Raw genomic sequence first — 57,671 nt, 5'->3', positions numbered from 1 at the left:
GGCGTTGTTGTCAACAATTCGATTTTGTTGGTCGACTTTGCCAACCGGCGTCGTCGCGAAGGACTGTCGTCCCACGACGCTGCCTTGGCTGCGGCCCAGGTTCGACTGCGGCCGATTCTGATGACTTCCCTGACGTTGGTCGCTTCGATGTTGCCGCTGGCGTTTCTATGGGCTCCGGGTAACGAAGCCATGATTCCACTTGCACGAGCGCTGCTGGGAGGAATCGTGGTCTCGACCCTACTGACGTTGATTTTGGTGCCATGCGTTTATTCGATTGTGCACCGAGATTCAGTGTCACCGGCATGATTCGGCTGATTCCGAGTTCCATTCCTTTCGACATTTTGTTCATGGAAACTGGGTGTTTGGTAGGATATTGCCAAATGCCCCGTTACTCGTTCTGAAAAAGCATCATGAAAAACTTGCTTCTGTGTTTCTTTGCCGTCTTCCTGACCTTTGCCAAGGCAGATGCCCAAGTCATCGTCAATGACTTTGACACCATCAAGCTTTACACGCTGGTCAACGACAAAGGGATGACCGTCAAGATCACGAACTACGGTGCCATCATCACGTCGATGATTGTTCCTGATCGTGATGGAAAGATGGGCGACGTTGTGCTGGGGTATGACCGCGTCGAGGACTACATCAATGCGGTGGACAAGCCGTACTTTGGTGCCGTCGTCGGACGTTACGGTAATCGAATCGCCAAGGGGCAATTCACGCTCGATGGCGAAACCTACAAGCTTGCCGTCAACAATAACGAAAACCATTTGCACGGCGGTGTGATCGGTTTCGACAAGGTGGTGTGGGACGCTAATCCAATCGACAGCGACCAGTTCAAAGGGCTGGAACTGTCGTACTTGGCGAAAGACATGGAAGAAGGCTATCCCGGCAACCTGCAGTTGAAGGTGACCTACAAGCTGGATCAAAAGAGCAACACGCTAACGGTTGATTATGCTGCGACCACCGACAAGGCAACGCCGGTCAATGTGACCCAGCACAGCTATTTCAATTTGAAGGGCGAGGGCGAAGATACGATTCTTGATCACGAACTGATGATCAATGCTAAAAAGTACACGCCGGTCGATTCGGGATTGATTCCGACAGGCGAGACACCGAGTGTTCAAGGCACGCCGTTCGACTTTTCAGTGTCGAAGCCGATTGGTCGTGATGTCGCGATGAAAAAACAGCAACTTGAATTCGGCCTTGGTTACGACCATAACTTTGTATTGGACAAACCGTATGGCGAAATGGGGCTGGCCGCGCGTGTTTTCGAACCAACCACTGGGCGTGTCCTCGAGATTACGACCACCGAGCCGGGAGTGCAATTCTATTGCGGGAATTTCTTAGACGGACGACTGAAGGGAAAGTCGGGGAAAAGCTACGTCCATCGAGGTGGCTTCTGTCTAGAAACTCAGCACTATCCCGACAGCCCCAATCAGCCGAACTTTCCATCAACCATTGTCACGCCTGACAAGGCTTATCAGTCGACGACAGTGTTTGCGTTTTCGACTCAAAAATAGCTGGAACCAAGATGACGGTTCGACGACAAATCTGTGGCGCGGTTGTTTGTATGGTGGCTTGCGCGGGGTTGGAGTTTGCCCCGTCGGTGGCCTGTGCGGACGAACAGAGTGTCAAAGGATTTAATGTCGATGAATCGCGATCGTTTTAATACCTGCTGTACCAGCCTGATCCGAATGCTCTCGCGGTTGCGGACGTTCAGAATGATCAGGGTAAGGTTCCGCTGCTGCTGTTTCTGCACGGCGGCGGTGAAGGCGGTAATGACATCGCGAAGGTTGAGACCCACGGGCCACCTCGATTGATCGACGAAAGCAAAGAGTTTCCCTTCATCGTCGTATCGCCGCAAAACCCAAGTATTGCCCCATTGTGGGACGATCAGACGTTGATGGCCCTGGTCGACGATGTGGTCAGTCGTTACGTGGTCGATTCAACTCGTATTTACTTGACGGGGATGAGTCGTGGCGGATAGGGCATGGCGTTTAGCGATCCAGAACCCCAACCGGTTCGCTTGTTTGGTGCCCCTTTGCGGTGGTGGCGATCCGCCCTACGCGAAAAAAATCAAACATCTGCCCGTCTGGGCTTTCCATGGTCGCCAGGACGATTTGATTCCTGTCTCGGAATCGCAGCAGATGGTCGACGCGTTGCATTCGGCTGGCAACGAAGCGAGGTTCACTGTCTATCCGGACGCGAAGCACGATGCGTGGACCGAGACCTATCGCAACGAAGAACTGTTTCGTTGGATGCTAGGACAGCAAAACAATCGTTGACCTCCCGTCAAGAAAACGGGACGCGAGTCAGATTGATGGCGTTGCAAACATGTGATGATCGATCGCGGCACTACGGTCGTAAAGAGGGGACTGAGGAAATGGTTCAGCGCCATGGACTTTGGCAGACCTTGTGCCCAGCAGGTTGTCATCGCAAGCGACCAAATCCAAAAGCACCGTCCCGTTTTCTTCGCTGGCCAACGATGGTCATTGATCTGCTGAGACGTGTTCGATCGAAACAAACACGCTGGCATCGCCGAGAGCTATAGTCGAATAAAGCGGACGCGATATGATAGTGATGAGCGGGTACCTTAACCCCGTCAATTTTTAAACGTCATAGGATGGTTACAAGAATGAATCGAACGATGTTACTCTGGGGCGTCGTGCTGGTATTAGTATCGCTTGGCTGTAGCAAGAGTACAGATGTCACCGCACCTACCGGTGTCGACACGCAGACGGTCGAAGAATACCAGGCTCAGTCCGAAGGTGACGCCTACGACAACTACAAAGAGCCGAAGTAGCTCTTGCTCGAAAGCAATTGTTTTTCGATCGCGATTGTGTTTGCGGAGTGACTACAAAAAAACCTCTGTTGCTTGAGAAAGCAACAGAGGTTTCTTTTTTTTTGCGATTGACGATCGACTAGAAATCTTCACTTATGGTCTCTTTTGAAGCCCGAGTCCCCAGGGCTCCCCAAACGCCATAATCGCTGACGAGACCGTTCGCTGGAGCGCCAGCATGAGTGCTGTGCTGAATTGCGTTGGAATTGCCAGCCTCGATCGAGTCGGTGATGAACTTCACTGCACCGTCACCCATCAGCACGTGCGCCCCGCCTTGGTGACGGCTCGATACAGATGTCACGGCATCACGTCGATCGTCGCGTTCTGAGCAGAGTGCCTTGTTGGGCCCCAAGATGGTGAAGACGCATGTGTAAACCGGCATGCGATCAGCCCAACGGAAGCCACGCCCAAAATTAGTGTTGACGGTCGCAGCCGAATTCCAAAATTGTGGGCGAATCGGATCTACCTGCAAGGTTCCGTATGAGGGGTTGAGCCGGCAATCAGCTTTTTCAGCAGCAGCACCGTATGGAGCGTTCGTCGGCAACGACGTCCGTGCATCATTGTCGCCCAAATCCGTTGCTAATTCACCCATGACGATTGTATTGGACAATCCATCAAGAATATCTCGGAATTTAGTCTGACGCCCCTGCATGAACGCACCACGGTAGGCAGCAGTTGCGTTGCTCGCAGTTCCAGTCGTCGCGGCATAAGGATATGCTCCGGGGGCGATGTTGAGGTAACTGTCGCGGCTGTACACCGCTGAGTCACCTAGGCAAGCACCGTAATTGGTCCGCCCCAAGGCCGGTAAACCTGTGCCAGGATCGCTGGGACAACGCAAGCCTGGGATTTCGCTTGCCCAAGGAACGTATGCCAATCGATCGGGCGTTGGACCCATCGCAGGCCACGGCACGGTGGCCGTTCCGGGAGTCGTCGTAGTGCTGCCATCCGTACGCTGCGCCGATGGATTGGAGATCATTTCCCACAACGCTTGTTGCTCGATGAAGGGAATCATTCCGACCAAAATCGAGAGCCGATAATTGTTGGAACCATCGAGATTATCCCAGTCATTGTTGCCGACCGCCGTTCGGGTCCCTGTACCTTGCATCGGCAAAGCTTGGTAGGCCGAGTGGTAGTTGTGCATTGACAAGCCAAGTTGCTTGAAATTGTTGCTGCAACTCATGCGGCGGGCTGCTTCGCGTGCGGCCTGAACGGCCGGTAGCAGAAGCCCAACCAGGACTCCGATGATTGCGATCACAACGAGAAGCTCTACGAGGGTAAAGCCGGCTCTGGGATTGTACTTTTTCACTAACTGCACCTCAAAATGGCAAGAAACAAGCAGGATTGATAACTGATACGCCGCATCCAACAGCGGAATGAGCATGCTCTGAAACGAGAAGTCGATCCGTTAGACTGTGACGTTTAAGCAGCGCGCGTAGTCGTTAGCTGTATCTAACTCTCAATTCCGCTTTACGTTCCGGGAAATCGAGAGAAAAGGACGAGTTCTCCACGACGTTGCATTCTTGTGAATGCCCAAAGGAGGGGCGGACCGAATGCTATACCTGAGCAAGCACCCGTCTGGAGGTTGGAAGACCCCGCCGCTGCACATGAAAAATACCTCGCCCCAGAATGGCCGCGGTGTTTTCTTCCGTTCGAAAAAGCATCGATCCTTCGCAAAGCAACTCTTGAATTTCAGGCTAAGAAGAAAACGGGGGGCGAGGGAGGCGTTGACGGTGGCAAGCACTTGAAACGATTCTCGTTACTGATTTCCTGCGTCCCTTGAATTCATGTCCGCGGACGTCGACGGCAGCGGGCACCGCGCGGAAGAAGTGGGGTCGTCTAGTTCGGTGTTGATTTGTTCGGAGTTAATAAACCGGGTTAGCGCCAGCTACGGGACGACAAGGCTGGCTCGATTTTATTGGATTTGGTGCTGATTTTATCGCGGCTGGTACGAGACTTTCATGGTTGGCGTGATTTTGGAAAGAAGTTCGTTGGCACGTTCACGCGAGCAGCGGGAACGGCGGAAAGGCTGTCCAGCGAAGCTGCTGGGCGCAATCAGAAGTGGCTGTGCAGTTCGAGCGATCCTCTGCTTTTGGCTGGATCGATTGAAGGAACGCCCGCGGCGCTGTCGATTTTTATTGCTTCGTGTGGCAGCGGTCTTAACCAATGAGTAGCCACTGAACGTTTGCTTGCACTGAAGCAAACAGCAGCGATCAGTTGCTGACTTGCGTCTCGTACAGTTCTTCCATGATCGGTTGCAGATGGGTTTCGAAACGTTTCCATTTCTGGACCGACGAGGTGTACATCGGTTGTCGGACTTGCCATTTGCTAGGTGTGTGGACGGATCGACGGTTTTGATGAAACTTTATGCAAGCGGGATCCCAAGAAAGCCCGCAATGATCAATCATTCCGCGGGCAACCCGTTCGCAGTCAACGACCGTTTCTTCATACGAGATATGGTGGATTTTGATCGGGAGTGTTCGTTCAAAATGGTCCATCATCTGTTGATACTGGCGATAGTAGTAAGCCAGAGCGTTCAAGTCACAAAACGGTGGGTTTAGGTTTTGGCAGTAGCATGAAACCAGCACGTCCAGTGGGTCGCGCCGACAGTGAATTACCTTTGCATCGGGAAACATTAAGGCGATCAAACCCAAATGCATGAAATTGGTAGGCATCTTATCGGTAACCAAACGCTCGTGCGTCCGAAACGTATTCAGTTCGTTCAGGTACTCATTCGCAAACGTCTGTAGTCGATGCCGGTCCATCTGCATCAGCGATTCGGGATAGGCACATGGCTTGGTGGATGACTTTCTGGCTCTGTTTCGGATCTCGTGCTCAATTCCACGCCGAATGTTGTTGATCGATTTCAGTTCCCCCGCACCGGCAATTTCGGGGTGACTGGTTAGGATCTGTTCCGTCAAAGTCGTTCCCGACCTCGGCATTCCAACGACGAAAATGGGGGCAACCTCATCGCGTCGAACGCCGGTGTTCGGATTGGCGGCAAACAGATCCTGGTTGAAAAACCGGATTGCGCCTTCAGCAATTCGCTTCAGCGGTTTGGTTTCAGATTTGGGGCGTGGCTTTTTGGGTCGGGCTTCGGCTTGGTTGTCACTGCTCTGATGTTCGGTGTGTCCCGGTTTAAGGCAATTCGCGAGATCGTAGTTTTTCCAAGCGAGATCGTACTGTTTTAGGTCGTCAAAGACTTTTGCAAGCGCAAACCGTAGATGCACTTGACTTCTTAGCGATAGAGAGTCCTGGCTTAAAATTGACTGCAGCTTTGCGATGTAATCGCGAGTGGCGGCATTATCACTGAATTTTTTTGCTCGCGAATACTTGAAGTGGGTTGCTGAGTGTTCCGGAGCAATTCGAATTGCGGCTTCGAACTGTTCGATCGCCAGCGACAGTTCGCCTCGGTCGACGTTGGCATTGGCCAAATGGGCCAGCGAAGTGGCACAATCGGGTGCCAGTCGCACAGCCTGTTCGAATGACCGCCTAGCCTCGTCGTATCGTTCTAGTCGGGCCTCGATTCGTCCTTGGCGAACGTAGCTATCGGGGCGAGGTGCAGCACCGTTGGCTGATCGCAGGCACTGTAGTCGTTCTTCGGTGATTCGTTGTCGGGCTACACGTTTCCCTTGTCGTCCTAACAGGATGCTGCGTTTGCGCAGCAGTCGGGCGAGCGTTCGATTCAGTTTGGGGTGATTGCGCTGCCGCAGCAAAGTGACTCGAAGCATATGGATGGCGTCGTCCAACCGTTTATGTCGCACGTAGATGCCAGACAACTCGATCGCCGACTCACTGCAGTCATCACCAAAGGCAATCGCCCGCTTATGGAATTCAATCGCCCAATCGGACTGTTCGGCATGGGACGCGATACGACCAAGCATCGTCCAACACTCGCAACGATGTGGATCCAGTTTGACAACGCGATCAAACATCTGTCGTGCTTGCTCATACTGGTCCGACTGAACGCTCGCGTAACCCGCAATGGTTAGCGTGTCGGCTGACGCTTCCGCAGACCCAAGAAACGGACGCAATCGTTCCATGGCCAATTGCGGTTCATCATCCAAGCACTCCCAAGCGGCAAGGACAGTTTGGAAATGATGGTCGTTGGGATCGAGGTTGACTCGCTTCTTTGCTTGGCGAATCGCCACTTGCAAGTCTCGTTCGGATGCGCTCGATGAATTCGGGTCGGCACCGCACATTCGCTGCAAGACCCGAGTCAGGGTTTCAGGACTGACCGATATCGTAGAACTCATAGACACCCCTGAAGGTAGAAAGGTCCGCTGCGTATTCGGACAAACAGCCGTTTGGAGCGGCAACCGCTTCAAACTGGATGCTAAGATAGGAAACTGAATCGACTTGGTCGGAAAAGACTACGGGCCGGTGTAGTAGTACTCGTATTCAGGGTCGCCGTCGTACTCGTAGTACGCATCCCAGTCATAGTAGTACTCGTAGTTCGAATAGTAATAGTAGTAGTAAGTCGGGTCGTATTCGTATTCGTACGGGTCGTAGTAAGGATCGGATTCTGGATCGTAAGGGTCTTCGTCCTGGTCATCTGAAATGCCATCCACTTGAACGACAAAGTCGATCTCATCGACTGGAAGTTCGACGTCTGAGAACGTGGTGACACGCAGCATGTAATCGCCTTGGTCCAACCAAGCGAAGCCCGATCGGGTCATGTCGTTTTGCGAGCTGATGACGAGCCGCAGTTCCTTGGTGAACGTGTCGTAGATCCTAAGGCGAACACCTTCATCTACTCCGCCGCTAAACGCACTGAGATCGAAACGGTAGAGCTTTGATTTGCCTGCGGACCACCGATAGAATTCATCGATCGTTGACGATGCTGTTCCCGCAACGAGTTCGTTCATTTGCTGGGTTGGCGACAAGAACTCGGCAACGGCTACATAGTTGCCGACATTGACGGCCGAGTTGGGGTCAACGCTGATGCGAACATAGTACGCCGCCCCCGCGACCGGTTCGGCGACTTCAACGGACCATGAACCATCGTCGCGAAGTCTGGCCGATGTGCCGACGGATTGACCATTGCTGTCGATTACCAGTAACCGAAGCTCCGGTCCATCGTTACCGACGCCGGCAACGTTCACGATCAACTGCTGGTTGCTGCCCGTCGGTGCGGTGATCTCCCAAACATCGGAATCTGTCGCTGACGCAACCGATGACACCACCTCAAACCGATTGGTTGCTGCAGGGGTTGCGGCAACCGTGTCGGAGGAAGCGATCGTTTGTGCTAACGTTTCCTCATCGGCCAAGCTGAACTCGGTAAACAGCGTGTCCGCACCGGATTGGTAGTCGCCCGGGACAAGGTCGAGTTGCTGAACCGCAATGGATCGATAGTCAAGTTCAAGGATGTAGTCGCCGACTGAATATATATCCGATGGGTCGTCGGCCGAGACCCGAATCGTTAGCCCCTGGCCGCCGGACAGTCCCGACAGCAATACGGAATGGTTGTTTTCGAAAACGGATGCGGCGCTACTGGTGGCAATCACTGCGCCAGTTGAATCGAGAACTTCAACTTTCGACTTCACAAGGCTAACGCCTTCGGCTTTCAGTTTGATCGTTAACGTGTTTTGGCCGGCTGATGAAGTGACTTGGTAATGGTCGACATCGGTTGGCGAGACCAAACTTCCCCGAGTGCGGATAACGTCCGCCTGAGGATCAAAGCCGATCGGCTCGGGGACCACGCTTGCGAATTGAACGCTGCCGTTGTCCGCTGTCTCGTAAGGATCGGTGCGTTGGCCATAAAGACTTTGGATTTCGGCTATGTCTTCTGCACTTAGAATTCCTTTCGGAACCGTGTATTGACGAAACATCACTGTCCAATTGAATTGGCTGTCATCGACGCCAAGTGTGTTGCCGGCTTCGTGCAGAAACACGCTAAAAAGATCGCGGTCGTTGGCATCCCAAGTGCTTGTGTCCGGTGCTCCGCCGGTCCAATCGTTGACTCGGAAATTCTGATTTGAATTCAGTAACAGGTCTCCCGAGTACGTTCCGGCAACGGCTTGAAACGGCAATGAGTTTGCCATCAGCCCCTGTTGGGGGAACGCACCGATACGAAACTCACCAAAGCGAGGGTCTTCACTGATTTTTCCCGCTGCTCCGAATGCGACATCAAAATCGTTGCGCAAACCAACGTTGATGTCAGCGTGAATGGCCCAAGTTTGATAGGCCCTCAGAGCAAGCTCTTGCCATTGGCTCGAGACCCCTGTTTGGTCTAGCGTTTCGCGAATGTCGTTGCTTTGTTCGCCAATCGCGACGCCATCTGCCGGAAAACTAATTGAAAGATCGCGAGCCTCGGGCCATGGTGTGCCGAACGCCGCGAGCAGGGCTCGCCGTTCAAGTGTTTCGAAATTCGCAGCTTTAGGGCGAGTCCGACGCTTTGACGATGTCATGTATTTCCTGTGCAATGGTATTGGGTTTTAGTATTGATTTGCCAGCGTCATTCGACGACGTCGGCGGTTTTGTCTAGGAGTGGCTCGGACAACTCTTTCGATGCAGCTTTTGATTGCTTGCCTTTCATCAAATTGGCAAGTTGGTAGGTGCGACTGATGGCTTGGAAACCTGGCATTTTGCGAACGGAATCCAAATCCTCGTCAATTGCTAAATTGTCGGCTTCATAGCCGGATCGGATGGCTTGACTTAGCAACGATAGCGCGCGGATATGGCTGTTTTGGTCTGGCAGAAGTGCGGATGCGCAAGCTGCTTGGTAGAGATTGCGGCCAGTCGTGGGTGGTGCCGATGCCGCCAATGCGTCTGCTTTGGACAGGTCGAATTGCTTCAGCCTTGCACGCAAAACGGCCCGGTTGGCGAGGGCACGCTTGTTCTCGGGTTGTTTCTTGATTACTTCATTAAGACACTCGATCGATTCTGCGTCTCGCTTCAATTCGATCGTCAACAAGCTAGCCATCGCGAGTTGGATTTCTGTCGAATTCGGATCCATCGCCAAGGCAGCTTGCAGATCAGACAAGGCGGCGTTGGGATCCGATTTTTCTCTGGCCCGCGCCCGCGACACCAATGAAGCAGCAGACAGGTTTTTCGCCTGCATCACTTCGTCAAAGTCGCGTTGGCTGGCCTCTTGGTCGCCAAGGTCACGGTAGGCGCGGCTTCGCAATAACAGCAAGTGCCCCGGATCAGGGGCGAACTTCATTGCCGTCGTAAAGTCCTCGATCGCATCCGGTGCTTGGTTGCGTCCCAAGCGGATCAAACCGCGGTTCGTCAACGCTTTCCAGTTGGTAGGATCCAGGCGTATCGCTTCGGAAAAGTCTTGTTCGGCGGGATTGCCACGCGATAGCTGCAGATAGCAGAGTCCACGCAATAGTCTTAGCCGAGATGATTCGGGTGATCGCTCGATCGACTGAGTGAACGACAATATCGCCTTTTCATAGTTTCGTTCGCTGTATTGCGAACGACCAAGGCCTGTCCATCGCAGTTCCGGAGGAATCGCCCCGCGATCGGCAAGCGAAGTGAGCATGTCGACTGCCTCGCCCCATTGTTCTTTCTTTAGAAGTCGTACGGCTTCCAAATAGACTTCGGTGTCCGAGGTCATTTCAGTTTGACTGGCCTTGTCACGTTTGGTCTTGACCGCTTGTCGGTCACCTTTGATTCTAGATTTCTCAACTTCGATGTATTGATGCGACCGTGAATCTCGCCCATTGAGGACCCGAGTCCCCGCGACTTGCAGTTGGTCGAGTCGCCGCAGCGAGGATGGTTTAATGGGCGAGCTTCGCGAATCGGTGATCAATCGGTCGGCTTCGAAGATGGCGACTTGGTTGATGTGACGCAGCATGTTCTCGCGAAACTTGCTTCCCTGCTCGTTGGGAAGATCGTCCAAAGTCGAGACGTCGAATGCGGCTGGGTCCAGTACGCCAAGATCGGCCAGCGGCTGCATTGCAGCGTCAATTTCCTGTTCGGTGTGGCGAACTGGGTTGGCAATCATCGATGCCAGAACCCGCGTTGAACGTTCCGAAAATTGATTCAGTTGTTCAACAACGCCAGCTTGTTGCGATCGTTGCCGCCACGCGGCTGCCAGCCCAATCAGCGGAATCATCGACATCGCAATCAGGAAGGCGACCGATCCGCCGGATGTCAACTTCGGATGTCGTTTGGCATACTTTCGAAGTCGTGTTCCGATTCGATCGTGGCCATGTCGCAGCGGAATGTTCTTCGACTCGCAATCCAGATCATCATGCAGCTGCTGGGCACTTTCGTACCGATCATTCGCGTCAAACGCCAAACAATTTTCAATGATGGTTCGCAAACTCGGCGGAACAGCGTCACCGCTGTGCCACTTCACAGGGTTGCTGCGATCCTCGGCCGCACGGGTTAGATCGGCATCAGATTTTGAATTCGGCGCCGTGTAGGGGAGTCGCCCGGTTGCGAATTGGTACATCGTCACGCCAAAACCATAAATGTCGGAAGGCACGCTCAAGGTCGATTCATGACGAACCATTCCCAGAAGGTTTTCAGGAGCCATGTACGGAAGCGTTCCGCCGACGTGCTTTGCAGTGGCCGAGTCGATGAGATGTGAAAGATTGAAATCAAGAAGTGCGGGTTCGCCGTCGTTTCGAATCAGGACGTTCGCTGGCTTTATATCGCCATGCAAGATCCCTCTGGCGTGAGCGTGCATGAGTCCGCTGGCTATTCGTTTGAAAACCCACGTAATCAAATCGCTGCTGTCGAGTCGCGAGATTCGGTCCAGTGGTGTCATCGCTGAGAGATCGTCAGCCGCCGGTGAAGCAGACTGTGGTTTCTTCGAGATCTGTGAATCGCGGACTCGCTGGCGAACAGTCGCGACCATTTCCTCACCGCTGAGGCGACGTTTGTCACCGTCGGGTACCAGGTCGCTCAGCGTCACGCAGCCTGCATAGGGCATGCAGATCACGGTTTTCTGATCAACCAAGTGATTGGAATAGATTGGCACAATGTTGGTGTGCTGAAGCAATGCAATACTGCGAGATTCAGTCATCGAACGGTCGACGATTTTCAGCACGACGAATCGGTCGGCTAAGTCCTGTTGGGTTGCCAGATAGACATGGCTGAACGCGCCTCTTCCGATCAGCTCTGTGACTTGAAAACCGATTTGGTCTAGCGACTGTTCCAGCTTTGCATCAAGAGGAGTGTTCTTACGATTTCTCTGCTCTTTCTCGCTTGTGCTTTGCTTTGGATCGTTTCGAGCGCTGACATTCTCAGTATCACCGAGAAGCGACGAATACCAAGTTTCGTTTTGGATGCCAGGGATCTGTTTCCAACGTTCGACGTCGACTGGCAAGCCAAACCGTTGACGTGATCGGAAATCTTCGAATCCGATCGCGTACAGCAACGACGGATGGTCGATCAGTTCGGGAAATTCATCGGAGTATTGGTCGATTGAAAATGGATCGCAAACTTTGTTCCGCAACTCGACATCGATTCGGACCAGTTCAGAAATCAATGCCAGATGGTCCTCACTGTCATGTTCTTCCAGAACGTTGGCGATCCGGTTGGGGCGATGGACGTCCCAGTCATTTTCAAATTGCTCGATCACTTGCTCAAATCGGTCGTCGAAGACGTTGACCGTCGGCCCAGTCATGGTTGGCATGGTCGGGCCGGAGGGCAGTGAGTTTGAAGTCTGGTAGGAAGACATACGGTGAAGCTTATGCGTGAATAGAGCGGCGAAGTGATCAGGTGGCTGACTGCCTCGCGGCCACTGTAAGTAGCGTCCTATTGAGGTAGAGCCATGAGAGGGCGGGAGGCCCGCCAGCAATTTCGGCAAAATTCAGACTCTTTTCTATCGATCCGATTTCACCGGTGTGGGTAGGTTCTGCTTAGCGCAGCACTAACCAACCTGCGTCGTTTAAGAAGCCATCGCGGCAATTGGCGGTTTGGGTAAGATGGCTGCCTCTATTCGCTGGGTCGCGAAACGATCGCGACTGGGATGTCCCAGGCGTTAGATCGATGCATCAGCTCCGATGCAAAACGATAGGCCTATCGATTCAATTCGTCGCGAGATAGGGAATCTGCCGCTTCTGTCTTTCGCATCATATCGATTGTGTCCTCGTGAACGCATTCCGTGGTCGAGATGACCACCACGGAATTGATCAACGCGATCGTGCTCGGTCCGCCAAGCACATCCCAAGTGTCCGGGACAACGGTCGTATGGATAGCTTCAATCGCCGCTTGAGGATCGCCTTGCATGCACGCGGGCAATTGATAGGCTCGAGTGATCAGGTTGCTTTCCGCCGACGAAACGGTGGTGATCATGAGGACTTCGTTCTTTACGATGTAAGTCAGTTCAAGGTCGTTTAGCATCAGTCGAAGGATGCTGCGCAAGCTTACGTCCCGCAATTTTACATTGACTGGTTCTTGCGCCGATAAGCCGATTTCCTCGAGAGCTTTAGCATCAATCAAGATCGGTAAATCAAAAGCTTGTGCTAGTTGCTTAGCTGCATCGGCGAGCGGCAGCTCGACGAACGAGAGGGACGTTCGTTTGGACATCGATTGGCGAATCTTCATTTCGGTTTCGTCGATCGAGCTGTCACTTGACGGAACTAACTCGATTTTTGGTTTTGCGGTTCGCTCGCTTGCTTTTGTTACCGGCGGAGCGTTTCTCGGACCGCCAAACGGGTCGTCGGCCTCTTGCCCCATCGCAGCCATCCCCATCGTCAAAACGATCCCAAAAACGCGCAATAGTTGAACTGTCATTTGAAAGTGCCGCCAAGTTGGAAAAAGAGAGGCAAAATGGAAATTTGCCTATAGCCGAAGTGCTCCACAGTGTCGCCGATCGCTTGCCCTGTTGCAATCTTTGGCGTCTTTCGAACCCCGTGACGGAGTGTGCTGATCTGATTGTTGTCGATCGGACGAGTTCTCTAGCGTGGCATCACCTAACAACGCGAGGCAGGATCCGGTAATTTGATTCGGTGTGTCATTTGGCCAGCAGGATAATCGCACCAGTGCGCGTCGTTGGCGACGATTGACGTTGCCCCCGTATTCGGATGGCATTGGCATTCGAACGGCATCGAATCGAGAGCCAGCATGGCGCGAGCGATTGAACCCAAGCAATCATGTAACCAAAGGAATAGTGATGAAGCCTAGATTTCTGTTGATCGTATTCGTTTTCACCTCTGTATTCGCGGCTCAGAATTCCGCGGTCACCGCTCAGGATGCGGCTATATCGACGGCAAACGTGACGGCGTCCAAGGTTTCGGGAATCGATAAGTCGTTATTCAGCGACACGATTTCGCCCGGCGAGAATTTCTACCGTTATGCAAACCAACTTTGGTTGGAAAACACTGAGATCCCGGGCGACAAATCGAATTACGGTATCTTCACGATCCTGGATGACGAGACGCGTGAACAGGTGCGCACGCTGATTGAAAAAGCTGCGGAGGTTAAATCCAAAGCTGGCTCGCCAGCACAAAAGGTCGGCGATCTTTATCGTAGCGTTCTAGACGTCGACGCACGCAATCAAGCCGGCGTCGGGCCACTAAACCCAATGCTTAAACTCATCGATGGTGCATCGACCAAGAATGCGCTTGCCGAGGCAATGGGCGAACTGAATCGAATGGGGATTTACGGACCGTTGGCGCCGTATGTCGATGTTGATGCACGCGACAGCGATGCCTACACGGTCTACGTCACTCAGACGGGTCTGACGCTACCCGATCGTGACTACTACTTGGAAGACGACGAGCGTTATGTCGAATTGCGAGCAAAGCTGAAAGCGTACATCACTGACATGTTGGTTTTCGTCGGGCAGTCTGGTGACGCGGCGACAACCAACGCGATCTTTGAATTTGAAAAAGCAATTGCCACCAACCACTGGACCAAGGTCGAAAATCGCGACCCGATCAAGACGTACAACAAAACGACCAATGCCGAGATGCAGAAAATGCTTGGCGAGTTCGATTGGGCTGCCTACACGGCGGCTATTGGGTTGGCCGGACAGGATGCGTTTGTCGTGCGCCAGCCAAGTTATTTGGAGGCTTTTGGCAAGCTGTTTGCCGAGACCTCGTTGGATGACCTAAAGGCGTACCTTCGTTTGCGGGTGATTGATTCGTACGGCGACAACCTAAGCGAAGTGATTGAAAAGCGACACTTCGATTTCAATGACACTGCCGTTAGTGGCGTGACCGAGCAAGAACCGCTGTGGAAACGTGGCGTCAATATCACCGGCAGTGTGCTGGGCGAATTGGTCGGGCAACTCTATGTCGAAGAACACTTTCGCCCCGAAGCCAAGCAGCGGATGAATGAATTGGTCGACAACTTAAAACTTGCTTTCGAAAAACGAATCGAATCACGCGACTGGATGGGCGAAGGCACCAAAAAACAAGCGAGAGAAAAATTGTCGATGTTTGCAACCAAGATCGGCTATCCGGACAAATGGAAAGATTATTCGAAGCTTCAAGTCGCTTCGCCGATTTTGGCCAACAATTTGATTGCTGCGGCTGAGTTCGAAAATCAACGCGAGTTGAAGAAACTTGGTGAACCGATTGATCGCAATGAGTGGCACATGACGCCGCAAACGATCAATGCGTACTACAACCCGACGATGAATGAGATCGTGTTTCCGGCCGCGATTTTGCAGCCGCCTTTCTTCAACTTGTTGGCGGATGATGCCGTCAACTATGGCGGTATTGGCGCTGTCATCGGACACGAGTTGTCGCATGGATTTGACGACAAGGGCAGCGAGTACGATGGCAAAGGCAACTTGCGAAAATGGTGGACCGAATCGGATCGCGAAGAGTTCGAACGACGTGCCGAAGGACTAGTCGAGCAGTACAACGATTTCGAACCGATCGCCGGAAACTTCGTCAATGGTGAACTAACGCTGGGTGAAAATATTGGCGACTTGGGTGGTCTGAGCGTCGCCTATGAGGCATACCAGCTTTCGCTCGGCGGAAAAGAAGCACCGGTGATTGACGGCCTGACCGGCGACCAGCGGTTCTTTCTCGGATGGTCTCAGGTTTGGCGTCGCTTGTACCTTGAACCGGAATTGCTGAAGCGTCTGATCACTGACCCGCACAGCCCTAGCGAGTACCGAGTCAACGGAATCGTTCGCAACATTGATGCTTGGTATGACGCATTTGGTGTCAAACCAGACGACGCGCTCTTCTTGAAGCCAGAGGATCGCGTTCGAATCTGGTAGCTCGCAAAGCGCGGATTGAAAAAGACTATCAGACGCCGGTGCCAAGCTGTTCAAGAACAGTCTGGTGCCGGCAAGCCGGGCTGTCTGTCTTGACAGCGGTCTACTGCGTGTCCTTATTGCGAACGGCTGATTCCTTAACGCGGCTTAACCAAGGCGACAGGTCACCGTCGATTTCTAGGTCGATCATGATGGCGACGATTGGTTTTCCGCCCAGTTGGTCCGTTTGTAATTTGACTAGATCTTTATGCGTGCAGACGACCCGGTCAACCGAATCGCCCAGGCTGCGGATCCAGGCGCGGAGTTGCGTCACGGTTTGGGGAGCATAAGGATCGTGGTCGCCCAAATGATTGGCGGCGATCACCTTCGCACCACATGATGCGACCGTCTTTTCGAACGCCATTGGATTTCCGATCGCTGAAATCACGGCAACGTTCTGGCCGGCAAGTGTTTCGGTCGCGTGAGTGGTCGACGGGTACTCTCTTATTCCACTGGGGACATGGCGGGACCGAAAAAACGGCAAGTCGGCGTTGGTTTTGCGAAGCGTCGTTTCAATCTGTCGCAGGCGATCCTCCGGTACCGCATCGCAGCGCGTGATGATAGCCAAATCGGCTCTTCTCAAACTGCTGACTGGCTCTCGCAATAAACCTCGCGGCAACTTGTGCCCAAAACCAAATGGGCATGTCGCATCGATGACGACGATGTCCAGGTCGCGGTGCAAGCGACGGTGTTGGAACCCGTCGTCCATCAGGATCAATTCGGCTTCCAATTCTTCGATCGCGACGCGGGCAGCTTCGACTCGGTCAGGGTTCTGGACGTGCGGCACGTCCGGCAAACGGTCGTGCAATTCTTTGGCTTCGTCGTTGGTGTCGCTGTCGCCGCGTCCGTAGCCACGGCTGACGATCATCACTCGCGTGCTGTGGGATCGAAACCACTTGGCTAGGTAACAGACGATCGGAGTCTTACCGGTGCCGCCGGTCGTCAGGTTGCCCACACTGATGACGGGAGTTCCGACGCGGTGGATTTCCAGTTTTCCCGATTCGAATCTGCGGTTTTTTGACGCCACAACGACGCCGTACGGCATTGATGCGACCCACAGCGCTCCACGAATCGCGATTGCAACCGGATCACGGCGTGTTCCGCTGATGATTGATCGATAGTCCCATTTCATGGCACTACGATACCGTGGGCGTGATACTGTGGCGACGTCCGAACAGGAAGCGACGCTTCTTATTCGCTTAGATCGGGCGACCGGGTCTGTCCCCTCTAGCCGCTTGAATGTTACTATCTTGCGCGTCTGACTGCCACTCACTAGGAACACGACCATGTCCGGTACCAACGCCAAAATCATTTACACCTACACTGACGAAGCACCGGCGCTGGCCACGGAATCGCTGTTGCCGATTGTTCGGGCTTATTGTGACGCGGTGGGGATTCAAGTTGAGACTCGCGACATCTCTTTAGCGGGGCGTATTCTGGCCAGTTTTTCGGATCACTTGACCGAAGACCAACGGCGTCCCGATTCGTTGGCGGAACTAGGCGAATTGGCCAAGACGCCCGAGGCGAACATCATCAAATTGCCTAACATCAGTGCCTCGATTCCCCAGTTGGTCGAAGCGATTACCGAGCTGCAATCCAAAGGTTTTGGTATCCCTGATTTCCCGGACGATCCAAAGACCGATGACGAGATTGCAATCCGTTCTCTGTATGCAAAGGTTCTTGGCAGTGCGGTCAATCCTGTGCTTCGCGAAGGGAACTCCGATCGCCGTGTCGCCGCGCCGGTGAAAGCATTCGCTCGCAAGCATCCACATTCGATGGGTGCATGGTCGGCGGATTCAGAAACACACGTCGATTCGATGACCGAAGGCGATTTCTATGGCAGCGAACGATCGCACGTGATGGCCAAAGCGGGGGCGGTGCGAATTGTTTGGACCGGCAAAGACGGATCCAAGACTGTTTTGAAGAGTGCGCTCGCGCTACAAGCCGGCGAGATCATTGATGCGTCGGTGATGAGCAAAAGTCATCTACGCAAATTTTTGGCGACCGCGATCAGCGATGCCAAGAAAAAGGACGTGCTGATGTCGTTGCACATGAAGGCAACGATGATGAAGGTTTCCGACCCGATCATTTTTGGTCACTGCGTCACGGTTTACTATGCCGACGTCTTCGAAAAGCATGCCGAGTTGTTCAATGAGATTGGTGTTGATCCGAACAACGGCCTGGGCGACGTGTACTCGAAAATTCAGTCACTCGATGCCGACAAGCAAGCGGAAATTAAGGCTGACATCGAAGCGGTTTACGCCAAGCAACCTCGTTTGGCGATGGTCGATTCAGACAAGGGCATCACCAACCTGCACGTTCCTAGCGACGTGATCATTGATGCATCAATGCCCGCTGCGATCCGCTCGTCCGGCAAAATGTGGGGGGCCGATGGCAAACTGCACGACACCAAGGCGATCATTCCAGATCGATCGTATTCGGGCGTCTACCAAGCGACCATCGAGTTTTGTAAAGCGAACGGCGCGTTCGACGTCACGACCATGGGCAGCGTAGCCAACGTCGGTTTGATGGCTCAGAAAGCCGAAGAATATGGTTCGCACGACAAGACCTTCCAAATTGCCGGTGACGGAATGGTTCAAGTGGTCGACGAAGCGGACAACGTCTTGATGGAACATGCCGTCAAGGAAGGTGACATTTGGCGGATGTGTCAAACCAAGGACACACCGATTCGCGATTGGGTCAGGTTAGCGGTCGCGCGCGCTCGGGCAACAGATTCGCCAGCAATTTTCTGGTTGGACGAAGCGCGCGATCACGACGCAAACCTAATCAACAAAGTCACCGCCTATCTGCCCGATCACGATACCGAAGGTTTGGAAATCATGATCATGTCGCCGGTGGATGCGACGACTTACACATGCGTTCGCTGTAAGGAAGGCAAGGACACGATTTCTGTGACCGGGAACGTCTTGCGTGACTATTTGACGGACCTGTTCCCCATCCTGGAACTCGGCACCAGCGCCAAGATGCTGTCGATCGTGCCCCTCTTGGCCGGTGGTGGTCTGTTCGAAACGGGTGCCGGCGGATCGGCACCCAAGCACGTCGAGCAATTGATCGGCGAAGGTCACTTGCGTTGGGATTCGCTGGGCGAGTTCCTGGCGATCGCCGTCTCGTTGGAAGACTTGGCTGCCAAGACCGGCAACGCGGATATCGGAGTGTTGGCGGCGACGTTGAACGAAGCGACGTCGAAACTGCTAGACGAAAACAAGTCACCGGGGCGTAAAGTCGGCGAGCTAGATAATCGAGGTAGTCATTTTTACCTGGCGATGTATTGGGCGCAAGCGTTGGCGGCACAGTCAACGAGTCCCTCGTTGAAAGGGGCCTTTGCGGAACTGGCACAACAGTTGGCCGAAAACGAAACTAAGATTCTTGGCGAGTTGAGTGCCGCACAAGGCAATCCGGTCGACATTGGTGGCTACTACATGGCTGAACCCGCGAAAGTCCAAGCAGCGATGCGGCCAAGCGCAACTTTCAACGCCCTGATCGATTCGTTGGCGTCTTAGCGGACCGCGAGTAACGATTACAAACGCCGAGTACTCACTTGGCGTTTCGACGCCCCAATCCGATCAGGTCGAACGCTTCGCTGCCCGGTTGTGCCAATAGTTCGTCGGTGCTTTGCGGATCGACGTTACGGCAGGTTTCGGTCAGCTTGTCGGCTAGGTCGTCGAGCGGGTCTTCCCACGTTTCGACGGTTGTGTTGGATGGCGGAATGTTTGCCATTTCATCGAGCAATCCGACCATGCGCAGGCAGTGGCGGAAGAGGATCCCCTCTTCCTTTTGCAGTTTGCGAGCCGTCACGTACTTGTTGAAATCGCCGCCGAATTCCAATAGTTCCCCAACGATCCAAACCGGCGTCACACGGACGTCGTTGACGCGAGGAAATTCATTTCGGAACAGTCGCAGCAGTTTTTCGCCAATCGTCAGCGGCCATACTCTCGGTTCGTCAAACATGACTCGGCCGAAACCGCGATCGACAATGTCTTCGTCATCTTCTGGGCCTTTCGCACCGAGTTCTTCGGATGTTGCTAATCCCAAAGTCAACAGTTCGCTATCGAGTTTGGTCGTTGCAAGGGTTCCGGCAGGCATGTCATCGTAGGAAGGCATGCGACAGAATCGGGCGACGGTTCCTGGCACCTGCAGGACGCTTTCCAAAGTTGCAATTCGTTCGTTCGGATCGGCGATCGCTAGTTGGTCTGCCAGGAACACGCCAAAGAGTGGATTGATGCTGCGGATATGAACTAGCCGTTCGAGTCGGTTTTTCGGGGTGGCGGTGATCGGCCGATAGTTGGTCATTTCATAACCCCGGCTTTGGATCAGTTTTGGGTCCGTCTCGTCTTCCTTGGTGGAAGCAGGCTCGAATGCATCCGGTTGAATTTTGTCTAGTAATTCGCCGAAGAGTCCGGCCGTCTTGGCGGCCTTCTTTTCCTTGTTTGTTGGGGGCGGTGGCGGCAATTCGGCCGCGTGCGGTTCCGGATCGAGTTCGATGTAACGACCTTCCCACATCGTGATCAACATTCGATTCAAATCTCGTTGGCCGTCCTCGATGCCTTTGGGGTGCAGCAGGCGGCGCCCAATCATGTCTCGGATCGGCTGGACATTCTTGTCTTGGCTGAACAAGTACGCCAACAACCGCCACGGCAGCAGACCGCGACTTTCCAGATTGGCTGATTCGGCGGACTGCAATTGCTCGAACTGCGATACGGTCCAGTACGTTTCGCCGGCGCGGCGTTTGGGCATCTTCTTCTTCAGTTGCTTTTTCGCCTTCATCAATCCCGGATCCTTGGTGTCCTCGGGGATTGAGTCGTACTTCTCACGCCATTTGTTCAGCTTCACGTCGTCTTCGTGCGCCAGGGCGTACACGTATCCAACATCATCAAACTGTGGGCGACCGGCACGTCCAAAAATTTGCTGTGCAGATGCGATCTCGCAAAGCTTCTTTTTGTCGCGTGGTCCCTTCAACAGACTTGGCAGCACGACGCTGCGAGCAGGCAGATTGATGCCGGCAGCGAGGGTTTCGGTACAGACACAGAAGGCCAGCAGTTTGCGTTGGAACAGATCTTCGACGATGCGACGATACCGAGGTAGGACTCCTGCATGGTGGACTCCGACACCTCGCATCAGAATCTGCTTCAATTTCGGTCCGGCACCTTCGGACATGTCGGCGTTGTTGAGATAGTCGGCCAGTTCACTCTGACGAGCCTTGTCGATGACGCTCTTGCCTTTGAGCAGTTCAGCGGTGGTCCAGCACTGTGATCGGCTAAAGCAAAACATCAACGCCGGTGTCCGCCGTGCGATCTCGTCGCCATCGGCAATCCGTTCTGAGAAATCGGGCAGGATTTCGTCGTCAACCCACGAATACTGCAGTGGGACTTTGCGTTCGGTGCCGACCACCAATTGCAGTCTTCGTTTGTGCGCACGTGTCAGCCAAGACGTAAACTCCATCGCGTTTCCGACCGTCGCCGACAACAGCATCGTCCGCACGTGCAATGGCAACAGTCCGAGCGTTAATTCCCAGACGACGCCCCGTTCACGATCGTTGAACGAGTGGAATTCGTCCATCACAACGGACGAGACGTCTGTGAAATCGAAGGATGTCGGGTTGAGAAGTCGGTTGAGCAGAATTTCTGCGACGACGACCAAAACGGGGGCATCGGGATTGACCGATCGATTGCCGGTCACCAATCCAACTTGATCGGCTGCGAAACCCCAGCGAACTGCGGATTGGCGAAGTTCATCCAGTTTTTGGTCCGTCAGTGCGATCAGCGGCGTCGTGTAGTACATCCGCGTACCGGTCCGAAGGGCTTCATAGACGGCCGCTTCGGCGATCATGGTTTTTCCCGTTCCCGTCGGCGCGCAAACTAGGACGCCATGGTCACCTGACGCGACATCCCCGGTAAAATACGCCAGCATCGCCTCTTCTTGCACCGGATAGGGTGCGTAGGGCAGAAGTTCGAAGTACTCCGACGCCAATTGGTCGCGGTCGGGAATTTCAGCAGGTTCAAGGTGCGTGTTCGTCATGGTCAACAACTTAGCGTGCCTTTCCAGACGCGGCGACTGTGGTGGTGGTTGTTCCTTTGGAAGTTCAAAATAACGTGAATCCATTCAACATGAATTTGGCTCGAACGCATGCAACCGAGATATGGTACGCTGGGCTGGAGTCTGTTTTGGCCGAGTCGCTGGTGCGCCGCGAGGTCGTCGTGCACGGCGAAACACTTTCCGTCGGCGGCTACTCGTATCGTCGCAGCGATTTTGATCGCGTGATTGTCGTTGGCGCGGGCAAGGCGGGAACGGCGATGGCAACCGGATTAGCCGCGGCGATCGGTGACTGGTTGCCCGTGACTGGCTTCGTCAATGTTCCCGAAGGAACGGAGACGGAGCCTGGCCCGATTCGGCTTCATCCGGCGCGCCCAGCAATGGTGAACGAGCCGACGCAGACCGGCGTTTGGGGCACCGACGAGATCTTATCGCTGGTGGGCAGCGCCAAGCCGCGTGATCTTTGCATCGCATTGATCTCTGGCGGTGGCAGCGCACTGATGCCCGCGCCGATCGACGGGGTCACTCTTGCAGAAAAGTTAGAAGTCACTCGGTTCTTGAGCAGTTCGGGAGCAAACATTGCCGAGCTCAATACAGTCCGAAAACACCTTAGCCGCGTCAAAGGCGGCGGATTGCTGCGAGCTTGTCGCGCGGGTGAATTGGTGACGTTGGTGTTGTCCGACGTGCTTGGCGACCCGCTCGATTTGATCGCGTCAGGCGCGACGGTCCCGGATACTTCGACTGCGCAAGACGCCATCAAAGTATTGGCAAAGTATGACGTGAGTCGATCACTTCCGCTGGCGATCTATCGAACGCTTGCCCAGGATCGGGCGACTGATTCACCCACCTGTCACGCTACCACGATTGTCATCGGGAACAATGCCGTCGCAGTGGACGAAGCGGGGATGCGCGCCGAAGGTCTTGGTTACAACCACGTCATGCAGGTTGCCAAGCAATGCGAAGGCTTTGCCGAAGATGTTGGACGCCATTTGGCAAAGATGACAGTCGACATGTTGAACGCCGATCCACAGGATCATCGATTGGATTGCTTGATCACCGGTGGCGAACCAGTTGTGAAGTTGGTCGGCGAAGATGTCCGCGGCCGAGGTGGTCGAAACCAACAGTTGGTTTTGGCGGCTTACCAGTACTTGCTAGGTCAGTCGTTGACGGACGAACAATGGAGCCGGATCTGTATTTTGTCGGGCGGCACGGATGGCGAAGATGGACCGACCGACGCGGCGGGCGCGTTCATCGACGCGGACGTGCATCAGCAAGCGATGCAATTGGGGTTGGATGTCTCGGATTCGCTGGCTCGGAACGACGCCTACACGTTTTTCACGTGTGCCGGTGGATTGTTGGTCACCGGCCCAACGGGAACGAATGTGTGCGACGTGCGAGTCGCATTGGTAACGCCCGTTTAGCGAGCGTGGACGTAGAAAGGCACATAGACGCGGCGTTGGATGTAATTGTAATTGCTGTGCGTCATCGGCACGGCGTTCCAATCGGGACGCAGCGGATTGACGCCCATCCAAAGGTTGTAGTCTAAGCGTGCGGCCCGCTGGTCGGCTCGGTGGAGAGCACGTGCCTGGCGAATTTCGCTTGCGGAAAGCTGTGCCGATGAAGGCAGTGAACGTTCGTTTCGATCCGATGGTTTTTCGAGCGAATCATAGAGTTTGATTCGGTCGATCGAAGCCGGTTTCGATGCATCGCTGGGCGACGAAATTGGACTTTGTGCATTGCCAGAGCTGGCCAGTGCAAGAGTGCCCAAGAGTGCAGTGAGTGCGAAAATGCGTCGGATTGTCATGGCAGATCCAGAGCCGGTCGAGCGTTGTAAGTTTCGAGTTGTCCAACGTTGGCATCGGTCGGGAGAGATGCTCGGATTGACTGTGTCTGGCAATAGTGGAGCGAGTTGGCGGCCCACCATGTTGGCGGTGCGGGATGTGACGGTGGCGACTAGCCGATTGATGACTGGCACTTTTCACGCCACCGGTTAACGTTGGGATTGAAGACCTAGGAGGTTTTTAAGGACTGCGAACGGCTATATTTTGCGACGCTGATCATAAAACTGGGGCCGTCGCTAGGACAATTAGGATTGGTGGACTAAGATGCCGCCGTTCGTCCCACCTTACTTTTTGGAGAATTCCTGCCGTGAAATCAGCTTTCACCTTGGCTCAAGCCGCCGTCGCCGCGTTCGTTTTGACTTTCACTTTCGGCTGTGCACCACCTGCACCGATCGAAGCGAACACTTCGACCGACGTGGCTCCTGCGCCAAGCAGCAACACGACGACCAGCGCAGAAGCTCCTGCAGCCGACGCTCCTGCTGAGTAGTCGCCTTGGGTTGATCACCCGGCGTAAAGCCAGGGTTTGACGTCCGAAAAAAAAATTAACCCCGCCACGGTTTCCTTGATTTGAATCTCGGATACCGCGCCGGGGTTTTATTTTGAGCTGACTGGCAGTTGGACTAAATCGCCAATCGGACTAGCCGGCGGCAGCACTAGCCCGCGTGATGCGAGGCCAGCGCTGACCGGTGTGGGTGCCGCCTTTTAGGCAACTGGCTTCTTCATGTATTCGGCCTCAGCCTTGATGTCGCTTCCGTCCGGCACGGCATCACTGTTGATGTCGAACCATTCTTCTTCGAACTTCAAGTATCCACCCTTGCCAGCGTTGGCGTTCTTTAGGGCAACGTTGGTTCCCAGTGCGATCACCGCGTCGCCCATCGCGACTTCGGGATAGCAACGTGGCCTGTTTTCTTTGTCGGGGTTTCGGATGCAAAACGCCCAGTGCTCGATTTCTTCGCGATAGCCGCGACTGACCGGGCCGGAGTCGGCGGCCTGTGCCAGAGGTGCCGCATAGTCGCCACTTGCGCTGGTATCGAGCGCATAGCCACCGCCTTGTTTCGATACCCCAACCTTGCTGCTGGTGTCGCTGTTGCGATACAGCAAGACGTCGGTTTCTTTGTCCAGGATCAGTGTGCCCTTGGTCCCCATCACGACTTCGCCCCAGCCGCCGAACCCGTTGCCGTTGATTGACGAGTAGGTCACGACGACTTTTTTGTTGGGATCATCTGAGTATCCAGGGATCGGGCCGGTGCGAACCGGATCCTTGCCTTTGACAACTTTGCTAGCCGGGTAGTTGTCGACAGGGTCAAAGTAGCCAACGTCAAAGTCTTTGCTGTATTCCGGGCCAGGGAATTCGTACATGCAATAGACGTGATCACCGACGCTGCGGTCTTCGGGCATGATGTGCAAGCCGCCGACGGCGTTGACCGTCAATGGATGAACCTTTTTGCCATCGTTCCGAAGCGAGCTCAGGAAGATGCTGACCGCATCAAGTTGGTGGCTGCCAAGTTCCGCCATCAAGCCTGCGCCGGTGCGATCGAATAAACGCCAACGATGCAGTTCTTCCATGGCGCTGAAGTGGCCATCGCCCATCGAGAAGTCTTTGTATCCAAATTTCGATGGGTCGACGTTTTTGTCCGCGTCCCAGGCTTGAAACATTGCAAGTTCTGCCTGCAGACGGACGATTTCATCGGGATCGGTAGCTTTTTTCAAGCGTCCGGCGCGATTTCGAATGTCGCCGGCGATCTTGTCGTACATCGTTCCATCGGCAGTCTTTTCGCCACCGGGAATTGGCATTTTCCAACTGTCGGCACCCGGCAGGTTTCCACGGTGCCACTGGGCACGGATGTGGTGAAGTTGGCCCAGCAATCCCCAGCGAATCAGGTTGATCGCGTTGTCGTACTTGACGTTGTAGTGACGTTGGTGACCGGTCGCCAAGTGCAGCGGGTTTCCAGCGGTGTCTTTCAGTTCTGCTGCCATGCGTGACATCACTTTGCACTGGGCAACGTTGTGGGCCATCAGTTTTTCGGTCAGAACATGAAGTCCACGTTCCATCGCCAAAGCGGCAACCGAGGCGTGTAGCCACAGAGGCAGAGCGATGATGACTGCTTCGATGTCCGGGTCGTCCAAGCAGGCCATGATGCCGCCGTTCTTGCCGTCGTAAACCTTGACGTTACGACGAGCTTCGGCTTCGTCCTTGTAGCCAGCAACTTGGATCAGTCCGGGGCGGCGACCGAGCGCCGAAGGGCTAGACCAATCGCCGTGGAAGGCGCGGTGTTGTCCAAACGGGCGAATGTCACAGATTGCTTTGACTTCGACGTATTCGGGGTTGCAGCCACCGATCAAAACGTTGCCTTCGTCACCGGTGCCGATGACGGCAATGCGGACCGGGTCGTTGACTTTGCCGTATCCAAAATATGCTGCGCCAAGACCGGCACCACTGACTGCACCAGCCGAGACAATGCCGCGAAGGAAATCGCGACGGTTCACGTCGTAGTAACTGCCAACCGCCGAGTAATAATTGTGTTCGCCAACTGCACGCTGATCGGCAGAGAGTTTATCGACCATGGAAAAAACCTGGAATGTAAATGTAGTTTGAGAGATTTGTTTTGATTTGGATCGGGCGTATTCAACGCACCTTGTTCATCTTGCTAAGCATCCGGGTCTGGCGCATACCAAAATTTGCGAACGATTAGATGCAGGAAGAAATCGAGACCGGCGAACCGGCCTGCACCGGTTCCCGCCAAAACTAGGCATGCCATTGATTCGATCAATTGGTAGTTGCTCGATGTCGGCCCTGTCGATGGCGGATACTGACTCAAGAAGACTGAACCGAGAAAACCTGCGGCCGCTAACGCAGCTACCGGCGTGAACAGTCCGAACAGCAGGAGCAAACCGACTGCAATATCGAAGTAGGGCAGCAGTCCATCCACCACGCTGGTGTCGATGCGTGCGGTACGAGGTTTGACAAGTCTCAGCTTACCACGGGATTCGGCCTGTTCGGTGGTCGCCAAAGCATTCTGGGCCGTTTCGTAATTGTTCCAGATTGCGTCGATCTGTTTCAGTGCCGGGGCGGCTTTACCTATCCATTCCTTGCGGATTGTGTCTCGTTGTCCACCAAGGCTCGTGACTCCATCACGCAGCATTTTTTCAGACTTCTCTTCCTGGTTGGATTCGAGTCGTGCAATTCGCGAACGACCAAGTTCAAACTCTTCCAACTCAGTTGCGTTTTCGCTGACGACCCATTCGTATTGGCTGACCGCGTCACGGTAGTTGTCTTGGGCTCGTCGTACTTGGGCGTCATCGAAGCCGTAATGCGCAGCAACTTGGTCCCGGAAAACGGCCCATGAATACATGTTGGCGTTTTGATTGAGCCGCAACTTGCCGTCGGCGTCCCAAACCATCTTGCGGAACTCGCCTGCGAAGGGGCCTTTGGCGTTGGCGAAAAATGGCGCCGCACTCCAATTGCCTGCATCGCGTTTGTCGATGCCTTCGCTATAAAAGTGCCAGCCAACGGTAAGTCGCAGCAAGACCAACGCGACCGCACCGATCAGGCTGAGCAGGCGCGGCGAAAAGCCCCAACCAACACAGAGACGAAGCGGGAAGAGAAAAAACTTTCGCACGTAACGACAATTCCAGAGCAGGAGGAGGTTGGTGGGGGATGCGGTCTGCGGACGCCCTCGGCCGGTGATGGGGACCGGTGGAAGGCGAATCGGCAAGGCACGGTCTCGATGGGCTGCCATCACTGGGAGCCACCACAGACTCTTTTAGCTTACACAATTTGCTCGCGGTTTCGCCACTATGGCGAAGATTTCATCCTAAAACCGTCGTGTCTACGGTAAGCCGGTTAGTCGAGCGCGGCGGATGTCGCCGGTTGGGGCTTCCAATTCAACATCGTTCTCAACGCATCGAGATTAATGCGACCAGAATCCGTCGCTGACGCAAGCGATCGGGGGGCTTGGATTTGATCTTCCGAATCATCCGCTAATTCATCGTTCGATTCGCCGTTGGGATCGTCTTCGGCGGCCATTCCGCCCGGGCTAGGTCCGATCTGTTCTTCGGTATTCAAGTCCTGCTTGTCGCGACTAGGGTCAGGGACCGTCGTCCCGATTTGGTGCAGCGAAAATGAGGATTGACTTCGGATCAGGCCAGTCTCACTGAACCGAACTTTCTGGTGGAAATCTTTCATGCGGCATCTCAGCTCGGAAATAATCTCTGCGTCAAGCTGTTCAGATGCACTCGCTAGCGAAACGTCCGCCGGACCCTCAGCGGTCAATTGGCCGAGATCAATTGCAACCGTCGTGTTCGTTTTCAAGATTCGTTCGATCTGTTGGGGATCGTACTTGCAGTCGTGTAAAATCAACACTTTTAAAGAAGGTGAATTAGCGGCAAGGTCCAGGATTTCAGGCGAGATCTCGGTCTGGGAAAGATCAAGCAGTTCTAGAGCATCATTACTCATCAAGCTGGTCAAATCTTTGGCACCTACTTCGACGCCAGCAAGCCGCAGTCCCGACAGCTGCCGCAGTTCTGCTAAGCATTCTCGGGCGGTGTCGTCAAGTTTGACTCGATTAAGTGAAACTGAACGCAGTGATGGCAACGTGCTTAGCCATGCAACCGTTTGAGCGCCAACGGGATTATCATCTAAGTTGATTTCCCAAAGCGATTCGAGTCCCCGCCACGTTGCGGTGATTGAATCATCAACATTTGCGCCAGGGATTTGCAGAACGGTTAAGCGTCGAAGTTCACCAATGCGGCACAGGCCAGTGCGCGATAGCGATGGATAACCCAGGATCAGTTGGTCCAGGTTCGGGCATGCGAGCAAAACCTTTAGCAGCGGATCCTTCACCTCTTCACCGCCGGCCGCGAACCAATGCAGGTCACGCAGTCCGGTCACGACAGCGGATTTCGGCCAGGGCTGGGAAAACGCAAGCCCTCGCATGCCACGGGCGTTGCGGATCTCTAGCCGGGCGGGCGATCGTTCAACTCGCAGATAACTGGCAAGTTCAGGTTGATCCAGGATCCGGATCGAATCGATATCCGTCAGCGTGTTGACGTGCAATTGACGCAAACGATGGCCTTTGACCACTTCAAGATTGTTTAGCTTGGATCCATTGACTCGCAGCGATTCAAGCGCCGGGAAATGATCAAGAAACCATGTCAATTGGTCTGCTTCGATCAAGCAATTTCCCAAATCTAGATTGCGAAGTCGATTCATTCCTTCGAATCGTTTTGCTTGGTCAAAGGTCACTTTCACGTCTGGCAAACGCAGGCTTCGGATGCCTTGGTTGTTGGCCAGTTCGGTAAAATCAATGCCGTCCATCTTGAGGCCCGTGAACCTGACTGAAGATGGACCATCAAAATGACCAATTTCGTTGACCCATTCTTGGCAATAGGTGGATGAATTGACGGGGACATCTGACTCGTCTTCCGTCACAAGTGTTGCTAGCTGGGCTCCGATTTCGAGTTCGCGCAGATTGGGAAGATTCTTGATCCGGAACTTCGTTAAGTCACGAGAAAAGCTTGCCACCCTCAAAAGGCTGGGCATATTTTCCAGTTCCAGTTGTTCGTACCATCCCAGACCTGGGATCCAGTATCGCCGATCTAATAAATAGGGATCGGGCGAGAAGTCGTCCTGGATCACAGCGAGCGAACGAAGGTTTCGTGCAAAAAGTTTGTGCTTTTGAATACGGTCCATTCGCAAAGTTTTCAGTTTTGGCAGGTCGCTCAACCGAATCTCTAGTGTGCTGCTGTTGCGATAGATCGTCTCACGAATCACCGATAGCGATTCCAAGTTTGGCCAGCCTTCGACGATCAGTTGGTCGCTCTCGCCAGCTGCGGGACGCGTCAGGTAGAGTCGTTTCAGCTTGGCACTCCATGAAGGTTTGCCGATGTCCGCAAGTTTTAGGTCGGTGTAGGTCAGATTGAGAGTTCGCAGATGCGTTAGCGAATCCAATCGCCGAATTTGGTCCGCCGAAAGGTCGGTATGTGCGAGGGTCAGCGCCGAAACCCACGGCAGTTGCCGGATCAGATCGATTTTTCCGGGTGTAATTTTTTGCCAATTCAATCCGACCGAGATCAAGTAGTGACGGTCCGCTAACGGCGCCAGTGAAGCAGCGTTGTCAGGGCCGCGAAAGGACTCAAATTGCACTAGCGTTGGGATTTCGCAAATTCGCTTGGTCAATTTATCGTCGGTTGCAATGCACTGAACTTGTCGCACCCGATTCAGCCACGGCAACATCCCGGCGGGCACGCGATTCGCCAGCGGTTTAGGAAGCCAAATCGAAGTGAAGTAGTTGCCCGTTTTTAAGATCTCGGCTGCGATTTTCTGATGTTCAATCGCTTGCCACCTTGCGTTTCCGACGATAGCTGCAGGCACAATGATGATCATCAACGCCAAACCCGAGTCGAACAGAGACTTGATCCAAAATCGGCTCGGTCGGCTACGTAGGGTTCGGTCTCGGATCGTGCCAAACAAGAATACGACCGCCGCAGCAGTCAAAGCAATGATTAGGTTGCAGGTCAATTTTGACCATGACCAGTACCGTAGCTCGGACTCACCGTCGATTTTTGACCGGATCAAATACCGAAACGGCCAGCCAGCCATGGTGGGAATCTGAAGATCCGCTAGATGTTGGGGACCATCAATTTCGGAGGTGCCATGCCATCGGCCATGCAATTCAACATAGGCCCAAGGCAGGTTGGAGATCAGAAAAATGGTCACGATGGTGCCCGCCAAAACCAGGCCACCGAATAAGCGTTTTCGTTCGATTTGGAGGGGTTCCATCGATGCAAACATTCCCATGCAAAAGACGCCAAATACGATCACCGCTGCAGTCTATCAGACGCTCGATTGCGGATGTCGATGTACTTTTCGGACGTGCGGTTATCATAGGGGGCATGGGCAAGATCGCATTGCCGTTTTTTGTTTTCATTTTTAGGCTTTTCGAGATGGCAATCCCTCCCTGGACCATTGATCTGCTGCGTCGCGGTTTAGGCGACGTTGCGCGCAAAGCACGTGAACCGGAAACCATTGAAAAGCTAAAGCATCAGGCCAACGAGATTCTGCAGGACCTGCCTCAGACTGCTGCACGAGGTCTCGACGCGGTCATGCGGAGTGCTCAGTCAAGCAAGAAGTCGGTCGAGCGGTGGACCCGCAAGCACATGACTTTGGCACCGACGATGATCAATGCTGCCGGTGTGCTGCACGGGCCACAGGGGACCGGCGTGCCACTGGATGCATCAGTGGTCGAAATGGGAATCGAATTGTTGGCCGGTGGTATTGTGGGTGGTGAAGAATTGACCACCAAACTGAATCGTCGAATTGATCGATGCCTGCCTGGCGGTGGCGATTACAGCGCGGCAGTGACGTATCGATTTGAAGCTGCCTTGGCGGCGATCGCATTGCTTGCACGGACATCCGGCGATGCCAACCGGTCCGATTCCCCACGGTCGATCGTGCTGCATCGCGGTTACGCAGTCAGCTTGCCCGGCGGTCGTCCGCTACCCAGCGTCCTAGCCGATGCATTGCCGACGTCGAAGATCGTTGAAGTTGGCGGATCGAACCGCGTCGATGTTGCTGATTTTTCTGGACTGAGCCGCTTCGTGACGGTGCTTGCCGACGGTGGCGACCGCGCGGCGAAGCTGTTCGATTTCAGCAGACTCGGTGGCGGAAAAGTTGACGCCGTACAAATCGTCGTGCTACCAATCGCAACGATCAAGCGAGACACGCTTGGTCAAAGTGATTGGGCGAAGTCGATTCCGTCGGCCGAAGCATTGTTGGCCGATGGCGCCGACTTGGTCGTCATCGCAGGCGATGGTCTTGCCGGCGGTCCGGCCTGTGGTGTGTTGATCGGACGTCGTGACTTGATCGATCAGATTCGATCGCAATCTGCTTGGAACGGCTTAGCGGCGACGGACGCGGTGACTGCGATGATGATGGTCGCGATGGAAGCGTCCGAATCGATGACGCCGATCAAGCAATTGTTGATGACGTCGCAAGAGAACTTGCGCGGGAGGGCTGAAAGACTGGCGACTCGGTTGTCGAGCAATGAGCGGATCGCCGATTGCGTGGTCACGTCTGATCCGGCAAAGCTAACCGCCGATGGTCGCTGGCGATTGCCGTCGCAGCAGATCCGAGTCCGCCACAAAGATCATTCCGCCCAGCAATGGGCCGATGAGCTTCGCGACAATGTGCCAGCGGTGACGACGCATGTTGATGCAGACGCGGTTGTATTTGATCTGCGATGGGTTTCTGCGGCTGACGATCGAGTGCTGGCCGAAGCGATTGGTGGATGTGATGAGACCAGGAAAGATGAAGTCTCGAACGTCGATCGAGCGAAACATGACGCGAGTCACGACGTGAAACACGACGTCCTTTAGAGTCACGGCCTTGGCGGTCTAGGAAGAATGTGCCGATTGTCCGGATTGCGATGGACAGAAACGTTGGTGTTGGTCGATCTTAGAAACCGAGGACCGCTCCACGACGCTGCTTAGGAAGGATCATGAGCAAGAAGGACCCCCTGCCCAGTCGCCGGTATCTGGACATGTGGGCGTTGCCTGGGATGCACCCCAGCAACGTTGGGATCATGCAGCAGATGACGACCGCTGATTCCAATCACTTCACCACTCACATGGACAGCGTCGGGACGGTCTCTGAGCAGGACTACGAGACTGGCGCGTGGGAGCGGACTCACATGATCGGCCTGCGAACCGATGTGTGGAAAGTCGACGGCGAGGAAATGGAAGATGCCCTCAGCGTGCTGAAGGATCAACGCCGCCAACGGTTGAAAAAAGAGATCAAAAAGAACGGTCGTTTAAACGCAAAACAGCAACAAACGCTCGACGAGAAGCTAGAAGCCGATGAAGTGATGTCGCTTGAAGCGGGCGATATCGAAAAGCGTCGCTTGATTTTAAAACTGTTCAAGACTTCGACGGATCGCGTGCGTTGGTGTGGAACGATTGAGCAAGTCACGATGACCGAAGTTCACAACTCGATTGGTTCGCGTCGAAACCTGTTGACGATGGTTGTCATGCTGCCACGATCCGAGCACGTGACGTACATCCAGCAAAACCATCGCACGTTTCGCATCCCATCCGTGTTTACGTTTGGCTTCTATGACGGCAAACACATGCATCACGTCGAATTGAAACGAAAATGGATCTCGATCGGCGCGGACTTTGACGTCAACTGCGATGGTGAATCGATCGGCGAAATCGACGGCCGTTTGTTTTCGTTTGGCGCCGATAGCTACGTCGATGTCGACGCGGGCGAATTGAGCGAGAATACTGGCTTTGTTGACTTGATGACTTTGTTCACTGCCAGCGTTGGATATCACAAAGCGATGCGAAAGAGTGTCGATCGCCGAGTCAAAGCGACGCTCAGCGGACAATCGCATTGCCATGTTGTCTGCAACGAGGAACTACGCTTGCGCCACAACGGCCGAGCCGCAGCATGATCCGGGCTGGTCAATTGCCGGCGCAATACCGCTGCATCGCTGACGTACTACAGATGGGCTTTGGGGTACGAACCCAAAACGGTGAGTCGCTGTGACTGGGCTGATAGTTGTTCAACCGCAGCAGCGACAGGTGCGTCATCACGGTGACCGGTAAGTTCGACGAAGAACAGGTATTCGTTGGCGGCTTCGGGCGATGGAAACGATTCGATCCAGGTCAAGTTTAAGGCATGGTCTTTGAAGACCAACATGGCATCGGCCAGTGCACCTGGTTTGTGATTGACTTGGAATAAAATCGCCGTCTTGTCGTCGCCCGTTCGTTCCGGACGCTCCTTGCCAAGCACAGCGAACCGAGTGACGTTGTTGCGATTGTCTTCGATACTGGCGTCGATCACGTCCAGATCATACTCGCGGCCCGCTTCTAAACTTGCCACGGCGGCAACGCCGTATTGCTCCGACGCTAGTTTTGCCGCGGCGGCAGTGCTGCTGATTTCAACCAGGGTGGCCTGCGGCAAATTCTTCGCGAGCCATGCACGACACTGGGACAGTGCTTGTGGCTTGCTGTGGACTTCGATGATTTCGTGTCTTGGTGTTTTAGAAAGCAGATTGTGGTGGACTGGCAACAGAACTTCGCCGCAAATTTGCATGTCTCGCCGGACAAACATCCCCAGCGTATCGACGACGCGTCCATCAGTGCTGTTTTCGATCGGCACCATTCCCGTCGCCACGTCACCGCGCTCGACTGCATCGAAGACCGCAGGAATCGACGATACCGGAATCATAGCGCTGGCGTCGCCAAAATACTTGATCGTTGCCAAATGGCTGTAGCTATGCTTGGGCCCCAAGAATGCGATTCTTAGTTCATGCAGGGATTGAAGGCACAAGCTTGATAGATGACGAAGCACGCTGGCGACGCCGTCCGGCGGCAGCGGGTCAGTGGCCGATGTCGCGTTGTGGGTCAATGTGCCAATTTGCTGGGATGCAGCGGCAACGCGGCCGACGACTCGGCCCGGGTCTAACGCCAGACTAGACTTCACCTTTACCGCCCGTTGGTGGAACAACGCAATCAAGGCACGGTCGATTTCGTTGACCGAACCTGACGGATTCGCGTCGTTGGCGGGCGATGTCTTGTCGGTCGGATCTGTGCTTAGGTCGGTCGGATCAGGCATTGAAACGGCAGGGCTAAATGAGGCGGCAAGTTAGCGGAAACGAAAGACTCGGTCGGGCAACGCTAATCTGTCAATTTGACACCCGCCGAAATTGACCCTCGGACGCTAAAATTGAAAGCTGTCAAAATTGTCGTCCAAAAGCGTTTCCGTCGCCAGAATTGAGCCTGAAATACGTTTCAAGGATATCCCAAAACAAATTTCGCGGGTTGTTTTTGGCGAGTTTTGGGGCGACTGGCACGGACTTTGCCTTACCTCACCCAAAACACCCATTGGTGACGAATTCGACAGTCCGGACACCGGAAGGAAGATTCAGTTTCTCACCAGCGCGACCTCTTCAAGGAGAAACCCGGCATGGCTCAGGGCGAAAAAATTATCGGAATTGACCTCGGTACGACCAACAGTGTCGTGGCGATCATGGAAGGCAGCGAACCCAAAGTGATCCCCAACGCGGAAGGCAATCGTTTGACGCCTAGCGTTGTCGCATTCACCGACAAGAACGAAACCATCGTCGGCGAGCCCGCTCGTCGTCAAGCGGTCACCAACCCAAAACGCACCGTGTACTCGGTCAAGCGTTTCATGGGCCGTCGTCACTCGGAAGTTGAATCCGAAGAAAAGATGGTCCCGTATGCCGTTTTGGGCAAAGCCGACGAATACGTCAAAATCGGCGTGGGCGATAATGAGTACACACCGCAAGAAGTCAGCGCGAAAGTCCTTCGCAAGCTGAAAGAATCGGCTGAGTCGTACCTTGGTCACAAGGTCAGCAAGGCCGTCATCACGGTGCCGGCTTACTTCAACGATGCCCAGCGGCAAGCGACCAAAGATGCCGGTGTGATTGCTGGCTTGGAAGTTGCCCGAATCATCAACGAGCCCACCGCAGCCGCATTGGCGTACGGACTGGACAAGAAGAAAGACGAAAAAATCATCGTCTTCGACTTGGGCGGTGGTACGTTCGACGTTTCGGTCTTGGAAGTTGCCGACGCCGGTGACGATGATCAAGAGAGCCGCGTCTTCCAAGTGATCAGCACGAGCGGTGACGGTCACCTTGGCGGCGATGATTTCGACGAAGCACTGATTCACTACGTCGCCGATACATTCAAAAAAGAAAACGCGATCGACTTGCGTAACGACCCGATGGCGTTGCAGCGTTTGCAAGAGGCCTGCGAGAAGGCAAAGAAAGAGCTTAGCACGCTGCCAGAAACCGACATCAACCTTCCCTTCATCACGATGGATGCTTCGGGACCGAAGCACTTGACGATGAAGATCTCGCGATCAAAGTTCGAAGAACTGATTGACGACTTGGTCGAGCGATGTCGCAAGCCGGTCGTCCAAGCGCTCGAAGACGCGGGAATGAAACCCGGCGACATCGACGAGATCGTGTTGGTCGGCGGCAGCACGCGAGTTCCTAAGGTTCGCGAACTGGTCAAGAACATCTTTGGCAAAGATCCTCACCAAGGCGTTAATCCTGACGAAGTTGTTGCCGTTGGTGCTGCGATCCAGGCCAGTGTTTTGGCCGGCGACCGGACCGACGTCCTGTTGCTGGACGTGACCCCGCTGACCTTGGGCATCGAAACCGAAGGCGGTGTGATGACCGCGCTTGTCGAACGGAATACGACGATTCCAGTCGAGAAGAAAAATGTCTTCAGCACCGCTGCGGACAATCAGTCAGCAGTCACCGTGCGAGTGTTCCAGGGTGAACGCAAAATGGCGACCAGTAACCGGTTGCTCGGCGAGTTCAATCTCGAAGGGATTCCCGCCCAACCGCGTGGGATGCCTCAGATCGAAGTCAAGTTCGACATCGACCAGAACGGTATTTTGGCGGTGTCAGCAAAAGAACTGAAGACTGGCAAAGAAGCATCGGTTCAAATCAAAGAAGCTGGTGCCCTTAGCGAAGACGAAATCGAACAAATGCGGAAAGATGCCGAGTCGAATGCCGACGAGGACCGCAAGACGTTCGAATTGGTCGAAGCGAAGAACAAAGCCAGCCAACAGGTCTATCAGCTTGAGAAACTGATGAAAGAGAACGACGAAAAGCTGACCGATTCGGACAAAGAGCCGATGAACAAAGCGATCGAAAAAGTGAACAAAGCATCCGAAGGAACCGACGTCGACGCGATCAAGCAAGCGACCGAGGAACTTGATGCGGCGTCGCAAGCGTTCAGCAAAGTGCTGTATGAAAAGACCGAAGCGGCGGGCGAAGCCGGTGCAGCCGCACCAGGTGCCGCTGCAGCAGCGGACAACGATGATGACGCGATTGACGCGGACTTCGAAGTCAAAGACTAACGCTGTACTGACAATGTCGGAGTAACGAAAGGCGAGCGTCGCATGACGCTCGCCTTTTTCGTGTTTGCACTGAACTTTTTTCAGTTCTCACGAGTCCGACACGCCGTTTGTAATTTCAGTGGTCGCCGATGCAAATTCGGAACGACTTTTGCGACGAACTAGTTCATAGGAGAACCACTGCCATGACATTTAGATTTGATAAACTGACCACGAAATCACAGTCCATCGTCGCCGACGCACAGGCTCGCGCGGCTTCTTTGGGCAACCCCGAGATTTTGACGCTGCACATTTTGGCAGCCATGATCGACGAGGCCGATGGAATCACTCGTCCGTTACTGGACAAAATGAAAGTCGACATCGAGCAATTGACCAGCACGGTCAAAAGTGAGATTACTCGACTTCCTGCTGTCTCGGGTGGGCGCCAGCCAGGGATTGCACCCGAGCTGCAAAAGGCGTTCGATGCAAGTTCCGATGCAGCGGCAAGCTTGAAGGACGACTACGTCGCGACTGAGCACTTGCTGCTCGGATTGACACGTGTCGATTGCAAAGCGAATCGGTTGCTGAAATTGGTGGGCGTTTCTGACAATGACGTGCTGTCGGCGATGGCCGAGGTGCGCGGATCTGCGCGCGTTACCGATCAGAATGCCGAGTCCACTTATCAGGCACTTGAAAAGTTCGGGATCGACCTCACTCAGTTGGCGGCCCAAGGCAAACTAGACCCAGTCATAGGCCGCGACAACGAAATCCGACGAGTGATTCAGGTTTTGTCGAGAAGAACCAAGAATAACCCGGTCTTGATCGGGCAACCCGGCGTTGGCAAAACCGCTATCGCCGAGGGGCTGGCTCTGCGGATCTTCGAGGGTGACGTCCCGGCAAGTTTGAAGGACAAAAAGGTCATTTCGCTCGACATGGGAGCTCTAGTTGCCGGCGCTAAATTTCGTGGCGATTTTGAGGAGCGTCTGAAATCGGTGTTGCGAGAGGTCAAGGATTCCAATGGCCAAGTCGTGCTGTTTATCGACGAGTTGCACTTGGTGGTCGGGGCTGGAAAGGCCGAAGGATCGCCCGACGCAGCTAACCTACTGAAGCCCGAACTTGCCCGCGGTGCACTGCGATGCATCGGAGCGACGACGCTAGATGAATATCGCCAGAACATTGAAAAAGATGCGGCTCTCGAGCGCCGTTTTCAACCGGTTTACGTTGGCGAACCAAATGCAGAGGATACAATCGCGATTTTGCGAGGGTTGAAGTCGCGTTACGAATCGCATCACGGTGTTCGGATCACAGACAGTGCCATTGTTGCAGCTGCAAATCTTTCCAACCGCTACATCGCCGATCGGTTCCTGCCCGACAAGGCGATTGACCTGATCGACGAAGCCGCTAGCCGTTTGGCGATGGAAAAGGAAAGTGTGCCTGAACCCATTGATCAGATCCAACGCCGACTACGGCAGCTCGAGTTGGCTCATCGGCAATTGGTAGCTGAAGAGGAAGATTCGGCGGTCGCCAAGCGGACGGAAATCGAAGAGGAAATGAAGACGCTCGAACGCGAATTGGCGGACCTTCGCGAGCAGTGGGAGGGCGAGAAGATGGGCTTGGACGATGTTCAAGCCATTCGCCAAGAAGCTGAAGCGTTGCAGCATAAGTTCGCGACGCTCGATGTCGAAGCGAAACAGAAGCAACAGCGTGGTGAAAGTCCTGAGTCGATCTACCAAGAAATGCTCGACACTCAAGCGAAGCAAAACAAGCTTGAAAAACGTCTGGAAGAAATCGAGTCGGCTGAACCCAACGACACAGCGGAAGACTCAACTGACCGGCGCCGTCTGCTGCGCCGCAATGTGACCGAAGACGAAATCGCCGAGGTAGTCAGTGCTTGGACCGGGGTTCCAGTAAGCCGAATGCTTGAAACCGAGCGAGCCAAATTGTTGGTCATGGAAGAACGGTTGCACGGACGTGTTATCGGACAAAACGAGGCGGTGACGGCGGTATCCGATGCGGTACGACGTAGCCGAAGCGGACTGCAGGATCCAAACCGACCGATCGGTTCGTTCTTGTTCCTCGGCCCAACCGGTGTTGGCAAAACAGAACTTTGCAAGGCGCTCGCGCAGGTGATGTTCGACGACGAGTCTGCGATGGTTCGGATCGACATGAGCGAGTTTATGGAGCGTCACAGCGTGTCGCGATTGATCGGCGCACCGCCAGGATACGTTGGGTATGAGGAAGGCGGGAAGTTGACCGAAGCGGTTCGACGGCGACCTTATTCGGTGCTGTTGCTAGACGAAATGGAGAAGGCTCACCCAGATGTGTTTAATATCTTGTTGCAAGTGCTTGACGACGGTCGTTTGACCGATGGTCATGGCCGAACGGTCAACTTCACCAACACGGTGATTGTCATGACCAGCAACGCTGGCAGCCAAGTGATTCAGCAAGTTACCGAAGAAGGTGGTGGCGAAGATGAGATGCGGGCCGCTGTCAACGAGTCGCTTCGGGCAAGGTTCTTGCCTGAGTTCCTAAACCGGATCGATGACATTGTCATTTTTCATCCGTTGCAGAAAGATGAGATTCGTAAGATCGTCGGGCTGCAGTTGGAACGATTGGCTGATCGTGTCAAAGAAAACGGTTTGCTAATCGAAGTCAGCGAAGACGCGGTCAGTGAAATCGCCTCGGTGGGATATGACCCTTTGTATGGGGCCCGTCCACTGAAGCGAGTGATTCAGCGCGAGGTCGAAAATCCATTGGCGACTGCCCTGCTGAAGCACTCGTACCCTGAGGGATCGACCGTCAAAATTGATTTCGCGGACGGCGAGTTCCGATTCAGCGGGTAGTGCACGCCAACAGCGACAGAATTTGATCAGGGGCGTCCGTGCGGCAACGGAACACCCTGTGTTTGGTCTATTCGGTGGTCACCATCACCGGGGCACGCCCAGGGATAATGCGGACTTCGATGTCATCGAGACTCTTGTTGCGAAGGCGTTCTTCGTCTTCGTTTTCGATGTCTTCGAGTTTCCGATCACGAAGTCGATCGACGTTAGGCTCTTTCGATTTCGGCTCGTTTGCTTCGCCTGAGTCTCGCGGATCGTCGTCTTCGTCGGCCGCTTTCTTCTTTTGACTTTGCAATTCGCGGATGATTTCATCCGGTTGGCTCGGATCATCACGATTGACCAACTCCGATAGCTTGGCACCGCCGGGGTCGAAAACGCTGCCGACACGTCCCGATTCTCGGTTGGTTCGTTGCCAAGCTCCGCCATAGGCCGGGTAAGCCAGATCTTCGCAGTCCGCGCAAATCCGACATCCGCCAAGGGACAGGGCCGCGATAACGAGGGCGACGATGACGAGAGCCTCGTGTTGCGACTCGCGTCGAAAGGATCGTGTTTCAGAAGAGACATTTAGCATTTTTTGACTCGAGCGTTTTCAGACGCGCAGACGAAAGCCGACGCTCAACTGCGTCGACATCGGTTGGTATCGACTGGATCGGGTTTGCGGTTGAGTTAAACTTTGCCGGCTGGGAAGCTGGTGCGGCCGAGGTGGGGGCACACAAGAATATCGAGAAAATTTAAGATTTGGCTAAAGTCGCCCTTCCTTGCGCTGCCGCCAAAATGAGAAGAAAGGCGTGGGCCGAAAAGGATTTTGGCTCTCTTATCTTCGAACTGGCGGAAAATGGAGCTTCCCGGCATGCCTGATCTTTCCCAAATTACCGGCATCATGGATGCTATCGTTCTGCCGTTGATGGGCTGCGTCGCGTTGATGTTTGCCAAATTGACTCAGGGTGAGGCCGCTCGCTGGGCCGAACGCCAATTTTTTGCGGCTTTGGTCGTGATCACTGTAGTGACCGCTCGCACGGTCATGATGTGTGACGATGCGTGGCTGTTGCACACGACCACGCTAGGCGTGATGACGGTGGGCGCTTTGGTCATTCCGAGTCAAGATACTTTGCTGGCAGTATGAACTGTCGATTCGCCGAACTCTTCTAAAAACGCTGATGTCCGACCGACCTACGATCCCTTTTGTTGAAGTCGTTCCCGTCGGTCGAGTTTGTGGGCGTATTCGCCCACCAGGCAGCAAGAGCCTGACCAACCGAGCATTGATTTGTGCGGCTTTTGCCAGTGGCAATTCAGTCTTGGCCGGGGCTTTGAAGAGCGAAGATACCGAGGTCATGATCGACGCCGTTCGGGCGATTGGCGTCGCGGTGCAGATCGCTGATGGCGGCAGCACGCTGTGCGTCGATACTTCGGCTCGGCTTGTGCCCAAAATTGGCGACCAGCGAACTGAGATGTTCATAGCCAACAGTGGTACGACCATACGTTTTCTAACGGCGGCCTTGTCTGCCTTCGGTGGTCACTATCGACTGCACGGAGTTGACCGAATGCACCAGCGTCCGATTGGCGATTTGGTGGCTGCGATTGACGGCGTGATCGAAGGTCACATCGAAACGATGTCAGCCGATGGTTGTCCGCCGGTGCTAATCCAGTCCAGCAGCTGGCGTCCTGGCGAATTATCGGTCGCCGGCTCGGTTAGCAGTCAGTACTTGAGCGGCTTGATGATGGCGGCGCCAATCACCACTGTCTCGTCGCGAATCCAAGTCGTCGGCGAATTGGTCTCACGTCCGTACGTCGACATGACGGCCGAAGTGATGCGATCGTTCGGTGCGGACATTTCTATCGTTGACGCGAATGATTGCGTGTCCGTCGAAATCGGCAGCGCTGGTTATCGCGGGATTGATTACTCGATTGAACCTGATGCTTCGGCTGCCAGTTACTTTTGGGCCGCCGCCGCGATCACCGGCGGCGAAGTCACGGTTGATGGTTTGACCGCCAACGCGATGCAAGGTGACGTCGGGTTTGTTGACGTGCTGGAAAAAATGGGCTGCAAGATTCGGTCGGACAAAAACTCAATCACGGTCGTGGGTGGCAAGCTTGTCGGTATCGATGTCGATATGAATTTGATCAGCGATACCGTGCAAACGTTGTCGATGGTTGCATTGTTTGCAGATGGGCCAACCCGAGTCCGCGGCGTTGCCCACAATCGTTTCAAAGAAACCGATCGAATCGGTGACTTAGCTTGCGAGCTGAGGAAGCTCGGCGCAACTGTTGACGAGCACGACGATGGAATGACGATTCATCCGCCTGCGACTCCGACACCAGCGACGTTAGAAACGTATCACGATCACCGGATGGCGATGAGTTTTTCGCTGGCGGGATTGCGAATTCCAGGCGTCAAAATACTGGACCCCGCCTGCACATCAAAAACCTATCCCGATTACTTTGCCGATCTCGAGCGGTTGATCGGACACCCGCACCTCTGGGCGTGATCAATTCGCGGTTAGTTATTACTTGCCCGTCAATTCTTCGTGGTCCGTTGTGATGGATTCGGCGTATGCCAATTCGCCCGTTCGGCCGTCGAAGTACTGAAAAATGACTTGAGGGTGGGGAAACGCGACCAAACGTTTGCCGCCAAGTTTCGGAGGCATGTTGAAGACGTTGTTGATCTGAACGACACAGAAGTGTGGATACATTCTTTCCTCACGCGGCAGGTCGGCTAACACGTAGCTGCTCCAGCGGATGTCCATTTCTCGTGGACCAAATTTCCACTTGCCAGTCGCCGGACGATTGCTCTCGTCCAGTTCCGGGACATGATTGACGCTGTTGTGCGGTCCACAACAGAATTCCCAAACATCGTCCGTGATCTTGATCGCGAAACTGTTGTGCAAATCGCCGGTCATCACAAAAACTTTCTTGTTCAGTTTATCCCAGGCGTTGATCAAGCTTTCGCGTTCGTCCAAGAAACCAGTCCAGGCTTCTTCCTTGTTTTCGTTGTCGGCCTCGAATCCCCCGGCGCCGCTGTGCGGGATCATGAAGGGAACCGACGAGATGACAAAGAAAAAATCAGCATCGCTGGCCTGCATTGACTCAACCAGCCACTCGCGTTGTGACGAACCCAGCATCGAAACACCTGGCTTGTCTCGCTGTTTAACATCGTGCATGTCGCGTTCGCCGCGAGTGTCCAGGATATAGAACTCGCAGTTGGCGACGCGGAAACTTCCGTAACTTCGTCGACCAATGGAGTAGGCGATCGTTTCGCTGTTGGCCTTGGCTGGCATGTGCAGGCGGAGACGGTTTTTGTCGATGACTTCAACAATGTCATAGACGTAGGAATTGGCTTCGCCTTCGTCGGTATCGAAAGCCATGTCGTTGACGCCTGCTTCGGCGGTGCCCCAGTGAACATGCAAGTTGGACATCTCGCCAATCGGCATCGCTGTGAAGTCCGCATTCATGTCCGTCAACACATCACTGCCCTGTTGCATCGATCCCGTTCCAAAATGAACCGGGTGATCGTGCGCCATCGGATTGGCCCAGCCCAGGTAATCAAACCAAGCTTGCGTGCCAATGTCGCGAAACACCGTGCGACGATGTCGCTTGCCGGCTTCCGCGGATCCCCAGATGTCGTTGACCAGTTCGTGGTCATCGAACGTGAACATACTAGGCACATTGCGATGCCACTTTGCCAGTTCGACACCGCGATCCAGATACAGTTTGTAGTTTTCCCAAACGCCTACAATCGTAGGAGCCACTTGAACGATATTGGGAAGGTTCGTAACGCCTTGGATCAAACGCCAAGCTTCGGTCGGAAACGTACGCAGTTCCTCATACAGCCAGTCGCCGTTCATGATGTGGAAATGAACCTTGTCAGCCCAGTCGGCGTTCAGGTGCTCGTATGTGGTTGATCGGTGCCCCGGACCATGCAGCGGATTTTGGTTGGCACAAGATCCAATTTGAAAACGAAAGTTAAACAGTCCATCTGGATTGTATTGCGCATTTTGGGACTGCTCTTTGCTAGGCAACGTCCGAAAGGTCCCCGGTAAGCCGTGAGGCCGTCCGTTCACCCAAACTTGATAGTGAAATCGAGTATCGGGCTGCAATCCGTCCAGCGTGATTGTTCCGGTGTTGTCGTGATCTATCGACGTGGTACCGGGCTCGCTGGTTTGGTTGAGGTGTCGCTGTAGCGTGCCGTAGTGGACCTCGAAGTTTCCCGGATCGGACGTCCTCGCCCAAACGCGAACCGAGTGATCGGTTGGCATTCCTAACATCGGACCGTGCGTCAATCGAATTGGGTCACGTCCCGATCGAGAAGCATCGATTGATTGGGCGATGGCCGTAGCGTCGAAAGAAAGGACGCAACACGACAGGATCAACGATACGGCGAGACAACGAAACATACTGGCTAGCCCGATCGGTTAAGAGAGTGGCTTGAGTGATTACGGCAACAGTGCTGCCGTTTCCGGCTTGCCGGAATTGATGGCATGATTTTTTGCGGTGTCATTGTCTTCGTCGACAACGTTGGGATCGGCACCGCGATCAAGCAAGATTTTAACAACTTCGACTTCTCCCACGGCGGCGGCCGTCATCAGGGCAGTGAAACCTTCGGTGGTTTCAGTCGCATTCACATTTGCGCCTGCGTCGACCAGCATCGTGACCGCATCGGGAAACGGGCCAGACGCAGCATGCATTAGTGGTGTTTTGCCTTCGAAGTCTCGCGCGTCAACTTCCGCACCATGTTCAAGTAGCACTTTGATGACGTGTGAGTGACCGTTGTAAGCCGCCATTAGCAAGGCAGTGTACTTACGATCCGGGTCTGGGGCGTCCACGTTGGTTCCTGCCGCCAGGGCTTTGCGAACGACGTCAATGTTTCCGTCGTGCGCCGCAACTCGAAATGCTTCGTCGCTGTACTGGACGGTCGACGATTTGCCGGCCGGTTCCGTTTCTTTCGTTGCATCGGTCGAAGCAACCGATTGATCCAATGAAGTCGCCACCTCATCTTTGACGGTACCATCCTTCCCAGCGTCATTCGTTGTCTTGAGAGCGACAGATCCGCCACATCCGCAGACGTTGACGAGGATGAACAGAGACGCCGAAAAAACGGTCACGCAGCGGTGATTCAATTGAGTTTGTTTCATGGCGGACAGTTTAACGGATAGGGCTAACGCTGATTAGTAGAGGCCAAACTGGAAAGAAATTGACCACAAAACAAGGCGGTAGGTTCAAGTTCGGCGCCTAGGGGTGTGTTATCATACTGTTACTACTATTCCCCCTATCTTTAGGAGTTCGGTTGATGAGTCTCTTTCGTTTTCTGTTTCTTGGCGTCGCATTTGCGATTTCGCAGTCCTCTTTCATTTCAGTTGTTCAAGCGGACGAACCCGTCGCCGTTGATGCAAAGAAGCGGGCTGTCTTTCAAGAGGCTCGCCCCGATTGGTCACGCAGTTGGGTCATTGTCTCGCGTCAAAGCTATTGGCCGTTGTGTTACGAATCGCTTGATCGGACTCAGGAGGCCGCAGAACTGATTGGGAAGAATAAGCCACAGGAATTGTCGGCTGCGCTAGAAAAAGTTTCCGCTTGGCTGAAGCTGTCGGCTTCGGCTGCAAATACAGATGGCGAAGAAGGAATCATTGACGCGTCGGAACTCGTTGATGACGCGGTCGAGTCGATTGAAAATAAAGACAAGAAGTTTTCCGACGAACAACTAAAGAGTCTTTTGACATTGGCATGCACAGCGACTGCAAAGTCGCATGTTTTGCGGGCGACAAATTTTGACGACGATACCCGTGCTCGGCGATGGGCCAGAAATACCAATGGGAAGCCTGCTGCAACGAAAGAAGAAGCGGAGCTTCGAAAAGAGATTGCCAAAGAATTGGTTGAAAAGGGGCGAGAGCAGTATAGTCATGACACCGAGCAATCTTACCGGCACATCGTCGTGGCCCAGGCCTATTTGGCTGCAGCGGAAGAGATGGGCGGTGTCAAGATTTCGGCCGACCTGATGAACGCTTTTGAACCACTCAAGCCCGGAGTGAAGGCCTACGAGATGGCGAACTATTTTGATGACGAAATCACAGCTCGGGCAACCAAATTGCTCGCTGAAATTGATGCTCAGCGAAAAGTGCTGATCGGAAAAATCCAATCCGGCAGCTAACCGGATAGAACTGCTGATGAAATCAGTTCGTCCGGTTCTTCAAGGACTGGGCGAAGGCATGCCTTGGGCATGCCTATAGGGCATCAAGTGGTTCAGCAGGCTCTTTTCTCGTATTGAAACGCCGGCCGGCAATCGCGCGGCCGGTTTCTTCTTGCGCCGACGCCAGGTTTTCAGAAATTACCTCGTCGTTTTTGCGCGTCCCATTATAATTGGGGAACGGATCCTTCGGCCATCGCGTCAGAAACGTGCTGCAGCCGACTTTTCAGTGATCCTCGCTATCACGCAGGTGTTAAACGGTAGCGGTCGTACCGAATTTGTTTGTCTTTCCGCCATTCCGATGCCGAAACAACACCGACGGATGACAGTCTCATTGCGCTCCTTGCCAGCGATTTTGTCTCCGATCGACTACGTTTCCTTCGTCGCTCGCGTTCCCTGAGAATCCTGATGCGCTCTTCAAAAGCCAAGTCTGCACACCCTGCTCCCTCGCGAGGGGTCCGTCGCTTGCTCGAGAAATTCGTCCTGGGCGGCTCTGATCCAACCCAGCCGCGTAGAGGCCGTTTGCTGCTCGAATCGCTTGAAAAGCGGCAATTGATGGCTGGCGATATGGAGCTTTTGTTCACCGAAGGAGTCGATTCGGCGACGCAATTGCAGTTGACCGGGGCGGCTCAGACGACCGGAGGGTTGCAAACAGCCACTCAAGCGGAAGGCGAATCAGCGCCCGATTTGGTTCAGTTTGCCAAAGATCTGGCCGATGCAGGCGTCGTTTTTTACGGGGCTCATTGGTGCCCGGCCTGTACATCCCAGAAAGAGCTTTTCCAAGACGGGAAAAATGATCTTCCTTTCGTTGAAGTGACCAATCCGGATCGAACACTCAATTCCGTGGGGATTGCGGAAGGGATCAATGAGTTCCCGACCTGGGATTTCCCCAACGGTACGCGATTGGTCGGCGTCCAGACCCTGGCGACGCTTAGTGCAACGGCGAGCGTGGCGATTCCGCAAAGCGATCAGCCAACCTTCGAGCCAATCGGCAATTTGACGGTTCTTACGGGCAGCCCACTGCATGTGCCGATCGACGCTTACGATCCCGGTGACGGACCGCTGACGGTGACCGTTTCGGTCGCCGATCCGGCGCTGCTGCAGGCTTCGGTGTTGACGGGGAATCGATCGATCCGAATCGATATGGATGGCTATGGTGATATGGTTTTCGAGCTGTTCGAAGATCGAGCGCCTGTGGCTTCGGGGCGAGTCGCCGACTTGGCCGAATCGGGATTTTATGACGGCATTATTTTCCACCGCGTTGTGGACAATTTTGTCATTCAAGCGGGTGACCCAACCGGAACCGGGACGAGCGGATCGACGCTGGGAAACTTTGATGATGAATTCCACCCGGACTTGCAACACAACCGTGAAGGCGTGCTGTCGTTTGCCAAGAGTAGCGATGACACGAACAATTCGCAGTTCTTCATCACCGAAACACCTACCCGCTTTCTAGACTTCAATCACTCGATTTTTGGTCAGTTGGTCGAAGGCTTTGATGTTCGTGAAGCGATCAGCGAAACGGCCGTCAACAACAGCACACAGAACAAGCCTGTGACGGACGTGACGATCAACACGATCGATGTTTTTAACGATACTGAAAACAGTGTTGTGATGTTGAAGGCTGTCGGTAATGCAACGGGCACGACTTCTGTCACGTTCACGGTCACGGATGCCGATGGGAACACGCACTCGGAAACAATCAGTGTGACTGTGGCGACAGATACCGAAAACAGTCAACCTTTCTTGAATCCGATCACGTCGCCAGTATCTGGTACGGCGGGAACGCCAGCGACGCTGCAACTATCGAGTGTCGACGTCGAAGGCGATACCGTCTTTTATTCTGCGTCGTCCGTTTCGGGGGCGAGCAGTGGATCGGTAAGCGTCGATTCGTCGACAGGATTAGTTACGGTAACGCCCGTATCCGGTTTTAGCGGTGAGATCGTCGTGAATGTTGGGGTCAGTGATACGGCGATAACGTCTGGGCAAACTGCTGATGATAACCAACGTGTTTCATTTAACTTTGCTGCGGTAAGCACGGTGGCAACGCCGACGTCGGTGGACCTGCAAACGGCGAGTGATTCTGGTTCTAGCAATATCGACAATGTCACCAATGTCGGTTCGCTGACGTTTTTGGTCGGTGGCGTAACAAACGGTGCTACGGTCGAGTTAGTCAATACAACGACCGGGTCGGTGATCGGTACTGGCATCGCATCCGGATCAACGATCACGATTACGACAAATAATATTGCGGCGCTGGGTGATGGAACTTATCCAATTGCTGCCCGTCAGCGCGTCGGTAGTGTGACCAGTGCGTCAACGTCGGCATTGTCGGTCGTGTATGACACCACATCACCGGCGTCGGTCGTCAGCAGTGCAGCGACTCAGGCAAACGTCGGTCGCGCCTTTGTGACGGACCTGATCAGCACCGAAGAGGGCAGCGGGCTAAGCTACACCTTGACCACGAATCCTGCTGGCGCGACGATCGATTCAGTGACGGGCGTGATCAACTGGACGCCGACCGCGGCTCAGGCTGGTGCGAACACGTTCAATTTTTCGTTGACGGATCTCGCGGGCAATGTTCGAACTGAAACGTTGACCGTCAATGTTTCGGGCGAACCGCAAGCCGAGATTAAGTTGCAAGTGGTTGACTTGAACGGTAACGCAATTTCATCGATTGCTGTTGGTCAAGAGTTTTTTCTTCAGTTCATCGGCGTTGATGCTCGTTCGTTTACAAAGCCCGGTGTGTTTGCGGCGTATGCGGACATCTTGTTTGATGGAACTTTGATTGAACCTGTTGACGGAACGCCGATTCAGTATGACCAGGGTTTCACTGTGGTGCCGAAGGGTGCGTTCAGTGACGGTCTGATCGACGAACTGGGCGCGGTGAGCAATCGAATTGTCGCGAGCAACGTCGGTGAAAGTCTAATCGCGTCGGTTCGCATGATTGCCAAAGCCAGTGGAAACGTTAACATCCGCAGCGAACCCGCCGATGATACCGACAGCGATGTGTTGCTGTTTGGTCAAGACGACCGAGTTCCTGCTGAAACGGTCGCCTACGGTAACGTGTCGTTGGAGATTGGACAGACTTTCACCGTTGGGAATGACTCGTTTACCGTCGCGGAAGATTCTGCTGCGACGACGTTGAATGTTCTGGCAAACGACACGGTAATCAGTGGCACAGGTACGTTGTCCGTCATTTCGGTTGACCAACCGACAACCGGTGGCACTGTAACCCTGGTCGGTGGTGTGGTTTCCTTCACGCCATCCGCGAACTTTAACGGCACCGCAGAATTTACCTATCGAGTTGCAAACAGCTCTGGATCACAGAAAGACGGCAGCGTCACTGTGACAGTAACGGCGGTGAATGATTCGCCCAGTGCGGTTAACGACTCGTTTACGGTCGACCAAGACTCGGTCAGCAATCCACTCGATGTGCTGGCCAACGATACGTTTGCACCGGATTCGGGCGAGACGCTTACAGTCACTGCGGTGGGAACCAGTTCGGCTGGCGGAACCGTGACAATCGCAACCGGCGGTGCTTCGGTCGTTTACACACCGGCGGCTGGATACATCGGTGCGGATTCATTCACATACACGATTAGTGACGGCAGCTTGACCCATCAAGCAACTGTTTCGGTCACTGTCCAATCGTCGGACGAACCGCCGGTGGCGGTTGCGGATGCCTTCACCGTGGTCGAAGACGCTGCCGAAGCTGTTTTTGATGTCACAGCTAATGATACGCGTGACGCTGGCAATCAAGCATTTCAGTTGACCGCGGCTAGCGCATCATCCGGCGGATCGGTGCGTGTGAGCGCCGATGGTACTCAGTTCTTTTATCGTCCAGCAGAAAACTTTGCTGGTAGCGAAGTCGTTACCTACACGATCGTTGATACCGGTGGCGGAGTCGCAACGGGGACCGCGACGTTTACAGTCACGCCGGTTAACGATGCACCACCGACTTTGGATAAAACGGTTACCGTCAATCGAGGCAGCGCGACGGAGTTTAGCGTGTTAGCTCTCACCGAATTGCCTGCCAACGTCGACTCGGGGGAAACGCTAACGATCTCGACCGCGTCGAATTCGACGACCGCCGGCGGCACGACTCGGGTGGATGCAACAACCAACACGATTTTCTACACGCCACCGTCCACGACGTTCACTGGTACTGATACGGTCACTTACACCGTTAGCGACGGTACACTGACCAGCAGCGGAACGTTGACGATCCAGGTTTCCGAATACACGCTGCGAAACATTTTTGTCAACTATTCGACGGACACGAATGTGGGCCAGTTTGGTTCTGCATTGGTGCTAAAAGGTACGGATCTTCTGAATCAAGAAGTCAATAAAACCATCAGTTCCAATGCAAACGGGCTTGTCTTTGACGGCGTGTTGCCTGGGTCTTACACGGTTGATGTGCCAGCGATTGGGTTCCTGCAGGGGGCGACGGAAGCCAGGACAATCAGCATCGAAAGTGCGGCGGATGACGGCGACACTACAATTCAACTGGACGTTGGCCAGTTGAAAGCTCAGTACATTTCGATACGTGACTGGATGGGAAGTGCGCCAAGCAAGACTTTGCTGGTCGCTGTGGCGCCGGGGCAAACACATTCTTTGGTTGTGCCATCACCGTCTACCGATACCATTTCGCAACCTGTGGTTTCGTTAAATGCGGATGGTTCCAGCGTCACGATTCGTGGCACCGCGCCGACGGGTACCAATGGAGCCTCGCAAGCGGTCGAAACCACGGTTTCGACGGTGAATAATCCAAACGTTCAAGTGCGTGGCGAAATTGATGGGTTGATGTTGTTCAAAATTAACGTTCAGACCGGCGGTGTTACTTTCAATCCAGCAACCGCGACTACGACGACGGAATCAACCACCACGACAGGTTCGGCATCAACGGCGAATGTTTCAGTCGCGCGTTCGGTACAGAGCGATGCACCGGAGTCTGCGTCAAACGGAAACGGTTCGAACTCGATCATCGTGGGTGAACAACAAGCCGAAGGCGAGTCGATTGCGACCGCATCGGTGACGGTCGCGGATGCATTCGTGCCGTCGGTGATCGCGGCTCCGGCCCAAAGCCGTTCGGCGGTTCTGGCACTTGAAGACGGCGATTTATGGGTGGAATCATCGATTGGTGACGAAACAGAAACTGAAAAAGTCACCGATGTTTCGTCGATCGATTCGGCGATGGAATCGGTCGCAACCACGTTGTCACGCGTCTCGTTGGTCGGTGATCAACTAGCGCAGACCGAGAATGTTTCGGTTGCCGCGATTGATGATGCACTGCGCAGCGAAGTGTAGTTTTTAGCCTAAAAACCGAGGTTCGGTAGCCGCCGAAATCATCAAAAATCGGTCTCATTGAGTCTGAAAATGGAGCCGGTGGACCGATCCCTCGGCAGTCAAGACTTGGTTTTCCTGTCAAGCCCGTTCCAAAAACCCCGGAAAACGTTGGTTTTTTTGGTCGAAGCCGGGTTGCAACAAGACTGTTTGCGGCATAACACTTTGCCGATAGTAATCGCGGGCGTAATTATTTCACGCTTTGAGCGACCCCAGAACACTTTCCCAGACAAAGGTTTGACACCCATGGCAAAAGCAGCTGCTGCTCCCAAGGCACCCACCAAGACCCAGATTCTTGCCAACATCGCCGAATCAACCGAAATGACCAAGAAGGACGTTGCGGCTGTATTCGACGCCCTGACCGCCGAAATCGCCAAGTCGCTTGGCAAGGGTGGCCCTGGTCAATTTGCGATCCCTGGTCTGTGCAAGATCGTCCTGAAGGACGTTCCCGCTAAGCCAAAGCGTAAGGGACGCAACCCAGCCGACGGCCAAGAAATCTGGTTGAAGCCAAAACCAGCTAGCAAGAAGCTGTCGATTCGCCCTTTGAAGGGTCTGAAGGAAATGGCGTAAAGCCATTCACTTCGAAATCGAGAAATCAAAATGACGACTCGCATTGCAAGTCGTTAACAGATGTTTGGCTCGCCTGATCCCAGGCGAGCCATTATTTTGTACTTTTAGGCGTCTCAAAATCTTGCTCTGGGACGGATGCGGTCTTCAGTACGCCCCTGAAACGCGAGCACAGCGTTTGACAGGTTTGGTCGATTGACCGATGGTTCTTGAGCCTTCGGAGCAGGTAGGCGGCGTAGGCGGCGTTTACGACGCTGCATCGTCAGGTTTTCGGATGTGCTAAATAGCGTCCCTGTCTTGTAGCACCAGCGATGATTGTTCGGCGGGTGAAGTGCGATTTTTCGGAGCTAAATCCTGTTACGGGGTCTCGCTGGGAGGTGGGGCTTGTTTATGACGTTCCATCACTGACTCGATTCGCACTGCCTTCTTGCCTTTGAAAGCACCGACACGAGTGTGGAACTTAGGCACATCCTGGACCGCCAACTCAAGCGGCGACGTGACCTCCTTTTCCGTCGTGATGATGTCGCCCACCGCGAGTTCTAGTAGGTCTCTGGTTCGAATTTTTGATGTCGCAAGCGTGACGACAATGTCAACGGGCGCATCTTTGACACTCGTTGAAATTCGATCACGAGTCTCAACGGTCGGTGTTCCTTTGCCGTAGCCAACCCAGCCGTTGCGAGACAGCCGAGAATTGAAACTCTCGATCGTGTTAAAGGGAATGCAAAGGTTCATCATTCCCCGGTTCTTGGCTAGCAAGACTTCGAATCCAATCAGAATCACGACCTCGTTCGGCGGAACGATTTGCACCAATTGCGGATTGCTTTCAACTTTCTCGACGTCAACGTCGAGTTCCGAAATGTTTTCCCACGATTCTTTTAGGCATTTCAGAAACAACGCAACCACTCGTCCGATCAAACGGTTTTCGATTTCCGTCAAGGGACGCCGGATGGTTTCGTTGGGATTGGGGTCACCGCCAAGCATGCGATCGATGATTGCATACGACAGTGAAGGAGCGATATCCAAAATCCAATTTCCGTCCAGCGGCTCGGGCTTGAGCACATTGAAACAGCTTGGGTTGTCGAGGCTGAAAACGAACTCGCTGTAGGTCAACTGATCGACGCTCAGCAGTTTGACTTCGATCATCGTCCGCAGCATGCCGGACACCGACGCACCGAAGTTTCTAGCAAGTGACTCGTGCAGCGAATGCATCGCCCGCATCTGGTCTTTGCCGACACGCTCGGGGCGTTTGAAATCGTATGCGGTAACTCGAGCGTTCCCGCCGGCGGCGGGCGCTGAACGGGCGGCTGATGCCGTCGGGCTTTTTTCGTCGCTGATCTTCGGGGCTTGCGGTTTCGGCGGCGCACCGTCGACCGTTTCCATTGCCTTTAGCAGGCTTTCGACTTGATTCTGACTGAGTGATTCGTCGGGCATATCCATGTCCCCTTTCGAAAGAGGGATTGGTGGCAACCGATCAGGTGTTCGAGAGGACTTCCCAACCCTGTGTTCGCTGCTTCAATCCCTAAGACTTCTCACCTAACACTTATTCTCTGACTTGTCCATTTCCGCGGACGATGTACTTATAGCTTGTCAGTTCTCGCATTCCACAGGGGCCGCGCGCGTGGACTTTGTCCGTTGAGATTCCGATTTCGGCTCCCAGCCCAAATACTCCGCCGTCGTTGAATCGAGTGCTGGCGTTGACCATCACAGCGGCACTGTCGACGCGATTCGTGAATGTCTCGGCAGCTTGCAGGTCGCTCGTCACGATCGCGTCAGTGTGATGCGAACCGTGTCGATTGATATGTGTGATTGCTTCGTCGATCGAGTCAACGATCGCAATGCTGATGGTTGGACCGAGGTATTCCGTCCCCCAGTCACTATCGTTCGCGGCAACAGCATCCGAGAGAATGTTCATCGCCCGCGGGTCGGCTCTCATTTCAATCGAATGAGTTCGTAATCGATTTGCGATCGCGGGCAACGCTTTCGCCGCGATCGACGAGTGAACCAGCAAAGACTCGCACGCATTACAAACGCCCATCCGTTGGCACTTTGCATTTTCGATGATCTTGGCAGCCATTTCGACATCGGCTGAAGTATCAACATAAACGTGGCAGTTTCCGTCGTAGTGTTTGATCACTGGCATCGTTGCTTCTTTGGCGACGCGGCGGATCAGGCTTTCACCACCACGAGGAATCGTCACATCGATCAATTCACCCATGGATAAGAAGTGACCCACGGCCGCTCGGTCAGTCGTCGCAACCAATTGCACCGCGCCGGTCGGGATGCCGCAGCCGTCGCCGGTTTCGGACAGAATGTCAACGATCGCACGGCTGCTGTGGATGGCTTCTTTGCCGCCGCGCAGAATTACTGCATTGCCGCTCTTGATGCAGATGCCGGCCGCGTCCGCCGTCACATTAGGTCGACTTTCGTAAATAAAGAAAACGACGCCCAGCGGGACGCGGCGTTTCAGGATCTGCAGGCCGCCCGGCCGAGTAAACCCGTCCATGATTTCGCCAATTGGATCCGGCAGCGCTGCAATTTCTCGAAGGGCACCAGCAATGGCCGCAATTCGTGTCTCGTCGAGTCGCAATCGGTCTACCGCTGCGTCGGTCAAGCCGTATCCAGGGGCCGCCGCTAAATCGATTTCGTTGGCTGCAATGATTTCATTTGCTCGGGCAACCAATGCATTGGCGGACTCTTCTAGCCAACGATTCTTGACGGTGGTGTCCAAGCACGCCAGTTCGTACGACGCGGTACGAGCGGTTTCGGCAGTTTGACGGCAATATTGGCCGAGCTCAAGCTCGGCGGCGGTCGAGGACATGTCTTGGGTGGGGAAAGCGAGGCAAAATACGGCGAGTAGAACAAAAGCCGTTTGATTCTCGACAAAGTCACGCCCAAGGTCAACGTCGATCAGCTAAATCGCGTTTACGCATGTTTTAGGCAGCCAACGGTTTCTCTACTGCGGTCCTTGGATGCCAGGCGGTTTCGTCCCGATGTTTTTGCTTCATAGAGTAGTACGTCGCAGGCCATGTAAGCGGCGTCCCAGCAATCGTTAGGCGGAGTATTGATGACGCCCGCGCTTGATGTAACGGAAATCGCAAGATCGCCGGCGGTGACCTTCTCGCTAGCCAATTCCCGCAAAGTGCGGTCAATGAACGAAACGGCAATGGGAAGTGGGTAGCCCGGCATCAAAATGGCGAATTCTTCGCCTCCGAATCTCGCCGCCAACATCCGTGGACCGATCGACTCGGCCAAGAATTTTCCGACGTGCCTCAAAACGGCGTCACCAACGAAGTGGCCATGTTCGTCGTTGATCCGTTTGAAATGATCGAGGTCCAGGATCGCGATCGACATCTCTGTGCCGCTTATTCGGGTCGATTCCAATGATTCGGTGAACCATGTCTTTAAGTGCCGGCGATTCGGCATTCCCGTCAACGGATCGGTGTCTGCAGCAGCCTGGAATCCCAATACTTTTTGTTGCCGGGCAATCGCGAAAATCAAGGACCGGTACAGCATCTGTCCTGTGATGTGATCTTTGGACATGAAGTCCTGGGCACCGCTTTCGATCGCTAGCAACGCCAGTTCTTCGTCATTTAAATCAGTGAGTACGACGACAGGGAGTCGAGCGTCCATGGCGCGGATCTTGTCGAATGATTCAAGACCTTTAGCGTCAGGCAACGACAGATCAAGCAAGCTGACGTCGAAATCTTCTGCCCCCATCAACGAAATGGCAGCCTCGAGTGTGTCGGCTCGCCTGACCGAGAAATTCAGGCTTGGGTTACACTCCAGCAGTCGAGTCACGAAGATTGCGTCGTTCTCTGTGTCTTCGACAAGCAGGACTTGGATGGGGCGTAGGTTGGTAAGCATGAGGTGCCTATGGAAGGTTGTGAAGAATTGAACTTCTAGCCCCAAGTGCGTCCCCAGGATTGCATTTCCCAAAGTCGCGCTCGCAAGACCTCCCCCCGTGAAAAGGATTGTATCTGTCGCAAACGCCCCATTTTAGTTTTCGGCAAACCGCGTCGGCGATATGGACGAGATTAATCTGATACTGCCGACGTTTCGGCAATCGCGACTGACTTGTCGCGCCAGACGTTGCATTCGTCATGAATCGGTTTGGACACAGATCTCTCGCTCGTTCCCTTCACGGCTTTTGCAGGGAAACAAGAAAAGTCCTTTGGTTGGGGCGTTGACGAATTGATGCAATCTGAGAAACTCTGCAACTGCTGTAACAGCAACCACGCAATTTGCGGCCGTGGCGAAACTGGCAGACGCGCAAGGTTGAGGGCCTTGTGGGAGTTAATCCCGTGGAGGTTCGAGTCCTCTCGGCCGCATCAAGTTACCTGGCGACCGATTTGTCGGACGCTGACGTGTTGTGTTTTTGCGTTTCTTTTGCACTATCGCCGGCTGGCTGCGCTGTCTCTTGATGCACGATGCGTTTCTTGCTGCGTGGCGACGAACCCACAGCGGCTGTTGATCGCTATTCGCAGGGCACCATGGCAGAAATCGTTTTTCACGACCGCTACACAGGCCAAGACTGCGTCGAAAAGGTCTATGGCGATGCGTTTTTGCGTTGGACCTACGAGACATTGCCCGGAAAAATTGCGTTGCATTCGGCGGTCAAGCGAGCTTGGTTCTCGCGCTGGTACGGATGGCGCATGGATCGTGAGAAATCTCGCCAGAAAATTGGTCCGTTTGTTCGCGACTATGGATTGGACCCGAACGAGTTTGTTCGCTCGCCCGACCAGTTCGCTAGCTTCAATGAGTTCTTCTTTCGAAAACTGAAGCCGCAGGCCCGCCCGATTGATTCGTCCGAGTCGTCTGTTGTTTTCCCGGCTGACGGACGGCATCTTTGCGTGCCGGATTTGTCCAAGTGCGAGGGGCTTTTCGTCAAAGGCGAAATGTTCGATTTGGCGACTTTGTTGGATGACGAGAGTTTGGCTGATCGGTACGCATCGGGCGGGTTGTTGCTGTCGCGGTTATGCCCGGTTGATTATCACCGATTTCATTTTCCCGCGGCAGGCGTTCCCGGTTCGGCACGATTGATTAATGGGCCGTTGTTTTCGGTTAACCCAATCGCTCTTTGCCAAAACGTTCAAATACTTGCAACCAACAAACGCACATTGACCAAATTGCAAACCGAACACATGGGCACGGTCTTGGTGATGGAGATTGGGGCCACTTGTGTTGGCAGTATTTGCCAAACGTATCAGGCCAGCCTGCCAGTCGCGAAAGGTGACGAGAAGGGTTACTTTCGATTTGGCGGATCGTCGACCATTCTTATTTTCGAGTCCGGGCGAGTGCGTTTTGATGACGACCTAGTTGGCAACTCGAAAGCAAACCGAGAGCTCTATGCGAGAGTGGGCGATCGCATGGGCATGGTTGTCGCTTAGTCGCAGAACTGTAAGGTCAAGGCCGGCTGCGAAATGTGTTCGGCGCGATTTTCCGCTGTTTCATCGCAATTCCGCACCAGGCGTTTACGCCAGCAGCGTTTGGTTCCTTTGTGATGTCCTTCTGTTGCGTGTTGGAATTCCCCCAACGAGGTTGGACCGGATTGATTGTAAAACGCCGTTGGGTTTTTATGACGTGTGCTTTTTGATCCTGGGAACGTCAGCTCTTTGCATTCGCCCCATCGATTTGCGGTCGACCATGAGTTTGCAGTCGACGCTGGGTTCGTGGTCGACGCTGGGCTTGGGGGCAAGCTTCTTTAGCTTCGGTGCCAGAACCAGGCTAGCAGTCTGTTCTGCGTTTCGTCGGGACATTCGATGCGCGCACGAAAAAACCCGCTCTGGCAGGCGACGCTCCAGAGCGGGTCATTCGAGATTCATTGGTGATGAAGTGGTTCCGAGGAACCTGTTTTCTGTTGAGTTGTTTGGAGAGTCATTTTCACAGATTCAGTGATACCGGTCACCCGGTGTCACCATATTCTAAGAATCCTTAGAAAGGAGGTGATCCAGCCGCAGGTTCCCC

The 57,671-nt window shown here is 54.1% G+C and carries 38 protein-coding genes and 1 tRNA gene (1 of these 39 running past the window's edge); 20 read left to right on the top strand and 19 right to left on the bottom strand.

Features of this window, described 5'->3' with window-relative positions:
• Together Poly59_RS06535 and Poly59_RS06530 are read left to right on the top strand one after the other, a co-directional pair.
• A protein-coding gene (locus tag Poly59_RS06535) for an efflux RND transporter permease subunit (protein ID WP_146533329.1) crosses the window boundary here: on the top strand, positions 1-306 show its 3' end. Its footprint begins 2,829 nt before the window's first position; only the last 306 of its 3,135 coding nucleotides appear in the window; its start codon lies beyond the left edge, outside the window; its stop codon occupies positions 304-306.
• A 104-nt stretch (positions 307-410) separates the two neighbouring features.
• Entirely contained in the window at positions 411-1,520 is a 1,110-nt protein-coding gene (locus Poly59_RS06530) for an aldose epimerase family protein (protein WP_146533328.1), read from the top strand.
• Here the strand turns inward: Poly59_RS06530 and Poly59_RS06525 are convergent.
• Positions 1,511-1,804, bottom strand: coding sequence for a hypothetical protein (locus Poly59_RS06525; RefSeq protein WP_146533327.1), 294 nt, complete (start codon positions 1,802-1,804; stop codon positions 1,511-1,513). The two genes, Poly59_RS06530 and Poly59_RS06525, sit on opposite strands and share 10 nt — an antisense overlap.
• 12 nt (positions 1,805-1,816) lie before the next feature.
• Between Poly59_RS06525 and Poly59_RS29275 the strand changes: the two genes are divergently transcribed.
• From Poly59_RS29275 to Poly59_RS29270, 3 genes are all read left to right on the top strand, one after another.
• Positions 1,817-1,987 carry a hypothetical protein gene (locus tag Poly59_RS29275; protein WP_186776062.1) on the top strand — a complete coding sequence of 57 codons (171 nt, stop codon included), beginning with the start codon at positions 1,817-1,819 and terminating at the stop codon, positions 1,985-1,987.
• Positions 1,977-2,285 (top strand): carboxylesterase family protein, encoded by a 309-nt coding sequence (locus tag Poly59_RS06520; RefSeq protein WP_146533326.1) that lies wholly within the window; start codon positions 1,977-1,979, stop codon positions 2,283-2,285. Before Poly59_RS29275 ends, Poly59_RS06520 begins: the two co-directional genes overlap by 11 nt.
• 350 nt (positions 2,286-2,635) lie before the next feature.
• The gene (locus Poly59_RS29270) at positions 2,636-2,803 is read left to right on the top strand and encodes a hypothetical protein (protein ID WP_186776061.1); all 168 of its coding nucleotides are present in this window, start codon (positions 2,636-2,638) and stop codon (positions 2,801-2,803) included.
• 118 nt (positions 2,804-2,921) lie between these two features.
• Here Poly59_RS29270 and Poly59_RS06515 read toward each other — a convergent pair whose 3' ends face one another.
• The 5 genes from Poly59_RS06515 to Poly59_RS06495 all read right to left on the bottom strand — a co-directional run bounded on the left by Poly59_RS06515 (position 2,922) and on the right by Poly59_RS06495 (position 13,534).
• Complete coding sequence (locus tag Poly59_RS06515) at positions 2,922-4,154, bottom strand: DUF1559 family PulG-like putative transporter (RefSeq protein ID WP_246151594.1); 1,233 nt, start codon at positions 4,152-4,154, stop codon at positions 2,922-2,924.
• An 895-nt stretch (positions 4,155-5,049) separates the two neighbouring features.
• Positions 5,050-7,092: a tetratricopeptide repeat-containing sulfotransferase family protein gene (locus Poly59_RS06510; protein ID WP_146533324.1), complete on the bottom strand. Its 2,043-nt coding sequence runs from the start codon at positions 7,090-7,092 to the stop codon at positions 5,050-5,052.
• A 117-nt stretch (positions 7,093-7,209) separates the two neighbouring features.
• Positions 7,210-9,246 (bottom strand): matrixin family metalloprotease, encoded by a 2,037-nt coding sequence (locus Poly59_RS06505; protein WP_146533323.1) that lies wholly within the window; start codon positions 9,244-9,246, stop codon positions 7,210-7,212.
• A gap of 47 nt (positions 9,247-9,293) precedes the next feature.
• Positions 9,294-12,431: a serine/threonine-protein kinase gene (locus Poly59_RS06500; protein WP_186776060.1), complete on the bottom strand. Its 3,138-nt coding sequence runs from the start codon at positions 12,429-12,431 to the stop codon at positions 9,294-9,296.
• A 386-nt stretch (positions 12,432-12,817) separates the two neighbouring features.
• The gene (locus tag Poly59_RS06495; protein WP_146533321.1) at positions 12,818-13,534 is read right to left on the bottom strand and encodes a DUF4974 domain-containing protein; all 717 of its coding nucleotides are present in this window, start codon (positions 13,532-13,534) and stop codon (positions 12,818-12,820) included.
• Between the two features lie 379 nt (positions 13,535-13,913).
• On the opposite strand from Poly59_RS06495, the gene Poly59_RS06490 reads away from it, so the two are divergent.
• Entirely contained in the window at positions 13,914-15,977 is a 2,064-nt protein-coding gene (locus Poly59_RS06490) for a M13 family metallopeptidase (protein ID WP_146533320.1), read from the top strand.
• A gap of 100 nt (positions 15,978-16,077) precedes the next feature.
• Here the strand turns inward: Poly59_RS06490 and lpxK are convergent, their stop codons facing one another.
• Positions 16,078-17,145, bottom strand: coding sequence for a tetraacyldisaccharide 4'-kinase (lpxK, locus tag Poly59_RS06485; protein ID WP_146533319.1), 1,068 nt, complete (start codon positions 17,143-17,145; stop codon positions 16,078-16,080).
• Between the two features lie 154 nt (positions 17,146-17,299).
• On the opposite strand from lpxK, the gene Poly59_RS06480 reads away from it, so the two are divergent.
• Positions 17,300-19,534, top strand: coding sequence for an NADP-dependent isocitrate dehydrogenase (locus tag Poly59_RS06480; RefSeq protein ID WP_146533318.1), 2,235 nt, complete (start codon positions 17,300-17,302; stop codon positions 19,532-19,534).
• A gap of 34 nt (positions 19,535-19,568) precedes the next feature.
• Here the strand turns inward: Poly59_RS06480 and Poly59_RS06475 are convergent, their stop codons facing one another.
• Positions 19,569-22,049, bottom strand: coding sequence for a DEAD/DEAH box helicase (locus Poly59_RS06475; RefSeq protein WP_146533317.1), 2,481 nt, complete (start codon positions 22,047-22,049; stop codon positions 19,569-19,571).
• A 74-nt stretch (positions 22,050-22,123) separates the two neighbouring features.
• Here Poly59_RS06475 and Poly59_RS06470 point away from each other — a divergent pair, with 74 nt between their 5' ends.
• Complete coding sequence (locus Poly59_RS06470) at positions 22,124-23,485, top strand: glycerate kinase type-2 family protein (protein ID WP_246151443.1); 1,362 nt, start codon at positions 22,124-22,126, stop codon at positions 23,483-23,485.
• Here Poly59_RS06470 and Poly59_RS06465 read toward each other — a convergent pair.
• Positions 23,482-23,868: a hypothetical protein gene (locus Poly59_RS06465; protein ID WP_146533315.1), complete on the bottom strand. Its 387-nt coding sequence runs from the start codon at positions 23,866-23,868 to the stop codon at positions 23,482-23,484. The two genes, Poly59_RS06470 and Poly59_RS06465, sit on opposite strands and share 4 nt — an antisense overlap.
• Before the next feature lie 344 nt (positions 23,869-24,212).
• On the opposite strand from Poly59_RS06465, the gene Poly59_RS06460 reads away from it, so the two are divergent.
• A complete protein-coding gene (locus Poly59_RS06460; protein ID WP_146533314.1) occupies positions 24,213-24,392 on the top strand; it encodes a hypothetical protein in 180 nt (59 codons plus the stop codon).
• Between the two features lie 215 nt (positions 24,393-24,607).
• Here the strand turns inward: Poly59_RS06460 and Poly59_RS06455 are convergent, their stop codons facing one another.
• The 3 genes from Poly59_RS06455 to Poly59_RS06445 all read right to left on the bottom strand — a co-directional run bounded on the left by Poly59_RS06455 (position 24,608) and on the right by Poly59_RS06445 (position 30,686).
• Positions 24,608-26,470 carry a Gfo/Idh/MocA family protein gene (locus Poly59_RS06455; protein ID WP_146533313.1) on the bottom strand — a complete coding sequence of 621 codons (1,863 nt, stop codon included), beginning with the start codon at positions 26,468-26,470 and terminating at the stop codon, positions 24,608-24,610.
• A gap of 83 nt (positions 26,471-26,553) precedes the next feature.
• Complete coding sequence (locus tag Poly59_RS06450) at positions 26,554-27,525, bottom strand: DoxX family protein (protein ID WP_146533312.1); 972 nt, start codon at positions 27,523-27,525, stop codon at positions 26,554-26,556.
• A 224-nt stretch (positions 27,526-27,749) separates the two neighbouring features.
• Positions 27,750-30,686, bottom strand: a complete 2,937-nt coding sequence (locus Poly59_RS06445; RefSeq protein ID WP_186776059.1) for a leucine-rich repeat domain-containing protein — start codon at positions 30,684-30,686, stop codon at positions 27,750-27,752.
• A 164-nt stretch (positions 30,687-30,850) separates the two neighbouring features.
• Between Poly59_RS06445 and Poly59_RS06440 the strand changes: the two genes are divergently transcribed.
• Entirely contained in the window at positions 30,851-32,281 is a 1,431-nt protein-coding gene (locus Poly59_RS06440) for a hypothetical protein (protein WP_186776058.1), read from the top strand.
• Between the two features lie 122 nt (positions 32,282-32,403).
• A complete protein-coding gene (locus tag Poly59_RS06435; RefSeq protein ID WP_146533309.1) occupies positions 32,404-33,357 on the top strand; it encodes an LURP-one-related/scramblase family protein in 954 nt (317 codons plus the stop codon).
• A 47-nt stretch (positions 33,358-33,404) separates the two neighbouring features.
• Here the strand turns inward: Poly59_RS06435 and pheA are convergent, their stop codons facing one another.
• Positions 33,405-34,523, bottom strand: coding sequence for a prephenate dehydratase (gene pheA, locus Poly59_RS06430; RefSeq protein ID WP_146533308.1), 1,119 nt, complete (start codon positions 34,521-34,523; stop codon positions 33,405-33,407).
• A 351-nt stretch (positions 34,524-34,874) separates the two neighbouring features.
• On the opposite strand from pheA, the gene dnaK reads away from it, so the two are divergent.
• On the top strand, positions 34,875-36,803 hold the full coding sequence (gene dnaK, locus Poly59_RS06425) for a molecular chaperone DnaK (RefSeq protein WP_146533307.1): 1,929 nt from the start codon (positions 34,875-34,877) through the stop codon (positions 36,801-36,803).
• Positions 36,804-36,985: 182 nt separating this feature from the next.
• Positions 36,986-39,622 (top strand): ATP-dependent chaperone ClpB, encoded by a 2,637-nt coding sequence (gene clpB / locus Poly59_RS06420; protein ID WP_146533306.1) that lies wholly within the window; start codon positions 36,986-36,988, stop codon positions 39,620-39,622.
• Between the two features lie 67 nt (positions 39,623-39,689).
• On the opposite strand, the gene Poly59_RS06415 is transcribed toward clpB, so the two are convergent.
• Positions 39,690-40,190, bottom strand: coding sequence for a hypothetical protein (locus Poly59_RS06415; RefSeq protein WP_146533305.1), 501 nt, complete (start codon positions 40,188-40,190; stop codon positions 39,690-39,692).
• Between the two features lie 279 nt (positions 40,191-40,469).
• On the opposite strand from Poly59_RS06415, the gene Poly59_RS06410 reads away from it, so the two are divergent.
• Both Poly59_RS06410 and aroA read left to right on the top strand, forming a co-directional pair.
• Positions 40,470-40,742 carry a hypothetical protein gene (locus Poly59_RS06410; RefSeq protein WP_146533304.1) on the top strand — a complete coding sequence of 91 codons (273 nt, stop codon included), beginning with the start codon at positions 40,470-40,472 and terminating at the stop codon, positions 40,740-40,742.
• 34 nt (positions 40,743-40,776) lie between these two features.
• Positions 40,777-42,105 carry a 3-phosphoshikimate 1-carboxyvinyltransferase gene (gene aroA, locus Poly59_RS06405; protein ID WP_146533303.1) on the top strand — a complete coding sequence of 443 codons (1,329 nt, stop codon included), beginning with the start codon at positions 40,777-40,779 and terminating at the stop codon, positions 42,103-42,105.
• An 18-nt stretch (positions 42,106-42,123) separates the two neighbouring features.
• On the opposite strand, the gene Poly59_RS06400 is transcribed toward aroA, so the two are convergent.
• Positions 42,124-44,010, bottom strand: a complete 1,887-nt coding sequence (locus Poly59_RS06400; protein ID WP_146533302.1) for a purple acid phosphatase family protein — start codon at positions 44,008-44,010, stop codon at positions 42,124-42,126.
• 39 nt (positions 44,011-44,049) lie between these two features.
• Positions 44,050-44,748, bottom strand: coding sequence for an ankyrin repeat domain-containing protein (locus tag Poly59_RS06395; protein ID WP_146533301.1), 699 nt, complete (start codon positions 44,746-44,748; stop codon positions 44,050-44,052).
• 155 nt (positions 44,749-44,903) lie between these two features.
• Between Poly59_RS06395 and Poly59_RS06390 the strand changes: the two genes are divergently transcribed.
• The 3 genes from Poly59_RS06390 to Poly59_RS06380 all read left to right on the top strand — a co-directional run bounded on the left by Poly59_RS06390 (position 44,904) and on the right by Poly59_RS06380 (position 51,710).
• Entirely contained in the window at positions 44,904-45,758 is an 855-nt protein-coding gene (locus Poly59_RS06390) for a hypothetical protein (RefSeq protein WP_146533300.1), read from the top strand.
• Between the two features lie 444 nt (positions 45,759-46,202).
• Positions 46,203-51,104 carry an Ig-like domain-containing protein gene (locus Poly59_RS06385; protein ID WP_146533299.1) on the top strand — a complete coding sequence of 1,634 codons (4,902 nt, stop codon included), beginning with the start codon at positions 46,203-46,205 and terminating at the stop codon, positions 51,102-51,104.
• A gap of 282 nt (positions 51,105-51,386) precedes the next feature.
• Positions 51,387-51,710 carry an HU family DNA-binding protein gene (locus Poly59_RS06380; protein WP_146533298.1) on the top strand — a complete coding sequence of 108 codons (324 nt, stop codon included), beginning with the start codon at positions 51,387-51,389 and terminating at the stop codon, positions 51,708-51,710.
• 354 nt (positions 51,711-52,064) lie between these two features.
• On the opposite strand, the gene fliM is transcribed toward Poly59_RS06380, so the two are convergent.
• The 3 genes from fliM to Poly59_RS06365 all read right to left on the bottom strand — a co-directional run bounded on the left by fliM (position 52,065) and on the right by Poly59_RS06365 (position 55,571).
• On the bottom strand, positions 52,065-53,138 hold the full coding sequence (fliM, locus tag Poly59_RS06375; protein ID WP_146534366.1) for a flagellar motor switch protein FliM: 1,074 nt from the start codon (positions 53,136-53,138) through the stop codon (positions 52,065-52,067).
• A 109-nt stretch (positions 53,139-53,247) separates the two neighbouring features.
• The gene (locus tag Poly59_RS06370) at positions 53,248-54,525 is read right to left on the bottom strand and encodes a glutamate-5-semialdehyde dehydrogenase (RefSeq protein WP_146533297.1); all 1,278 of its coding nucleotides are present in this window, start codon (positions 54,523-54,525) and stop codon (positions 53,248-53,250) included.
• A 104-nt stretch (positions 54,526-54,629) separates the two neighbouring features.
• A complete protein-coding gene (locus Poly59_RS06365) occupies positions 54,630-55,571 on the bottom strand; it encodes a GGDEF domain-containing response regulator (protein ID WP_146533296.1) in 942 nt (313 codons plus the stop codon).
• Between the two features lie 379 nt (positions 55,572-55,950).
• On the opposite strand from Poly59_RS06365, the gene Poly59_RS06360 reads away from it, so the two are divergent.
• Both Poly59_RS06360 and Poly59_RS06355 read left to right on the top strand, forming a co-directional pair.
• A tRNA-Leu gene (locus Poly59_RS06360) sits at positions 55,951-56,035 on the top strand.
• Between the two features lie 162 nt (positions 56,036-56,197).
• On the top strand, positions 56,198-57,094 hold the full coding sequence (locus Poly59_RS06355; RefSeq protein ID WP_146534365.1) for a phosphatidylserine decarboxylase: 897 nt from the start codon (positions 56,198-56,200) through the stop codon (positions 57,092-57,094).
• The last annotated feature ends 577 nt before the right edge of the window (positions 57,095-57,671 follow it).

It is taken from the genome of Rubripirellula reticaptiva (genome assembly GCF_007860175.1).
GTDB lineage: Bacteria > Planctomycetota > Planctomycetia > Pirellulales > Pirellulaceae > Rubripirellula > Rubripirellula reticaptiva.
Note: the sequence above shows the minus strand (reverse complement) of the source record. Positions and strands in the feature narration are given on the sequence as shown.

Coding starts and splice junctions, on each gene's coding strand:
- dnaK (WP_146533307.1), top strand. CDS start 34,875: ATGGCTCAGGGCGAAAAAATTATCGGAATTGACCTCGGTACGACCAAC.
- Poly59_RS29270 (WP_186776061.1), top strand. CDS start 2,636: ATGAATCGAACGATGTTACTCTGGGGCGTCGTGCTGGTATTAGTATCG.
- Poly59_RS06445 (WP_186776059.1), bottom strand. CDS start 30,686: ATGGAACCCCTCCAAATCGAACGAAAACGCTTATTCGGTGGCCTGGTT.
- Poly59_RS06370 (WP_146533297.1), bottom strand. CDS start 54,525: ATGTCCTCGACCGCCGCCGAGCTTGAGCTCGGCCAATATTGCCGTCAA.
- clpB (WP_146533306.1), top strand. CDS start 36,986: ATGACATTTAGATTTGATAAACTGACCACGAAATCACAGTCCATCGTC.
- Poly59_RS06400 (WP_146533302.1), bottom strand. CDS start 44,010: ATGTTTCGTTGTCTCGCCGTATCGTTGATCCTGTCGTGTTGCGTCCTT.
- Poly59_RS06510 (WP_146533324.1), bottom strand. CDS start 7,092: ATGAGTTCTACGATATCGGTCAGTCCTGAAACCCTGACTCGGGTCTTG.
- pheA (WP_146533308.1), bottom strand. CDS start 34,523: ATGCCTGATCCGACCGACCTAAGCACAGATCCGACCGACAAGACATCG.
- Poly59_RS06395 (WP_146533301.1), bottom strand. CDS start 44,748: ATGAAACAAACTCAATTGAATCACCGCTGCGTGACCGTTTTTTCGGCG.
- aroA (WP_146533303.1), top strand. CDS start 40,777: ATGTCCGACCGACCTACGATCCCTTTTGTTGAAGTCGTTCCCGTCGGT.
- Poly59_RS06505 (WP_146533323.1), bottom strand. CDS start 9,246: ATGACATCGTCAAAGCGTCGGACTCGCCCTAAAGCTGCGAATTTCGAA.
- Poly59_RS06415 (WP_146533305.1), bottom strand. CDS start 40,190: ATGCTAAATGTCTCTTCTGAAACACGATCCTTTCGACGCGAGTCGCAA.
- Poly59_RS06530 (WP_146533328.1), top strand. CDS start 411: ATGAAAAACTTGCTTCTGTGTTTCTTTGCCGTCTTCCTGACCTTTGCC.
- Poly59_RS06475 (WP_146533317.1), bottom strand. CDS start 22,049: ATGACGAACACGCACCTTGAACCTGCTGAAATTCCCGACCGCGACCAA.
- Poly59_RS06355 (WP_146534365.1), top strand. CDS start 56,198: ATGGCAGAAATCGTTTTTCACGACCGCTACACAGGCCAAGACTGCGTC.
- Poly59_RS06490 (WP_146533320.1), top strand. CDS start 13,914: ATGAAGCCTAGATTTCTGTTGATCGTATTCGTTTTCACCTCTGTATTC.
- Poly59_RS06480 (WP_146533318.1), top strand. CDS start 17,300: ATGTCCGGTACCAACGCCAAAATCATTTACACCTACACTGACGAAGCA.
- Poly59_RS06380 (WP_146533298.1), top strand. CDS start 51,387: ATGGCAAAAGCAGCTGCTGCTCCCAAGGCACCCACCAAGACCCAGATT.
- Poly59_RS06385 (WP_146533299.1), top strand. CDS start 46,203: ATGCGCTCTTCAAAAGCCAAGTCTGCACACCCTGCTCCCTCGCGAGGG.
- Poly59_RS06465 (WP_146533315.1), bottom strand. CDS start 23,868: ATGACAATCCGACGCATTTTCGCACTCACTGCACTCTTGGGCACTCTT.
- lpxK (WP_146533319.1), bottom strand. CDS start 17,145: ATGAAATGGGACTATCGATCAATCATCAGCGGAACACGCCGTGATCCG.
- Poly59_RS06455 (WP_146533313.1), bottom strand. CDS start 26,470: ATGGTCGATAAACTCTCTGCCGATCAGCGTGCAGTTGGCGAACACAAT.
- Poly59_RS06390 (WP_146533300.1), top strand. CDS start 44,904: ATGAGTCTCTTTCGTTTTCTGTTTCTTGGCGTCGCATTTGCGATTTCG.
- Poly59_RS06440 (WP_186776058.1), top strand. CDS start 30,851: ATGGCAATCCCTCCCTGGACCATTGATCTGCTGCGTCGCGGTTTAGGC.
- Poly59_RS06500 (WP_186776060.1), bottom strand. CDS start 12,431: ATGCCAACCATGACTGGGCCGACGGTCAACGTCTTCGACGACCGATTT.
- Poly59_RS06495 (WP_146533321.1), bottom strand. CDS start 13,534: ATGACAGTTCAACTATTGCGCGTTTTTGGGATCGTTTTGACGATGGGG.
- Poly59_RS06435 (WP_146533309.1), top strand. CDS start 32,404: ATGAGCAAGAAGGACCCCCTGCCCAGTCGCCGGTATCTGGACATGTGG.
- fliM (WP_146534366.1), bottom strand. CDS start 53,138: ATGCCCGACGAATCACTCAGTCAGAATCAAGTCGAAAGCCTGCTAAAG.
- Poly59_RS06410 (WP_146533304.1), top strand. CDS start 40,470: ATGCCTGATCTTTCCCAAATTACCGGCATCATGGATGCTATCGTTCTG.
- Poly59_RS06365 (WP_146533296.1), bottom strand. CDS start 55,571: ATGCTTACCAACCTACGCCCCATCCAAGTCCTGCTTGTCGAAGACACA.